At 62.6% G+C, this 57,671-nt stretch carries 48 protein-coding genes, 3 tRNA genes and 2 pseudogenes; 31 read left to right on the top strand and 22 right to left on the bottom strand.

The genetic code is table 11. The annotated features are described in order from the left end of the window. The first annotated feature begins 162 nt into the window (after positions 1-162). Positions 163-468 carry a helix-turn-helix transcriptional regulator gene (locus OHD58_RS29020; protein ID WP_263807083.1) on the top strand — a complete coding sequence of 102 codons (306 nt, stop codon included), beginning with the start codon at positions 163-165 and terminating at the stop codon, positions 466-468. Then, positions 455-1,486 carry a tyrosine-type recombinase/integrase gene (locus OHD58_RS29015; protein WP_263807082.1) on the top strand — a complete coding sequence of 344 codons (1,032 nt, stop codon included), beginning with the start codon at positions 455-457 and terminating at the stop codon, positions 1,484-1,486. The genes OHD58_RS29020 and OHD58_RS29015 overlap by 14 nt, the downstream gene beginning before the upstream one ends. A gap of 79 nt (positions 1,487-1,565) precedes the next feature. On the opposite strand, the gene OHD58_RS29010 is transcribed toward OHD58_RS29015, so the two are convergent. Beyond that, a tRNA-Gly gene (locus tag OHD58_RS29010) sits at positions 1,566-1,639 on the bottom strand. Positions 1,640-1,766: 127 nt separating this feature from the next. Here OHD58_RS29010 and OHD58_RS29005 point away from each other — a divergent pair. After that, complete coding sequence (locus tag OHD58_RS29005) at positions 1,767-2,030, top strand: DUF6460 domain-containing protein (protein ID WP_263807081.1); 264 nt, start codon at positions 1,767-1,769, stop codon at positions 2,028-2,030. 18 nt (positions 2,031-2,048) lie between these two features. Here the strand turns inward: OHD58_RS29005 and OHD58_RS29000 are convergent, their stop codons facing one another. Next, positions 2,049-2,957 carry a histone deacetylase gene (locus OHD58_RS29000; protein WP_263807080.1) on the bottom strand — a complete coding sequence of 303 codons (909 nt, stop codon included), beginning with the start codon at positions 2,955-2,957 and terminating at the stop codon, positions 2,049-2,051. A 145-nt stretch (positions 2,958-3,102) separates the two neighbouring features. Between OHD58_RS29000 and OHD58_RS28995 the strand changes: the two genes are divergently transcribed. After that, positions 3,103-4,446, top strand: coding sequence for an MATE family efflux transporter (locus OHD58_RS28995; RefSeq protein ID WP_263807079.1), 1,344 nt, complete (start codon positions 3,103-3,105; stop codon positions 4,444-4,446). A gap of 4 nt (positions 4,447-4,450) precedes the next feature. Here OHD58_RS28995 and OHD58_RS28990 read toward each other — a convergent pair whose 3' ends face one another. Continuing rightward, positions 4,451-5,542, bottom strand: coding sequence for a quinone-dependent dihydroorotate dehydrogenase (locus tag OHD58_RS28990; RefSeq protein ID WP_263807078.1), 1,092 nt, complete (start codon positions 5,540-5,542; stop codon positions 4,451-4,453). Further along, a complete protein-coding gene (locus tag OHD58_RS28985; protein ID WP_263807077.1) occupies positions 5,542-5,889 on the bottom strand; it encodes a DUF952 domain-containing protein in 348 nt (115 codons plus the stop codon). The genes OHD58_RS28990 and OHD58_RS28985 overlap by 1 nt, the downstream gene beginning before the upstream one ends. Positions 5,890-6,009: 120 nt before the next feature. Here OHD58_RS28985 and OHD58_RS28980 point away from each other — a divergent pair, with 120 nt between their 5' ends. Further along, positions 6,010-6,447, top strand: a complete 438-nt coding sequence (locus OHD58_RS28980) for a hypothetical protein (protein WP_263807076.1) — start codon at positions 6,010-6,012, stop codon at positions 6,445-6,447. A gap of 148 nt (positions 6,448-6,595) precedes the next feature. Continuing rightward, positions 6,596-7,255 (top strand): response regulator transcription factor, encoded by a 660-nt coding sequence (locus tag OHD58_RS28975; RefSeq protein WP_263807074.1) that lies wholly within the window; start codon positions 6,596-6,598, stop codon positions 7,253-7,255. A 1-nt stretch (position 7,256) separates the two neighbouring features. Here OHD58_RS28975 and OHD58_RS28970 read toward each other — a convergent pair whose 3' ends face one another. Next, complete coding sequence (locus tag OHD58_RS28970) at positions 7,257-10,745, bottom strand: PAS domain-containing hybrid sensor histidine kinase/response regulator (protein ID WP_263807095.1); 3,489 nt, start codon at positions 10,743-10,745, stop codon at positions 7,257-7,259. A 252-nt stretch (positions 10,746-10,997) separates the two neighbouring features. Between OHD58_RS28970 and mscL the strand changes: the two genes are divergently transcribed. The 3 genes from mscL (at position 10,998) to OHD58_RS28955 (ending at position 13,193) form a co-directional block, all read left to right on the top strand. Further along, positions 10,998-11,414, top strand: a complete 417-nt coding sequence (mscL, locus tag OHD58_RS28965) for a large conductance mechanosensitive channel protein MscL (protein WP_263807073.1) — start codon at positions 10,998-11,000, stop codon at positions 11,412-11,414. Positions 11,415-11,527: 113 nt separating this feature from the next. Beyond that, on the top strand, positions 11,528-12,697 hold the full coding sequence (locus OHD58_RS28960) for a pyridoxal phosphate-dependent aminotransferase (protein WP_263807072.1): 1,170 nt from the start codon (positions 11,528-11,530) through the stop codon (positions 12,695-12,697). A 16-nt stretch (positions 12,698-12,713) separates the two neighbouring features. Continuing rightward, on the top strand, positions 12,714-13,193 hold the full coding sequence (locus OHD58_RS28955) for a GNAT family N-acetyltransferase (RefSeq protein WP_263807071.1): 480 nt from the start codon (positions 12,714-12,716) through the stop codon (positions 13,191-13,193). Between the two features lie 3 nt (positions 13,194-13,196). Here OHD58_RS28955 and hemA read toward each other — a convergent pair whose 3' ends face one another. Beyond that, the gene (gene hemA / locus OHD58_RS28950; RefSeq protein ID WP_263807070.1) at positions 13,197-14,474 is read right to left on the bottom strand and encodes a 5-aminolevulinate synthase; all 1,278 of its coding nucleotides are present in this window, start codon (positions 14,472-14,474) and stop codon (positions 13,197-13,199) included. A gap of 256 nt (positions 14,475-14,730) precedes the next feature. Here hemA and galE point away from each other — a divergent pair, with 256 nt between their 5' ends. Further along, the gene (galE, locus tag OHD58_RS28945) at positions 14,731-15,789 is read left to right on the top strand and encodes a UDP-glucose 4-epimerase GalE (RefSeq protein WP_263807069.1); all 1,059 of its coding nucleotides are present in this window, start codon (positions 14,731-14,733) and stop codon (positions 15,787-15,789) included. A gap of 38 nt (positions 15,790-15,827) precedes the next feature. Here the strand turns inward: galE and OHD58_RS28940 are convergent, their stop codons facing one another. After that, on the bottom strand, positions 15,828-16,085 hold the full coding sequence (locus OHD58_RS28940; RefSeq protein WP_263807068.1) for a GlsB/YeaQ/YmgE family stress response membrane protein: 258 nt from the start codon (positions 16,083-16,085) through the stop codon (positions 15,828-15,830). 149 nt (positions 16,086-16,234) lie between these two features. Between OHD58_RS28940 and OHD58_RS28935 the strand changes: the two genes are divergently transcribed. From OHD58_RS28935 to OHD58_RS28910, 6 genes are all read left to right on the top strand, one after another. Further along, complete coding sequence (locus OHD58_RS28935) at positions 16,235-16,690, top strand: YidB family protein (protein WP_263807067.1); 456 nt, start codon at positions 16,235-16,237, stop codon at positions 16,688-16,690. A gap of 223 nt (positions 16,691-16,913) precedes the next feature. Then, positions 16,914-18,536 (top strand): acyl-CoA carboxylase subunit beta, encoded by a 1,623-nt coding sequence (locus tag OHD58_RS28930; protein ID WP_263807066.1) that lies wholly within the window; start codon positions 16,914-16,916, stop codon positions 18,534-18,536. Next, positions 18,533-20,509, top strand: coding sequence for an acetyl-CoA carboxylase biotin carboxylase subunit (locus OHD58_RS28925; RefSeq protein WP_318528304.1), 1,977 nt, complete (start codon positions 18,533-18,535; stop codon positions 20,507-20,509). The genes OHD58_RS28930 and OHD58_RS28925 overlap by 4 nt, the downstream gene beginning before the upstream one ends. Then, complete coding sequence (locus OHD58_RS28920) at positions 20,506-21,279, top strand: enoyl-CoA hydratase/isomerase family protein (RefSeq protein ID WP_263807065.1); 774 nt, start codon at positions 20,506-20,508, stop codon at positions 21,277-21,279. Before OHD58_RS28925 ends, OHD58_RS28920 begins: the two co-directional genes overlap by 4 nt. A gap of 5 nt (positions 21,280-21,284) precedes the next feature. Next, on the top strand, positions 21,285-23,078 hold the full coding sequence (locus OHD58_RS28915) for an acyclic terpene utilization AtuA family protein (RefSeq protein WP_263807064.1): 1,794 nt from the start codon (positions 21,285-21,287) through the stop codon (positions 23,076-23,078). Then, positions 23,078-23,746, top strand: coding sequence for a glutathione S-transferase family protein (locus OHD58_RS28910; protein WP_263807063.1), 669 nt, complete (start codon positions 23,078-23,080; stop codon positions 23,744-23,746). The genes OHD58_RS28915 and OHD58_RS28910 overlap by 1 nt, the downstream gene beginning before the upstream one ends. A 15-nt stretch (positions 23,747-23,761) precedes the next feature. Here the strand turns inward: OHD58_RS28910 and OHD58_RS28905 are convergent, their stop codons facing one another. Beyond that, positions 23,762-24,034 (bottom strand): hypothetical protein, encoded by a 273-nt coding sequence (locus OHD58_RS28905; RefSeq protein WP_263807062.1) that lies wholly within the window; start codon positions 24,032-24,034, stop codon positions 23,762-23,764. Positions 24,035-24,328: 294 nt separating this feature from the next. On the opposite strand from OHD58_RS28905, the gene rhaM reads away from it, so the two are divergent. The 10 genes and pseudogenes from rhaM to OHD58_RS28860 all read left to right on the top strand — a co-directional run bounded on the left by rhaM (position 24,329) and on the right by OHD58_RS28860 (position 33,273). Further along, positions 24,329-24,646 carry an L-rhamnose mutarotase gene (gene rhaM, locus OHD58_RS28900; RefSeq protein ID WP_263807061.1) on the top strand — a complete coding sequence of 106 codons (318 nt, stop codon included), beginning with the start codon at positions 24,329-24,331 and terminating at the stop codon, positions 24,644-24,646. Between the two features lie 187 nt (positions 24,647-24,833). After that, positions 24,834-25,448: a hypothetical protein gene (locus OHD58_RS28895; RefSeq protein ID WP_263807060.1), complete on the top strand. Its 615-nt coding sequence runs from the start codon at positions 24,834-24,836 to the stop codon at positions 25,446-25,448. A gap of 171 nt (positions 25,449-25,619) precedes the next feature. Continuing rightward, entirely contained in the window at positions 25,620-26,780 is a 1,161-nt protein-coding gene (locus tag OHD58_RS28890) for an ROK family transcriptional regulator (protein ID WP_263807059.1), read from the top strand. After that, a pseudogene (locus tag OHD58_RS30855) lies at positions 26,777-27,549 on the top strand (ATP-binding cassette domain-containing protein). The gene OHD58_RS28890 and the pseudogene OHD58_RS30855 overlap by 4 nt, the downstream one beginning before the upstream one ends. Before the next feature lie 31 nt (positions 27,550-27,580). Continuing rightward, positions 27,581-28,621: a sugar ABC transporter substrate-binding protein gene (locus OHD58_RS30650; protein ID WP_318528305.1), complete on the top strand. Its 1,041-nt coding sequence runs from the start codon at positions 27,581-27,583 to the stop codon at positions 28,619-28,621. Between the two features lie 69 nt (positions 28,622-28,690). Then, positions 28,691-29,686, top strand: coding sequence for an ABC transporter permease (locus OHD58_RS28880; RefSeq protein ID WP_263807057.1), 996 nt, complete (start codon positions 28,691-28,693; stop codon positions 29,684-29,686). Beyond that, on the top strand, positions 29,683-30,453 hold the full coding sequence (locus OHD58_RS28875; RefSeq protein ID WP_263807056.1) for an SDR family oxidoreductase: 771 nt from the start codon (positions 29,683-29,685) through the stop codon (positions 30,451-30,453). Before OHD58_RS28880 ends, OHD58_RS28875 begins: the two co-directional genes overlap by 4 nt. Before the next feature lie 274 nt (positions 30,454-30,727). Continuing rightward, the gene (locus OHD58_RS28870; protein WP_263807093.1) at positions 30,728-30,958 is read left to right on the top strand and encodes a hypothetical protein; all 231 of its coding nucleotides are present in this window, start codon (positions 30,728-30,730) and stop codon (positions 30,956-30,958) included. 162 nt (positions 30,959-31,120) lie between these two features. Then, entirely contained in the window at positions 31,121-32,731 is a 1,611-nt protein-coding gene (locus OHD58_RS28865; protein WP_412177315.1) for an arylsulfatase, read from the top strand. Between the two features lie 95 nt (positions 32,732-32,826). Further along, the gene (locus tag OHD58_RS28860; RefSeq protein ID WP_263807055.1) at positions 32,827-33,273 is read left to right on the top strand and encodes a hypothetical protein; all 447 of its coding nucleotides are present in this window, start codon (positions 32,827-32,829) and stop codon (positions 33,271-33,273) included. Between the two features lie 21 nt (positions 33,274-33,294). Here the strand turns inward: OHD58_RS28860 and OHD58_RS28855 are convergent, their stop codons facing one another. Together OHD58_RS28855 and OHD58_RS28850 are read right to left on the bottom strand one after the other, a co-directional pair. Further along, positions 33,295-34,092 (bottom strand): LytR/AlgR family response regulator transcription factor, encoded by a 798-nt coding sequence (locus OHD58_RS28855; protein WP_263807054.1) that lies wholly within the window; start codon positions 34,090-34,092, stop codon positions 33,295-33,297. Continuing rightward, positions 34,080-35,225 carry a sensor histidine kinase gene (locus OHD58_RS28850; protein ID WP_263807053.1) on the bottom strand — a complete coding sequence of 382 codons (1,146 nt, stop codon included), beginning with the start codon at positions 35,223-35,225 and terminating at the stop codon, positions 34,080-34,082. Before OHD58_RS28850 ends, OHD58_RS28855 begins: the two co-directional genes overlap by 13 nt. Positions 35,226-35,553: 328 nt before the next feature. Between OHD58_RS28850 and OHD58_RS28845 the strand changes: the two genes are divergently transcribed. Further along, positions 35,554-42,288: an autotransporter outer membrane beta-barrel domain-containing protein gene (locus OHD58_RS28845; protein ID WP_412177314.1), complete on the top strand. Its 6,735-nt coding sequence runs from the start codon at positions 35,554-35,556 to the stop codon at positions 42,286-42,288. 255 nt (positions 42,289-42,543) lie between these two features. After that, positions 42,544-44,223: a tetratricopeptide repeat protein gene (locus tag OHD58_RS28840; protein WP_263807051.1), complete on the top strand. Its 1,680-nt coding sequence runs from the start codon at positions 42,544-42,546 to the stop codon at positions 44,221-44,223. Positions 44,224-44,274: 51 nt separating this feature from the next. On the opposite strand, the gene OHD58_RS28835 is transcribed toward OHD58_RS28840, so the two are convergent. Then, complete coding sequence (locus tag OHD58_RS28835; protein ID WP_263807050.1) at positions 44,275-46,428, bottom strand: mechanosensitive ion channel family protein; 2,154 nt, start codon at positions 46,426-46,428, stop codon at positions 44,275-44,277. A 485-nt stretch (positions 46,429-46,913) separates the two neighbouring features. Between OHD58_RS28835 and OHD58_RS28830 the strand changes: the two genes are divergently transcribed. Together OHD58_RS28830 and OHD58_RS28825 are read left to right on the top strand one after the other, a co-directional pair. After that, positions 46,914-48,005, top strand: a complete 1,092-nt coding sequence (locus tag OHD58_RS28830) for an efflux RND transporter periplasmic adaptor subunit (protein ID WP_263807049.1) — start codon at positions 46,914-46,916, stop codon at positions 48,003-48,005. Next, positions 48,002-51,097 carry an efflux RND transporter permease subunit gene (locus tag OHD58_RS28825; RefSeq protein ID WP_263807048.1) on the top strand — a complete coding sequence of 1,032 codons (3,096 nt, stop codon included), beginning with the start codon at positions 48,002-48,004 and terminating at the stop codon, positions 51,095-51,097. Before OHD58_RS28830 ends, OHD58_RS28825 begins: the two co-directional genes overlap by 4 nt. Positions 51,098-51,355: 258 nt before the next feature. Here OHD58_RS28825 and OHD58_RS28820 read toward each other — a convergent pair. The 10 genes from OHD58_RS28820 to OHD58_RS28775 form a co-directional block, all read right to left on the bottom strand. Beyond that, a tRNA-Phe gene (locus OHD58_RS28820) sits at positions 51,356-51,431 on the bottom strand. 142 nt (positions 51,432-51,573) lie between these two features. Continuing rightward, positions 51,574-51,789 (bottom strand): DNA gyrase inhibitor YacG, encoded by a 216-nt coding sequence (gene yacG, locus OHD58_RS28815; protein ID WP_263807047.1) that lies wholly within the window; start codon positions 51,787-51,789, stop codon positions 51,574-51,576. Between the two features lie 73 nt (positions 51,790-51,862). Further along, positions 51,863-52,492 carry a Maf-like protein gene (locus tag OHD58_RS28810; protein WP_263807046.1) on the bottom strand — a complete coding sequence of 210 codons (630 nt, stop codon included), beginning with the start codon at positions 52,490-52,492 and terminating at the stop codon, positions 51,863-51,865. Positions 52,493-52,542: 50 nt separating this feature from the next. Beyond that, complete coding sequence (gene infA / locus OHD58_RS28805) at positions 52,543-52,761, bottom strand: translation initiation factor IF-1 (protein ID WP_006200926.1); 219 nt, start codon at positions 52,759-52,761, stop codon at positions 52,543-52,545. A gap of 88 nt (positions 52,762-52,849) precedes the next feature. After that, positions 52,850-53,290 (bottom strand): low molecular weight phosphatase family protein, encoded by a 441-nt coding sequence (locus OHD58_RS28800; RefSeq protein ID WP_412177316.1) that lies wholly within the window; start codon positions 53,288-53,290, stop codon positions 52,850-52,852. Between the two features lie 38 nt (positions 53,291-53,328). Next, a complete protein-coding gene (locus OHD58_RS28795; RefSeq protein ID WP_263807043.1) occupies positions 53,329-53,814 on the bottom strand; it encodes a UPF0262 family protein in 486 nt (161 codons plus the stop codon). Positions 53,815-53,820: 6 nt separating this feature from the next. Beyond that, positions 53,821-55,113 carry a histidinol dehydrogenase gene (gene hisD / locus OHD58_RS28790; protein ID WP_263807042.1) on the bottom strand — a complete coding sequence of 431 codons (1,293 nt, stop codon included), beginning with the start codon at positions 55,111-55,113 and terminating at the stop codon, positions 53,821-53,823. 16 nt (positions 55,114-55,129) lie between these two features. Beyond that, positions 55,130-55,564, bottom strand: a complete 435-nt coding sequence (locus OHD58_RS28785) for a DUF2948 family protein (protein ID WP_263807041.1) — start codon at positions 55,562-55,564, stop codon at positions 55,130-55,132. Between the two features lie 109 nt (positions 55,565-55,673). Beyond that, entirely contained in the window at positions 55,674-56,966 is a 1,293-nt protein-coding gene (gene murA / locus OHD58_RS28780) for a UDP-N-acetylglucosamine 1-carboxyvinyltransferase (protein WP_263807040.1), read from the bottom strand. A gap of 141 nt (positions 56,967-57,107) precedes the next feature. Continuing rightward, a complete protein-coding gene (locus tag OHD58_RS28775; RefSeq protein WP_263807096.1) occupies positions 57,108-57,338 on the bottom strand; it encodes a hypothetical protein in 231 nt (76 codons plus the stop codon). A 99-nt stretch (positions 57,339-57,437) separates the two neighbouring features. Here OHD58_RS28775 and OHD58_RS28770 point away from each other — a divergent pair. Next, positions 57,438-57,512 (top strand) — tRNA-Thr (locus OHD58_RS28770). Between the two features lie 40 nt (positions 57,513-57,552). Here the strand turns inward: OHD58_RS28770 and OHD58_RS28765 are convergent. Continuing rightward, positions 57,553-57,671 (bottom strand): annotated as a pseudogene (locus OHD58_RS28765) (3-oxoacyl-ACP reductase); the annotation flags it as partial.

Raw genomic sequence — 57,671 nt, 5'->3', positions numbered from 1 at the left:
GCGGTGATGCTCCTCAACGGCTCGCATGGTTCTGACTATCCGTGCCAAGGGAACGGAAAATCGGCTCAACGCCTGTGAGGCAATGTCACTCCCCTTTTTGGGAATCTTCAGTCACTTGGCGGCCGGGTTGCTATAACTCACGCGAGTAGAAAAGGAGCTCGCATGCCCGCAACCACGATAGGTCTCATCCACGCCCTTCCAGCTCATTCTCGCCGCGGCTTCGACCGCAAGGAGGCCGCCAGCTACGTTGGCGTCAGCCCGACACATTTCGACAAGCTCGTGCGCCAGGGCATCATGCCGGCGCCAAATCTGCTCCTCGGCCGCAACGTCTGGGACGTGCGGGCGCTCGATCGCGTCCTTGACGCCATGTCGGGCGCAGGCTCAGTTACTGCTCACACTCCGGTCGCCGACAACGACGATCTCGATCGTGAGCTTGCCGAATTCGAGGCGAAGCATGGTTACGCTTGAACTCAAAGGGCTGCATAAGGTCAAGGCTAAGGGCAGAATCTATTGGTATGCTTGGCGTGGCGGGCCACGCCTCGCCGGTGAACCCGGGACACCTGAATTCCTGGGTTCCTACAATGAAGCAATTGCCAATCGCCGATCCTCAGACACTGGCAGATTCCTGTCAGTGATCTCGCTCTACAGGGCGAGCACCGACTACCAGAAGCTCGCTGCTTCGACGAAGAAGAACTGGGGACCGTGGCTGGATCGCATCGCAGATCATTTCGGCGAACTCCGCACGGCCCAGTTCGACCGCCCGGAGAGGATTCGGCCGATCATTCGTCGCTGGCGCGCCGCTTATGCAGAGACACCGCGCGCTGCCGACTATGGCATGCAGGTGCTCTCGAGGGTCTGTTCATATGCAGTCGACCCGGTCGGCAAGCTTGCATCCAACCCCTGCGAAGGCATCAAGCATCTCTACAGTGCCGACCGCTCGGAGATTATCTGGACGGATGCCGACATCGACCGCTTCAAACAGGTCTGCTCGACCGAGATCGCCTTCGCAATTGACCTTGCTTCCCATACCGGCTTGCGGCTCAGCGACTTGGCGAAGCTGTCGTGGTCTCATGTTGGCGACGACGCCATCATGATTCGCACTGGAAAGCGCTCCGGGAAAGCCAAGGTTCAGCGCGAGGCAGTGATTCCGCTCTATGACGAGCTGCGCGAGCTTTTGGAAAGGATTCCGCGCCGGTCACCAGTGATTCTTACGAACAGCCTGAAGCGGCCATGGTCTAAGGATGGCTTGAGCAGCCGCGTTGCCGAACTGAAGGAGGAGGCGTGGCCTGAGGGCGTAGACCTTCACTTCCACGACCTCCGCGGCACGGCTGCGACCAAGTTTTATCTCGCCGGCCTGTCTGTGCGCGAGATCGCCGAGATCATGGCCTGGGAGGAAGAGCATGTCGAGCGCATCATCCGCCGCTATGTAAGCCGCACCGCAGCTATCAAGGAGCGCATCCGGAAGCTCAATGAAGCCAGAACGTGAACAGGTGCTGTAAAACTATCTGTAAAACCCGGCTATGCGTCGATCGCCAAAATCAGGCACAAATCCTTGTAAGGCATGCTGGAGCGGGTAGCGGGAATCGAACCCGCGCGATCAGCTTGGGAAGCTGACAAGCTACCATTACATCATACCCGCGCTGTTCTTTGGTTATCATGGCCTCGCGGCTCTTCGCAATCGCAAACCGTACTGCCTTGGTGAAATGGGTTGAAGCCGTCGCGCCAAATGCGTATTTGCGGTCGCCGGTGGATGGAAGGAACAGCCAATGTCGGGATTGACTCGATTTCTGGGAGACAGCCCTCTGCGGGTGCTCTTGAAGCTCATCGTGGTGTCGTTCCTCGTCGGCATCGTCATGAGCGCCTTCGGCTGGTCGCCATTCGACGTGCTTTACGGCGTTCGCGACTTTTTCGTCGATCTCTGGCGCATGGGTTTCCGGGCGATCGACCGCTTCCTGGGCTATTTCCTGCTGGGTGCCGCGATCGTCATCCCGGCGTTCCTGGTCCTCAGGCTCTTCAGCTACCGGCGCTAGAAACCGCCCGGCTCGAAATCAGTCGCCTGCGCTAAATTCTGCGGCGACCTCGAACAGGATGGCGTGGCGTTCGGCAAGGGATGCGACGTCGGTCGAATAACCGCCGCCGATGACCCCGCAGACCGGGATATCGCGGTCGCGGAAATGGCCGATGACCGTTGTGTCGCGCTCGCGCAGGCCGTCGTCCGTCAGTTTCATGCGGCCCAGCCGGTCGGCGAAATGCGGATCGACGCCGGCATTGTAGAAGACGATATCCGGCGCCGAGCGGGCAGTGACGGTTGGCAGCGTGGCACGTAGGGTCTCGAGATAGGCCGCGTCCTCGATGCCGTCGGGCAGGCCGATGTCGAGGTCGGAGGCGATCTTGCGCACTGGATAGTTGCGCTCGCCATGCATTGAAAAGGTGAAAACGCGAGGCTCTTCGGCAAATATGTCGGCGGTGCCGTCGCCCTGGTGCACATCCAGGTCGACCACCAGGATGCGTTCCGCCAGACCTTCCGTAAGCAGCAGCGCGGCGGCGACACCAACATCGTTGAGGGTGCAGAAACCGGCGCCCTGGCTGCGGCGGGCATGGTGGCTGCCGCCGGCTGCGTTGCAGGCAATGCCCTGCTGTAATGCCAGTCGCGCGGCAAGCACGGTGCCGGCCGATGCAAGCTGGGCGCGGCGGGACACGCGTTCATCGACGGGAAAGCCGATCTCGCGTTCGATCCTGTGGGGCACCGTGCAACTCAGAACCTGCTCGACATAGCCGGAATCATGCGCGCGGTTCAGCCATTCCGCCGCCGCCGGGGAGGGAACCTCGATCGCGCCGCCCAGCATGCCGCGCACAGCCAGGCTTTCCATCAGCAGGCTGTACTTGCTCATCGGAAACCGATGGGTCGGCGGAAGCTTGGCGTCGTAGCCGGGGTGATGCACGATCGGCAATGTCATCGCAGCACTTTGCAGTGCGAAGCCCCTGTTTGGGAAGCCGGTCCATCGAAAGCGCGTGTGGATTGATTTGTTCCTGCACCTGCGCCTTGCATGCACAAGTCGAACTGGTGCAAGTCGTGCCGTCCGCAAACCGGGACCGGAATTCTTGGAACACAGCACATCGACCATCGTCGGCTCACGGCCTTTCGAGGTGACCAACCGGCTGGTGCTGGCGATTGCCATTCCCATGACGCTTGCCTACCTGACGACGCCGCTGCTTGGACTGGTCGGCACCGCCGTGGTCGGCCAGTTCGGCGATGCCGCGCTGCTTGGCGGACTGGCCGCCGGCGCCGTCGTTTTCGACGTGGTGTTCGCGACCTTCAATTTCCTCCGCTCCGGGACCTCCGGGCTGGTGGCTCAGGCGCTCGGCCGCGGCGATCTGCTGGAAGAGCGCGCGATCTTCTGGCGCGCCTTCACCATTGCCGTGGCCATCGGCCTCGGCCTGGTGCTGCTTTCGCCGCTGATTGCCTCCGTCGGCGACTGGTTCATGGGCGCCGAGCCGCGCGTCACGCAGGCGATGGAGACCTACATCGGCATCCGGCTGCTTTCGGCGCCGGCCGCGCTGCTCAACTATGCCGTTCTCGGCTATTTCCTTGGCCGCGGCGAAGCGACAACCGGCCTTTTGCTGCAGTTCCTGCTGAACGGCGTCAACATCGCCCTGTGCCTATGGCTCGGGCTGCATCTCGGCTGGGGTGTTGCCGGCGTCGCCTGGGCCTCGGTGGCCGGCGAAACCATCGCCCTGATGGCTGGCGTCTCGATCATCCTCTGGCGCTTCCGGATGATGCCGAAAATGTCGCTGCAGCAGGTTTTCGATGCCGCCGCGCTTCGGCGCATGCTGCACCTGAACGGCGATATCATGATCCGCTCCTTCGTGCTGGTCGGGGCGTTTTCGCTGCTCACCCGCCAGGGCGCGCAGCTTGGCACGCTGACGCTCGCAGCCAACGCCGTTCTAATGCATTTCTTCCTCGTTGCCGGCTACTTCCTCGACGGCTTCGCCAACGCCGCCGAACAACTGGCAGGCCGGGCGATCGGCGCCCGCTACGAGCCCGCGTTTTCGCGGGCGGTGCGCCTCACCTCCATCTGGGGCTTTGCCCTGGCGGGGTTCGCAAGCCTCGCGGGGCTTCTGTTCGGCGAGCAACTGGTGGCGCTCATGACGACCGCCACCGATGTCCAGGCCGAAGCAGCTAGTTACCTGCCATGGGCAGCGCTCACGGCCATCAGCGGCGTGCTGGCGTTCCAGATGGATGGCGTCTTCATCGGCGCAACATGGTCGCGCGACATGCGCAACATGATGCTTTTGTCGTTCGCGGTATTTGTCGCGGCATTGTTCGGGCTCGGCTGGTATTTCGGCAATCACGGCCTGTGGGCGGCGCTGCATATTTTCCTGATCGTGCGCGGCGTCAGCCTGCTGTCGATGGTACGCAGTCGGCAGAAGGCGGCCTTCGCCTGATCGATCAGCCGATCGGCCGGTCCGCCCAGTGTGCGAGACGCGTGTCGCGGATGTCCCGCAGGCTGGCAACTCCCTGGGCTTCGGCAAAGCGCGCCATGCCGCGGACGATGCGGCCCGGCAAGGAAGGGCCGGCGTAGATCATGCTTGTGTAGAGTTGCACGAGGTCGGCTCCGGCGCGGATCTTCTCCAGCGCAGTCTCGGCCGAACTGACGCCGCCGACGCCGATGATCGCCATTTCCGGCCCGAGCAGCCGCCGCATTCTGGCCAGCACGGCGGTCGACCGTTCGAAGAGCGGTTTTCCCGACAGGCCACCGGTTTCGCCGGCATGTGCCGTGCTCTTCAACCCGCCGCGCGCCAGCGTCGTATTGGAAACGATGATGCCGTCGATAGCCTTTTTCGACACCTCCGCCGCGATGTCCGCCAGTTCGGCCTCGTCGAGGTCGGGGGCGATCTTCAGGAACACCGGCACCGGCCGGCCACCTGTTGGCGTCACTTCAGCGCGCGCACTCGTCACCCGGGTCAGCAATTCGCCGAGGCTTTCACGGGCCTGCATATTCCTAAGGCCCGGCGTGTTGGGCGACGAAATGTTGATGGTGAGGTAGCCGGCAAGGGAGGCAAATCGCCGAACGCCCAGTTCGTAATCTGCGAACCGGTTGGCGCTGTCCTTGTTGGCGCCGACGTTGACGCCGACAATGCCCGGCCTGCCGGCGCGCGCCTTGAGCCTTTCGACGCAGCGCTCATGGCCTTCATTGTTGAAGCCGAGCCGGTTGATGACCGCCTCGTCGGCAGTCAGCCGGAAAATTCGCGGCTTCGGATTGCCGGATTGGGCAAGCGGCGTGACGGTTCCGATCTCGGCAAAGCCGAAACCCAGCCCGAGCAGGGCGTCAGGAACCTCGCCGTTCTTGTCGTAGCCGGCGGCCATGCCGAGCGGATTTGCGAATTCGAGGCCGCGCAGCTTGACCTTCAGGCGTTCGCTCGACGGCGCGTTGCCGCACATTGGCAAGCCGGACCTCAATGCGGCGATCGACAGGCCGTGCGCCGTTTCCGGGTCGAAGGCGAAAAGCGCCTGCCTGCCAAACCATTCGAGCGGGTTCATCAGGGCTCCAGCACGGGAAACCGGTGTGTGCCATCCGCATCGAGCGGCAACGGCTTCACCCAGCGGGCCGCGGTTGGGTCGAGCGGCGCATAGAGATGCGGAAACAACGCTCCGCCCCGCGAAGCCTCGTATTTCAGCGCTTCACCGAGCTTGTCCGCATCGATCGCCACCAGCACCAGATCCGCCTGGCCGGCGAAATGCCTGGCGGCGGTTTCCTCCACCTGCCCGGCTGTCGAGAAATGGATGTAGCCGTCACTGAGGTCGATGGCGGCGCCTTTGAAAACGCCGGCCTTTTCGGCCTCGCGCCAAGCGGCTTCGGTTGCGATCTTGTAGATGGTTTCGTGCATGGCCGCCCTATAGTCGGAAAGCGGCTGTCGCGAAAGAGCAGCCTGTTGATTGTCATGACTGCGTCCCTATTTCAGGCGTAAATCGCTGTCAGTATTCGCTGGATCGAACGGAGGAAAATCATGCAGCTTAAGAGTATCGTCGCTTCGGCTTTCCTCGCCTCCGCACTGTCCTTCCCGGCGATGGCCCAGGACACCGACCGCTACACGATGGAAAAATCGGACAACGGCTATGTCCGCATGGACCGCAAGACCGGCGAGATGTCGATCTGCGAGGAGCGGTCTGGGCAACTGGTCTGCAAGCTGGCGGCCGATGAGCGCTCCGCCTTCCAGGACGAGGTCGATCGCCTGCAGGATCGCCTGTCCGGCCTCGAGAAACGTGTCGCCGAGATCGAAACCGCGTCCCGGCTGAATCCTAATGCGTTGCTGCCCGACGAAGAGAGCTTCGAGAAATCGCTGGGTTACATGGAGCGTTTCTTCCGCCGCTTCATGGATATCGTCAGGGACCTGGACCAGGACTGGCGCAAGGGCGAACCCGACCCCATGCCGCAGAAGACCTAGAATCCGGGAGATCGACGCGGCCGTTATTTCGGGCGGACCGGCCGTCAGCGGAATTGTTGCTTGAAAACGAGCACCTTCACCGCTTAATTGGCTCATTATCCCAAACCATAACAAAAAGAGTCGGCCAGGGAGAAACGGGAGGGACAGGGTGCCATCGAGCTACAAGTTCGTGATCGCGGACGACCATCCGCTGTTTCGCGGTGCGCTCAAACAGGCACTTGCGAGTTTCGCCGAAACCACCGGCATTCTCGAAGCCGGCGACTTCGACAGCGCCAAGGCGCTGATCGTCGCCAACGACGACGTCGACCTGGTGCTTCTCGATCTGTCGATGCCGGGCGCCAGCGGGCTTTCCGGGCTCGTATCGCTGCGCGGTGTCCATCCTGCCGTGCCGATGGTGGTGGTGTCGGCGCATGACGACCCGGAGACGATAAGAAGGGCGCTGGAGCTTGGCGCGTCCGGTTTCATCTCCAAGTCCGCCAGCATGGAGGAAATACGCAGCGGCGTCGAAACTGTGCTCGCCGGGGGCATTTCGGCGCCTGTCGGCATCGAACTCGGGGTCGAGCGGGATCCGGAAATCTCCGATCTCATCAAACGGCTTCAATCGCTTACCCCGCAGCAGACGCGGGTGCTGAGCATGCTGGCCGAAGGGCTGCTCAACAAGCAGATCGCCTACGAGCTCGACGTCTCCGAAGCCACCATAAAGGCGCATGTCTCGGCGGTTCTGCAGAAGCTTGGGGTCGACAGCCGTACGCAGGCGGTCATCCTTTTGTCGAAGATCGGAAGCGATCCGCTGCAGGCGGTCGGCTAGATTATTCGGCGGCTGCCGCTATGCGGCGGAAACGCGTGATCATCGACCGCAGCGCCGCCGGCTTCACCGGCTTGTTGAGCACCGGGACGTCGATCGCGTCAGCCGCGGCGCGGACTTCGTTCGAGCGGTCCGCAGTGAGGAGTATCGCCGGAATCTCCGCGCGATAGGCGGCTCTCAGCTTGCGGATCGCATCGAGGCCGTTCTCGCCATCGAGATGATAGTCGGCAAGTACGATGTCCGGCTGGACATGGTCAGCCCGCCTGAAGTCGCCGGAGCCCGTCGCGGAACGAACTTCGCATCCCCATCCTTCCAGCAGCAGTTGCATGCCGTCGAGAATACGCGGATCGTTGTCGATACAGAGGACGAGCAGCCCGTTCAGCGCCGCCGCCGCCGGCAGCGGCGTGCGCTTGTCCGGCTGCAGGGGCGGTTCCGTCGCCTGCGTGACCGGCAGCACCACCGAAAACCGCGTGCCCTTGCCCTTGCGCGAGCCGATCTGGATTTCGAGCCTGAGCACCCTGGCGATGCGGTCGACGATGGAAAGGCCGAGACCGAGGCCCTGGGCTTCGCGGGCGCCTTCGTCAAGTCGCGTGAATTCGCGGAAAACCGTGTTCAGCTTGTCCTTTGCTATCCCTATGCCCGTGTCGATTACCTGTAGCTCGACAAGCTCGCCACGACGGCGCACCCCGACCAGGACCTTGCCCGTGCGGGTGTACTTGATGGCGTTGGAAACAAGGTTCTGTATCAGCCGGCGCAGCAGGTTGCGGTCAGTGTTCACTGTCAGCGATGACGGCACGATGGTCAGCTCGAGGTCCTTGGCGGCCGCCATCGGCAGGAAATCGGTGCCGATCTGGCGCAGCAACCCGTCGAGCCTGAACACCGTATCCGCCGGCTTCATGGCACCGGCATCCAGCCGCGAGATGTCGAGCACGGCGCCGAGAATGGTCTCCACCGATTCCAGCGAGGATTCGATGTTGGTGGCCGCCTCGCCGGCGCTCCCCTTGCCGGCCTTCTCGATCAGTGACGAACAGTAGAGCCGCGCCGCATTCAGCGGCTGCAGGATGTCGTGGCCGGCAGCGGCAAGGAAGCGCGTCTTGCCGAGATTGGCTTCTTCGGCGAGCATCTGCGCCTGCGCCAGTTCCTCGTTGACGCGCGTAAGCTCGGCGGTACGGTTCTTGACGCGTTGCTCCAGCGTCTCGTTGGCCCTCTTCAGCGCATGATCGGCCTCGACGCGCTGGGTGATGTCGGCATAGGTGGCGACGATGCCGCCGTCGGGCATCGGATTGGAGCGCAATTCGATGATCCGGCCGCTCTTTCGGAGCTCGATTTGCCATGGGTTGCCGAAGTCGGTCAGCCGGTTGAGGGTCGTGACCCGTGATTCTGGCGGAATGTCGCCGCGCTCGGCAAGATAGCGCAGGACGCGATCGAGCGAGACGCCGACCTGGCCCATTTCGTCGGGCAGGTCGAACAGCGCACGATACTGCCGGTTCCAGCAGGTCAGCCGGAAATCCTTGTCGAAGACGGTGATGCCTTGCTCCATCTGGTCGAGGGCGATCTGCAGCAGGTCGCGGTTGTGCTGCAGCGCCTCGGTGGCGTCGTCGAGAAGCCGGAAAGCATCCTTCGAGGCGCTGTCATTGCGCTGGAACAGCAGCGACAGGATAAGGCGGGCGGAGGACGAGCCGACTGCACTCGCCAGAAGCTGCTCGGAAAAGCGGATTACTGCCATGCTTGCCGGATCGCCGCCGTTCAGGATGCTGCCTTCGCCGATCTCGAAGGACTGGAACGAGCGTTCGGTGCGTTCGACGCCGAGGTAGCGCGAAATCGTGTCTTTCAGGTCGTTGACGGTAACCGCGGTCCGGAACCGACGCAGGCTGGGCATCGGATTGGCATCGCGTGGAACGAAGATCGATGCCTGGATGCGTTCGAGCGGCACGGATGCCCGTGACAGCGAGCCAAGCACGAAAAACACGGTGTTGATGGAGAGGCTCCACATGACGCCATGGTTGAGCGGCTCGGCCACCGTCCCGAACAGCGCCCCAGGCCGCAGTGATTCCAGCCCGAACAGGCCGTGCACCAGGATGCCCGTATCGGGGGCGGCCAGCGACGGGAAAAGCAGGGTGTAGGCCCAGACGATGATCCCTGCGGCCATGCCGAGCGCGGCACCCCGTGCATTGGCCCCGCGCCATACCAGCCCGCCGAAGAAGGCCGGCGCGAACTGGGCGATCGCGGCAAATGACATCAGGCCGATCGATGCCAGCCGGGCATTGTTGGTGCTCTCGCGATAGTAGAGGAAAGCCACGAACAGGATGGCGAAGATCGCGGCGCGGCGGATATTGAGGATGAGGGCGGACCAATCCTCGTTTTCAGCGCTCTCGTTCTTGAGCAGACGGCGAACGAACAGTGGGATGACCAGGTCATTGGAAATCATGATCGAAAGCGCGACGCTGGCCACGATGACCATCGCGGTCGCGGCTGACAGTCCACCGATGAATGCCGCCATCGCCAGAAGGTCGTGGCCGGCAAGCAGCGGCACCGACAGCACGTAGAGATCGGCGCTCGTCCGGGTTCCCACCACCGCCGCGCCGGCCAGCGCGATCGGCAGGACGAACAGGTTGATCAGCACGAGATAGAGCGGGAATACCCAGGTCGCCTTGCGCAACTCGCTCTCGTTGCGGTTCTCGACGATCATCACGTAGAACTGCCGCGGCAGCATGATGATGGCAAAGCCGCTCAGCCCGGTCATCACCAGCCAGGTGCCGATCGATGTTCGGTAGGCCAGGGCATCCTGCACATTCTGGTTGGATGCAAGTGTCGTGATGAGGTTTCCGGACCCGCCGAGCAGGAAGAACGTCACCAACAGCCCGACGGCTATGAAAGCGGCGAGCTTGACCACGGATTCGACGGCGACTGCCAGCACCAGCCCATCCTGGTGTTCGGTTGCATCGGCATGCCTGGTGCCGAACAACACGGCGAAGAGGGCGAGCAGCATCGCCACGATCAGCGAGATATCGCTGACGAACGGGTCGAACGAAGGCGGCGAACCGTTGTAGTGTTCGACCATCAGGCTGACCGAACCCGAAATCGCCTTCAGTTGCAGGGCGATGTAGGGAATTGCCCCGACGATGGCGATCAGTGTGGCGATCAGGCCGACTGCGAAGCTCTTTCCGTAGCGTGCACCGAGAAAGTCGGCGATCGAGGTGATCTTCTCGGTCTTCGCGAGGCGCACGATGCGGCGCAACAATGGAAATCCGAATACGAAGACCAGCACCGGTCCAATGTAGATGGCTATGAATTCGAGCCCACGTTCGGACGCCAGTCCGACAGACCCGAAAAACGTCCACGACGTGCAGTAGATCGCCAGGCTGAGCGAGTAGATATAGGGGCGTGGGCGGCCAGGCCCTCGTGTTGTCGCCCACCGATCGCCCAGGCTGGCAATGGCAAACAACAGCGTCACATAGGCGATCGCGATGATGACGACGATCCAGCCCTGCACTTCGGAAAGCTCCTCCCAGCGTGGCACCGCCACCGCAAGAAGGCAATCACAGCTTGCCCGGCATGTCCATTGCCGCAGGCCTAGACATTTCGTTGCGGATTACCCGCCGGATGCGGCGCCGTCGCCAAGATATAACACTGCATTTTACGGGTTTTGCCGACCACGCATTTTGTTATGGTGCTGCACGGCTGGCGATAAAAAGGGGACCAGGAAACGTTTTGCGCGCAGCCGGTTCAGCCAAGGAGAGATGCAATGCTGAAAGAATTCCAGGAATTCATCGCCAAGGGCAATGTCATGGATCTCGCCGTTGGCGTGATCATCGGTGGCGCTTTCGGCCTCATCGTCAATTCCCTGGTGGGCGACATCATCATGCCTATCGTCGGCATGGCGGGGAATGCCGATTTCTCCAACTATTTCGCTCCGCTGTCCGACGCGGTTACCGCCACTTCACTGGAAGAAGCCAAGAAACAGGGGCCGGTGTTCGCCTACGGCAACTTCATCACGGTGGTCATCAACTTCCTGATCCTGGCCTTCATCATTTTCCTGATGGTCAAGGCCGTAAACAACATGCGGCGGCGGCTTGAGAAAGAGAAGCCCGCCACACCGGCAGCGCCGCCAGCCGATGTGGCGTTGCTCACCGAAATCCGTGACCTGCTCGCCAAGAAGTAATCTGCCGCAACGGCTCTGGACCAAAACCCCGGCCGTTTTCGGCCGGGGTTTTCCATTTTCGCGAGCCATGAAACAGGCTAGGCGTACATCCTGACCTCAATCATGGATTTGCGATGAGCCTGATCGACAATCTGCGGGCCGAAGCCCGGCTCGCGCCCGAAAGCGGCATCGTCGCGGTTGCAAATTACGGCCGCGGTCGCGAGGGGCTGATCCCGCTCTGGGCGGGCGAGGGCGATCTACCGACGCCCGGCTTCATTGCCGATGCCGCCAACCGCGCGCTTCAGGGCGGCGAGACGTTCTACACCTGGCAGCGCGGCATCCCTGATCTGCGGCAGGCGCTGGCACGTTATCACACACGCCATTTCGGCCGGCAGTTTCCCTCGGAGGAATTCATCGTAACCGGCGGCGGCATGCAGGCGATCCAGCTTGCCCTGCAGGCAGTCGCCGGCAAGGGCGACGAGGTGCTGTACCTCGGTCCGGCATGGCCGAACTTTCCGGGCGCCGCCGGCGTCGCGGGTGCTGAACCTATCGCCGTTCCGCTCGACCGGTCCGACAATGGCTGGACATGCGATATCGAAAAGCTGGAGGCCGCGGTCACGCCGCGCACCACGGCGATCTTCGTCAATTCGCCGTCCAACCCGACCGGCTGGACGGCGGACACCGTGACCCTGCAGGCGATCCTCGATCTGGCGCGCCGCAAGAACCTCTGGATCGTCGCCGACGAAATTTACGCGCTGTTCCACTATGGCGGGCAGCGCGCGGCGTCCTTCATGGACATCATGGACGACGAGGACCGCATCCTTTTCGTCAACACGTTTTCCAAGAATTGGGCAATGACCGGCTGGCGCATCGGCTGGCTGCGCATTCACCCGTCGCTGCAGCAGGTGTTCGAGAACCTGGTGCAATATTCGACGTCGGGCGTGGCGCAGTTCATGCAACGCGGTGCCATCGCAGCACTCGACGAGGGCGATGCCTTCCTCGCCAGCCAGATCGAGCGCGCCGGCAAGGCCCGCGATCTTGTCTGCGATATCCTGGGCAAGACGGGCCGGGCGCAGTTCAGCGTGCCGCAAGGCGCCTTCTATCTGTTCTTCTCGATCGACGGCATCACGGATTCGCGCCAGGCCGCCTTCGATATCGTCGACGGCGCGAACATAGGGCTGGCGCCGGGCACAGCATTCGGCCCGGACGGCGCCGGCTTCTTCCGGCTCTGCTTCCACCGCAATCTCGAACAGGTCGAGGAGGCTGCGACAAGGCTGGCGCGGTGGATCGAAAGGCGCAGTTGATCTTCGGAGCATAGCCATGTCGCTGACGATCAGGGAATTCGGAGTTGAAGATATCGAACTTGTATTGCCGCTTTTCCTGGAAATGGAGCGGCACTACGAAGGCGATAAAGCGGTTGATGAGGAGACGGCGCGTGCCCGCGTCGCCAAGGCACTCGCACGCAAGGGCGAGAACTTGTTCTTCGGTGCGTTCATGCCTGAAATGGTTGGTTTCGCAATAGTTTGCGAGATCTTCCCCGGTCCCGACCTAAGGTCGCAATGGCACCTGAAGGATCTTTTCGTTTCCGATAGGTCACGCGGTGGCAAAGTCGGCGAAAGGCTCATCCGCGCGGCCGCCAAATCGATCGTCGCTCGTGGCGGGACACGGTTGGCGTTTACCACCGGCCAAGACAATCTCGGCGCGCAGCGGTTCTATGACCGGCTGGGTGCGTCGAGAATACCAAAAGTCATCGTCTATGGCTTCGACAACGAAGCTCTTGTTGCGCTCGCAAACGGATAACGCTCAGCCGCCGGACTTCGGCACCAGCAGCGGGATGATGCGGTCGGATTTCGCCACCGCTGGCCGGCCTGTCTCGCCGTAGGGAATGCCAAGCGCGTCCCAGGTCTCGACCAGCGCATCCTGCAATGCGTTTATAAGCGCATCGGAATGGAACGGCGTCGGCGTGATGCGCAGGCGTTCGGTGCCGCGCGGCACCGTCGGATAGTTGATCGGTTGGATGTAGATGCCGTGCAGGCCGAGCAGCCGGTCGCTGGCCATCTTGCAGAGTTCGGGATCGCCGACCAGAATCGGCACAATATGGGTTGGCGACGCCATCACGGGAAGGCCGGCGGCTGAAAGCACGTCCTTGGTCCGCTGCGCCTGCCGTTGCTGGCCGTCGCGCTCTTCCTGCGATGTCTTGAGGTGGCGAATGGCCGTCGTCGCCGCAGCGGCGATGGACGGCGGCAGCGCCGTCGTGAAGATGAACCCCGGCGCGTAGGAGCGCACCGCGTCGACCACGGTGCGGGTGCCGGTGATATAGCCGCCGAGCGTACCGAACGCCTTGGCGAGCGTGCCTTCGATGATATCGATGCGGTCGGCGAGGCCTTCCTGCTCGGTGATGCCGCCGCCGCGTGGCCCGTACATGCCGACGGCATGGACTTCGTCGACATAGGTCATCGCGTTGTATTTCTCGGCTAGGGCGACTATCTTCTCGATCGGCGCGATATCGCCGTCCATCGAATAGACGGATTCGAAGACCACCAGCTTGGCGCGTTCGCGGCCTGCGGCCTGCAGCAGGCTTTCGAGATGCGCCACGTCGTTGTGGCGGAAAATCTTCTTCTCGGCGCCCGACCGCCGCACCCCCTCGATCATCGAGGCGTGGTTGAGCTCATCGGAAATGATCAGGCAGTTGGGCAAAAGCCGCGCGATCGTCGAGATCGCCGCCTCGTTTGAAACGAAGCCCGAGGTGAAGACGAGGGCGGATTCCTTGCCGTGCAGATCGGCGAGTTCGTGCTCGAGCTCGACCAGCGGGTGGTTGGTGCCGGAGATGTTGCGGGTTCCGCCGGCGCCCGAGCCCATGCGGCCGGCGGCGTTCTGCATCGCCGCGATAACGTCGGGATGCTGGCCCATGCCGAGGTAGTCGTTGGAGCACCAGACGGTGATTTCTTCGGCGTGGCCGTTCGAACGCCAGATGGCGCGCGGAAATTCGCCGGCGATACGCTCGAGATCGGCAAACACACGGTAGCGGCGCTCGGCGTGTATCTGGTCGATCGCTTCTTCGAAGAACCGTTGATAGTTCATGACGCCTTCCCAGTTGACGGCAGGATCATAATTGCTGCCCTTTTTGCAGTCCATTGTACCAATGGGGTCAAAATGCCACGCCCAAAGTGTGAACGATCATGCCGCACGATTATTCCTCACGGTACGGGGCCGATCGCTATGACTGTTTCAAATCCAGTGAAGACAATCCGACCGCCGCGCCGCACGGAATTTTAAGGCTTTTTGGCTAGGTTCTCCGCAGACAGACCCGGAAAACGGGCGTTGGAGAGCGTTGAACATGACCGTTCTTGTGACGGGTGGTGCCGGTTATATCGGCAGCCATATGGTATGGGAATTGCTGGATGCCGGCGAGGATGTCGTCGTGCTCGACCGGCTGTCGACGGGCTTCGAATGGGCGGTCGCGCCCGAGGCGAAGCTGGTCGTCGGCGATGTCGGCGACATCGGGCTGGTCTCCTCGATCGTGCGCAAGCACAAGGTCGACGCGGTCATCCACTTCGCCGGCTCGATCGTGGTGCCGGAATCGGTCACCGACCCGCTCGGCTACTACGAGAACAACACGTCGAAGACCCGCTCGCTGCTCGAAGCGGTGGTGCGGGAAAACGTGCCGCATTTCATCTTCTCCTCGACCGCTGCCGTCTATGGTGGCGCCGGGCTGGAGCCGGTTCGCGAAGACGCTCCGCTGAAGCCGGAATCGCCCTACGGCGTGTCCAAGCTGATGACGGAATGGATGTTGCGCGACACTGCCGCCGCACATGGCCTGCGCTATACGGCGCTGCGCTATTTCAACGTTTCCGGCGCCGATCCGCGCGGCCGCACCGGCCAGTCGACGCCGGGTGCCACCCATCTCATCAAGGTCGCCTGCGAAACCGCGACCGGCAAGCGGCCGTGGATGCAGGTCTACGGTACCGACTATCCGACGCCGGACGGCACCTGCATTCGCGACTACATCCATGTCAGCGATCTTGTCGCGGCGCATCGGCTGGCGCTGGCCCGGCTGCGCGCCGGTGGCGACAGCCTGACCGCCAATTGCGGCTACAGCCACGGCTATTCGGTGCTCGAAGTGATCGACAGCGTACACCGCGTGCATGGCGCGGATTTCGATGTCCGCATCGCCGGCCGCCGTCCCGGTGATGCGCCGGCGGTGATCGCCAATTCCGACCTCGCCCGCCAAGAGCTTGGCTGGAGACCGAATTACGACGACCTCGACCGCATCGTCGCCGACGCGCTCAATTGGGAGAGGCTGCTCGCCCGCAAGAATGTGGCACACGGCATCCAGACGCCCGAACCGGACAACCGGCTGGCCCTGCCGGTAAAGCGCGTTCGCACCAAATCCTGACTGCCGGCCGGCTGCCGGCGCAAATAGTTGGCTGCCGGCTACAGCGTGCGGCTGCCTGTTATGCGATGATAGAGCCAGAGCACCACGATCGAACCGATAACGGCGACGATCAGGCTCCAGATATTGAATCCGGTGATACCGGAGGCGCCGAAGAAACTGAAGATCAGGCCGCCGACGACGGCGCCGACGACGCCGAGCACGATATCCATCAGCAGGCCTTGCCCGCTGCTGTTGACGATCTTGCTGCCGATAAAACCGGCAACCAGGCCAAGCACAATCCATCCGATGACCGACATGAAGTCTTCCTTTCATCGCCCACCGTGCCTGTGACGATGCTCACACAGCCTCGGAGCAAACTCAAGACCGCGACCTGACCTTGAAAATCGGCATTGCAGGGACAAGTATGTGCTGTGGGGGGCCGCACTGTTAAGAGCAGGAGGCCCACATGGGAATTTTCGACGACGCGGTACCCGGCGGCAAAATCGGCAAACCCCTGATGATCGCGCTGGGAGCCCTTTTGGTCAGCAAATGGCTTGGCGGAAAGAGCCAGGCCAACGCCGATCCCCAGCAGACGGGAACACCCGGCACCCAACCGGAAGCCCAGGATGGCGGCCTTCTCGGTGGGCTCGACGGCCTGCTTGAGAAGCTGAAGACGGCAGGGCATGCCGAAAAGGCCGATTCCTGGGTCGGCACCGGCGAGAACAAACCTATCCAGCCCGACGAACTCGGCAAGGCGATCGGCTCGCAGACCCTGAAGGATATCGCCGCCAAGGCGGGCATCAGTGAGGAGGAATTGTTGAAACAGCTCTCCGCCGCGCTGCCCGGTCTCGTCGACAAGCTTACGCCCGATGGGAGCCTGCCCAGGAAGGAACAGGTCCAAGCAGCGTTCAACGCCGCGTAGCTCACCTGCGAACGGAACGTCTGTATGTTCGTTCGGACTGGCAGACGGTCCTGGGCCGGCATCCTGTTTCCTCCCGGACGCCGGCCTTTCCTGTCCGGAAATCCTGCGGATCGCAATTTACCCAAGCTCGAAAAAGGCTCTGGCGGTGCTCAAGCGTGGCCGCTAGCATCCGGCCTGCGACACGGCAAAGGTTCGTGGATTCGCGAAGCTGACGTGAGAGCGGATGCCACAGATCGAAACCAGCATCTCGACCGGCAGTCAGGACTTCCAGGCCAACCGCGCTGGCATGCTGGAACTGTTGCAACGTGTCCGCGAGCTTGAAGAGCGCACCCGTCGCGCTTCCGCAGCCGCCAGGGAGCGCTTCGAAAAACGCCAGCAACTGCTGCCGCGCGAGCGGTTGGCGCTGCTGCTCGATCCCGGCACGCCGTTTCTCGAACTGTCGACGCTGACCGGCTATCTGATGGACAATCCGGATCCGGAAAAAAGCGTACCCGGCGGAGGGGTGATCGCCGGCATCGGCATCGTTTCCGGCACCCGCGTCATGGTGACGGCGTCGGATTCCGGCATCGACGCCGGTGCCTTGCAGCCCAAGGGTCTCGACAAGCAGTTGCGGGTGCAGGAACTGGCGCTGGAAAACAAGCTGCCCTACCTGCAACTTGTCGAGAGCGCCGGCGCCAACCTGATGACCTACCGGGTCGAGGATTTCATTCGCGGCGGCCAGATCTTCCGCAATCTGGCGCGGCTTTCCGCCGCCGGCCTGCCGGTGATAACGGTGACGCATGGTTCGTCCACGGCCGGCGGCGCCTACCAGACCGGCCTTTCCGACTATATCGTCATGGTGCGTGGCCGTTCGCGCGCTTTCCTCGCCGGGCCGCCGCTGCTGAAAGCCGCCACCGGCGAGATCGCCACCGAGGAGGAACTCGGCGGCGCCGAAATGCACACGTCGATTTCCGGGCTTGGCGATTACCTCGCCGATGACGACCGCGACGCGATCCGCATCGCCCGCGACATCGTCGCCGGCATAGACTGGCACCGCTCCCGCCCGCCGGAGCCGGTGTGCAATGCGAAGCCGCCGCTTTACGACGCCGAGGAATTGCTCGGCATCATGCCGATGGATCATAAGCGTCCGGTCGATATGAAGGAGGTGATCGCCCGCATCGTCGACGGCTCCGAGTTCCTCGAGTTCGGCGAACGTTATGGCGGAGCCACGGTATGCGGTAACGCCCGCATTGAAGGGATCGCAGTCGGCATCATCACCAACAATGGCCCGATCGACGTGGCCGGCGCCAACAAGGCGACGCATTTCATCCAGGCCTGCTGCCAGGCGCGGACGCCGATCCTCTATTTGAACAACACCACCGGCTTCATGGTCGGTCGCGACTACGAAGAAGCCGGCATGATCAAGCACGGCTCCAAGATGATCCAGGCGGTGACCAACGCCACGGTGCCGCAACTCACGCTTTATTGCGGCGCCTCATTCGGCGCCGGTAACTACGGCATGTGTGGCCGCGGCTTTCATCCGCGCTTCTGCTTCTCCTGGCCGAACGCCAAAACGGCGGTGATGGGCGGCGAGCAGGCCGCACAGACTATGGTCAATGTCACCGAGGCGGCGATGAAGCGCAAAGGCGGCGACGTCGACCAGGCGCAACTGGCGAAACTCAGCCAGCGCATCGTGCAGAACTTCGACAGCCAGATGGATGTCTTCACCACCAGCGCGCATGTGCTGGACGACGGCGTCATCGACCCGCGCGACACACGCGCCGTGCTCGCCTTTGCGCTGTCGGTTTGTTTGGAAGCCAATCGGCGTGAGCCGCAGAAAATACAGTTTTCAGTGGCGCGGCCATGACGGCGAAATTGAAGCTGACGCCGTTCCGGAAGATCCTGGTCGCCAACCGCGGTGAGATCGCGCTGCGCATCATGCGCACCGCGGGTGCGATGGGGTTTCGCACGGTAGCGGTGTTTTCCGAGGCCGATCGCGAAGCCTTGCATGTGCAGGCCGCAGACGAGGCTCTCGCCATCGGAGGCGCGCCGCCGGCGCAATCCTACCTCAACATCGAAAACATCATCGCGGCGGCAAAAGCCAGCAGCGCCGACGCGGTCCACCCCGGCTACGGTTTCCTTGCCGAGAACGCGGCATTTGCCGCTGCCTGCCGCGACGCCGGCCTGATCTTCATAGGTCCGTCGCCGGAGGCCATCGCGGCGATGGGCAACAAGGCTGGTGCAAAGCGGCTGATGATCGAGGCAGGCGTGCCCTGCATCCCCGGCTACCAAGGCGACGACCAGTCTCCGGGGATATTGAAGGCCGAGGCGAAAAAAATCGGCTTTCCCGTGATGATCAAGGCTGCCGCAGGCGGGGGCGGGCGGGGCATGCGGCTGGTGGAAAGCGCCGGCCAGTTCGATGCGGCTCTCGCAGGCGCGCAATCGGAGGCGCTGGGCGCTTTCGGCAGCGCGGACGTCATCCTGGAAAAAGCGGTTATCGATCCGCGCCATATCGAGATCCAGGTTTTCGGCGACCGCTACGGCAACGTCATCCACCTTGGCGAACGCGATTGCTCGATCCAGCGCCGCCACCAGAAGATCATCGAGGAAGCGCCGTCGCCGGCGGTGTCGGCGCAACTGCGCGACGAGATGGGCGCAACCGCGGTCGCGGCCGCCAGGGCGATCGATTACGAGGGCGCCGGAACGCTGGAATTTCTGCTCGACCGCGACGGAAATTTCTACTTCATGGAGATGAACACGCGGCTGCAGGTCGAGCACCCGGTGACGGAGGCAATCACCGGTCTCGATCTTGTCGAACTGCAATTGCGGGCCGCCGCCGGTGAAGAACTGCCACTGGCGCAGGCCGATGTGGTTTTTCGCGGACATGCCATCGAAGCACGGCTCTGCGCCGAAGACGCGACGCAGGGGTTCATGCCGCAGAGTGGCCGCATGGCGCTGTGGCGGGCGCCGGAAGGACTGCGCGTCGAGAATGCGCTGCAATCCGGAACCGGGATTTCTCCCTATTACGATTCCATGATCGCCAAGCTGGTGAGCTTCGGCGGTACCCGCGAGGAGGCCCGCCGCAAGCTGGTTTCCGGGCTGAACGATCTGGTGGCGCTCGGACCGCGCACCAACCAGAATTTTCTCATCGGCTGCCTGACGCACGAGGTTTTTGTCGACGGTGAGGCGACGACAACCTTTGTGGGCAATCACGGCGATGCGCTGCTGAAGGCAGGCGATGACGATGTCGAACGCATCGCCAGCCTTGCCGGCGTGCTGCTCTATCGCACTTCCGGCGATGCGAGGGCGGGGGTCTCCAGCCTTGCCCATCGCCTGCCGATCCCGTTCCGCTTCGACCTCGATGGCCGGTTGATCGATGCGGCAGTCGTTTACCGGGGCGATGAAGGTTTCGAGGTGGCAATCGGCGGCGCGGCTCGTTCGGTCCGCGTGCTCGATCTCGGCGGTGATGCCATCACCTTCGAAATCGACAGCGTGATCGGCCGCGCCTCCTATTTTCGCGACGGGAATCTGCTGCTGATTGGCTGCCACGGAGCTGTTTTCCATGTCGCCGACAGGACTTTCACGGCAATCGCGGTTTATGGCGGGGGCGCGTCGGACGGCATCATCAGGGCCTCGATGAACGGCCGCATCGTCGGCTTGCAAGCGTCGCTGGGCGATCTGGTGCAGGCCGGCCAGCCGGTGATCACCCTGGAAGCCATGAAGATGGAGCATGTCCACACCGCGCCGATCGGCGGACGGGTAAAATCGCTGCCGGCATCGCCTGGCGATCAGGTTTCCGCCGGACGACTGCTTGCCGAAATCGAGAAGGTGGAGCCATGAGCAACCCGGTCCTGCACGACAAGCGCGGCGCTGCCTTCTGGATCACGCTGAACCGCCCGGACAAGCGCAACGCCATCGATCGAAGCGTTGTTGACGGCATTGCCGAAGGCTACCGGTTGGCTCATGCCGATCCGGAGGCGCGCGCCATTATCATCACCGGCGCGGGCGACCAGGCATTCTGTGCCGGCGGCGACCTTCAGCCCGGAAAGGGTTTTGTCTTCGATCACGCCAGTCCTACGACGCCTTACGCCGATATGCTGCGGCAAGGATGGAATGCCGACCTGCCGGTGATAGCCCGCGTCAACGGTGCCTGCATGGCCGGCGGCATGGGATTGCTCGCCATGGCTGACATGGCGGTGGCGAGCGACACCGCGCAATTCGGCCTGCCCGAGGTCAAGGTCGGGGTGTTTCCGATGCAGGTGCTGGCGGTGCTGCAGAACCTCGTACACCCGCGCATCTTGCGTGAATGGTGCCTGACCGGGGAACCTTTCAGTGCCGATGTCGCCTTGGCTGCCGGCCTGCTCAACTACGTTGTTTCCGCCGATAAGCTCGATGAAACAACCGACTGGCTGGTAGATCGCGTGACCGGTAAATCGCCGACCGCGATCCGCCGCGGCAAGTATGCGTTGCGCGCTCTGGCCTCGATGTCGTTCGAACAAGGCGTCGCCTTCACCGAGGGCCAGCTTGCGCTGCTCGCCGGGACCGAGGACGCGAAGGAAGGCCTTGCCGCCTTCAATGAGAAGCGCAAGCCGGTGTGGACCGGGCGCTGAGACGGATGACGCGGAAGCCCAAAATCCGCATAGGCGGCGCCTCGGGTTTCTGGGGCGACAGCTCGGTCGCCGCACCGCAACTCGTCGGCAAGGGCGATATCGACTACCTGGTTTTCGACTATCTTGCCGAGACGACGATGGCGATCCTCGCCGCCATGCGTGCCAAGAATCCAGAGCTTGGCTATGCTACCGACTTCGTCGACATCGCGATGCGGGCGACGCTGCGCGATATCGCTGCCAAGGGCATCAAGGTGGTCAGCAATGCCGGCGGCATCAATCCGCAGGGCTGCGCGGCCGCCCTCGAAACGCTGGCGCGGGAATTGGAGGTCGATATCAGGATCGCCGTCGTGGAGGGGGACGATGTCACTTCTTTGCTGCCGGAATTGCGCGCCGCCGGCCAGTGCGACATGTTCTCCGGCGCACCGCTGCCGGAGAAGGTGCTCAGCGCCAACGCCTATCTCGGCGCGCTGCCGGTTGCCAGGGCGCTGGGGGAGGGGGCCGACATCGTCATCACTGGCCGCTGCGTCGACAGCGCGGTAACGCTCGGGCCGCTGATCCATGAATTCGGCTGGCAGGCCAACGACTACGACCTGCTCGCCGCCGGCAGCCTTGCCGGGCACATCATCGAATGCGGCTGCCAGGCCACCGGCGGACTGTTCACCGACTGGCAGCGCGTCGAGGACTGGGCGAATATCGGCTATCCTATTGTCGAATGTTTTCCCGACGGCCGCTTCGCCGTCACCAAGCCCCCGGGCACGGGTGGATTGATTGACCCGGCTGCGGTCGCCGAACAGTTGCTTTACGAGATCGGCGATCCGGCGGCCTACATACTGCCCGACGTGGTGTGTGATTTTCGCCATGTCCGCATCGAACGCGAGGCGGGGGACCGCGTCATGGTCAGCGGCGCCAAGGGCCTGCCTTCGACCGACACCTACAAGGTTTCCGCCACCTATGCCGACGGCTACCGTTCCTCCGGCACGTTGGTCATCGTCGGCATCGATGCGGTTGCCAAGGCGCGCCGCACCGGCGAGGCTATTCTGGCGCGCACCCGCACCATCTTCCGCACGCTGAACATCGTTGACTACACCGCGACCAATATCGAAGTGATCGGTGCGGAAACGCTCTACGGCCCGCATGCGCGTGGTGCACAAAGCCGCGAGGTCATGCTGCGCGTCACCGTCAATCATCCCGACCGCAAGGCGCTGGAGATTTTCGCCCGCGAGATCGCGCCTGCGGGCACCTCCTGGTCGCCCGGCACCACTGGACCGGCGGGTGCCCGCCCGCAGGCATCGCCGCTCATCAAGCAGGTGGCGTTCACGCTGCCCAAGCACAAAGTGCCGGTCACCCTGACGGTTGGCGGCAGGAGTTTGCCCGTCGCGATGCCGGTCGACGGCGGCTATGTGCCGGAAACGGCTGCGCCGGAGCCGGCGTTGCCGCCGGCAAGTCCGAGCGATGTCGTAGCCATGCCGCTGATAAAACTTGCCTCCGCCCGCAGTGGCGACAAGGGCAACGTCTCCAACATCGGCGTCATTGCGCGCCGGCCCGATTTTCTGCCGGTCCTGCTTGAGCGCCTGACGCCAGAACGCGTGAAAGACTATTTCGCGCATCTGGTCGAGGGCAAGGTCGAGCGCTTCCTGCTGCCCGGCATCGGCGCCATGAATTTCCTCCTTCACGAAGCGCTCAACGGTGGCGGCCCCGCATCGATGCGGCTCGACCCGCTTGGCAAGGGCATGGCCCAGATGTTGCTCGACATGGAAATCGATGTGCCGGCCGCGCTTGCCCGCGAGTTGGAGCCGTGATGATCACGCTCTACCACTGCGCCAATGCGAGGTCGTTCCGTGCCCTGTGGGCGCTGGAGGAGATCGGCCTCGACTACGAGTTGAAGATGCTGCCGTTTCCGCCGCGATTCCTGGCGCGGGAGTACCTGGACATCAATCCGCTCGGCACCATTCCCTATCTGGTCGATGGCGAGACCCGGATGACCGAGTCGTCCGCCATTTGCCTCTATCTGGTGGAGCGTTACGGCGCGGCAGCAATGAAGGTGGCGGCGGATGAGCCGGCGTACGGCGCTTATCTCAACGGGCTTTTCTTCGGCGAAGCGACACTGACCTTCCCGCAGACGATCGTGCTTCGTTACAGCCGGCTGGAGCCGGAGGAGCGCCGGCTGCCGCAAGCCGCAATCGACTATGCGCGCTGGTTCCTGGCCCGCCTGCGCGCCGTCGATGCGATCGTCGGCAGCCAGGACTACTATTGCGCCGGCCGCTTCACCATGGCCGACATCTCGATCGGCTACGCGCTGCTTTTCGCCAACGCGCTCGGCCTCGACGACGATTTCTCGGAGGCCCTGCGCGGTTATTGGAAACGCCTGTCGACGCGGCCAGCTTTCCTTGCTGCGCTGGCTGCACAGGAGCGGGCGGGCGTCGAGCAGGGCAGTGGCGAGCCGGCGCTGAATTTGCGCACAGGATAGCAGCACCGGACCGTCCTATGCGGTGGCATCGAGATAGCCGCATCGGCGAAGGGCACCCAGCAACAGGATTGCCGATCCTCGAAAAGGCGTTGTCGCCCGTTCGTGCAGAGACAGTGCAAACCACCGCGACAGCGGATCCGTGAAATCCGACAGGTCCTCCTCCGGAAAGACCACGCTGAAATGAGTGCCGTCATTGGCCAGCAAAACAAACGCCACGCCAGCGTCCACGAAGGCAATGGCGGCAATCCGCTGCACGCTCGGGTCACCGTCGACCCGGATGTCGAACAAGACGTTTCCCTCGGTGCGCGTTGCCGCTTCCGCGACCAGCGAAGCGAAGCTCGTCCTGAGCAAGTCGGCGTCCGAAACCGCCAAGTCTATGAGAATCGATTCGAGTTCGCGTCCGCGCATGACGCAGAATGCGAGCAAAGGAGAATCATCGGCAAGATGGACACACGCGAAGAAAGCGCTTTCTCCTAAACAAGCTAAACAAGGTAGCTGGAGAACGCCTCAAAAATATTATGCGAAGCCACGCCTTGTTCCTGGCGAGGTGGCGGCACTATCAATTTAGAAGGGAGAAAAATCATGCCCGAGCGCATCGCCTTCCGCATGAACCTCAATCCTGGGCAGGCGACCGAATATAAGAAACGCCATGATGAGATCTGGCCCGAACTGAGCCAGGCGCTGCGCGATGCCGGCGTATCGGATTATTCGATCTGGCTGGACCCCGAGACGAACCATCTCTTCGCCACGCTCATCCGCGCCGACGACCATACGATGGACAGGCTGCCACAGACCGAAATCAATCGCCGCTGGTGGGATTTCATGGCCGATATCATGCAGTACACGGACCGTAACGAGCCACTGGTCATACCGTTGCAAAACGTCTTCCATATGACTTGAGCATCAGCAGGATGAACTTTCCGGGACATACCGGCCGTACGTCGCATATGTCCGCAGCTTCCTCATTAGAGGCATGAGTGGTACGGCATCGTTTCGCATAGAGACGGCTTGTGGAAAGCCGGTGCGAGCGTGGATGCATTAGGAAAGAATGCCACTGGAGTCCAAGCCAATCGGGGGAAATGCCGCCATGCGGTTGATTGCAACGTGCTTGATGTTCTTTGTCCCGACGGTCGCTTTGTCGGAACCGATCGAAACGCAGAAAATAATAACGGCACTGACCGGCGACTGGAATGGCGATGGAGGAACCGATCTCGCGCTGATCGTGCAGACGGAACCCACCGAACCCATGGACATGCATTTTTTCCTCAGGGATATCGAGCATAATTATCTGAAACCCGTGGAGGTCGTGCGCGATCAGATTCTCGGAGAATGGAACGGATACGACCGGCCCGGCTACGAGAACTCCGATACCGAGCCTGAATTGACCGCGCTGCCTAACAATTCGATCAGACTGTTCCTGCCGGCGATGCCGGTTGGAAGCCAGCGCACCAACCAGACGCTGACGATCGCATATCGTGACGGTGCATTCGTGGTCGCCGGCTTTTCGTACGACTCCGAGGACTATCTCAAGGAAAACACCAAAGCCGGCTGCGATTTGAACGTTTTGACCGGGAAGGGCGAGAGCGGCAAAACCAATGAAGACGGGACAACAAGCAAGTTGCCCGTGTCGGTTCCAGGCAGGGTGATACCGTTCGCGAACTGGAGTTTTGCAACTGGTTTGTCTGGCTGCCAGGGCTCCTGACATCCTTGCAAGAGTTTTCATGGCCAACGAATGCCGCGCTGGTCGAAATCCCAGCGCGTTCGCCGCGACCAACGGCTTTTCGTCCAGCTCTTGCATTCGAAACATCAATTATGAAATCCATTTGACTAAATAACAGCGCGGTGTAACGTCGCCATTCTGGAGATGTTGCGCGTGGCGCTCAGAGGGACCAACCAAGAGTTTGGCCGGCCGTACAACCGACGGATCGTGCTCGAGTCGGTCCGCCTGCATGGTCCAACAACGCGTGGCGAAATTGCCGAGCGTGTGGGACTGACGGTCCAGACCGTATCGACGATTGTCCGCGAACTCGAAGAGCAGAAGTATCTCGTGTCCCTTCGCGAGGAGCCGAAGGGACGCGGCCTGCCGCCCTCGACGCTCCGGATCAATCCGGATGGCGGGTTTGCGGTCGGCGTTCATGTCACACCGATCGGAGTCAATGCGGCGCTGATCGATCTGAGCGGAGACGTCGTCGGCAGCCTGCATCACACGATCGCGAATGCATCGCCCGCGGCTGCCTTCGAAATCATTGGCGAGATGGTGCCAGAGCTGATCAAGCGCAAGCCGGAGGGTCGCATGCTTGGTGTCGGCATGGCATTGCCCGGACCGTTTGGTGTCGAGTCCATGAGTTTCGTCGGCCCCACCACGATGACCGGCTGGGAGAACGTCGCCATCAGGGAGCGCCTGGCCGAACTCACCGGCCTGCCGGCATTCCTGGAAACGGATATGGCTGCCGCGGCCCTCGGCGAGCAGCTCTATGGCCTCGGCAAGCGGTTCTCCGAATATTACTATCTCTACTTCGGCGTCGGACTTGGTGGCGCCATGGTGCACGAAGGCCGGGTGATGCGCGGTGCGTGGGGCAACGCCGGCGAAATCGGCCACATTCCGGTCGTGCCGGGCGGCGAGGCGTGTCCATGCGGCAATCGCGGCTGTCTGGAGAGATACTTTTCGCTCGATGCGCTTCGCCGCGCGAAAGCGAGCGAGGCCGACTGGTTCAAATCCGTGGCGCCGATCTTCCGCAACGCCATCACGACGATCGAAAACCTGTTCGACCCGGAAACCGTCGTGCTTGGTGGCCTGGCATCGGCCAGTCTGCTTGATCGCATGGCAAGGGAGGCCACGGATCTGCCGAACTCGATTTCTGCGCGTCGTGGTCGTGAAGCGCCGCGTGTGGTCGTCGCGCATGGCGGCGAGCACTCCGTGCTGCGAGGCGCCGCGGCGCTCGCAGTGTCAGGCGTCCTGTCGCCCCGCTTCGGCCGGATGTTCACGGGCGAACGCGAGCGCGACATTCTCGACGGCAAGGAAATCGCAGCATGACAGAGCCGCTGCTTGTGCTGGACGACATCCGCAAGAACTTCGGCGCGATCGAAGCGCTCAGGGGTATCAGTTTTTCCATCGGTCGGGGCGAGGTGGTTGCGTTGCTCGGCGACAACGGTGCGGGCAAGTCGACGCTGGTGAAGATCATCTCCGGCGGCCTGGAGCCGACATCGGGCCGGATGCTTTTCGAGGGCAAGGAGTTTCTGGCCAGCTCTCCCGCGGCCGCCAAGGCAGCCGGCATCGAGACCGTCTATCAGGACCTGTCGCTCTGCACGAATGTGGATGTCGTCGCCAACTTCTTCATGGGGCGGGAAATCACCCGCAAGTTCCTCGGCATTCCCATTCTCGACGAACGCGCCATGGAGAGCGAAGTGGCGACGGCGCTGGCCAATGCGGGGACGCGCATTCCGTCGCTGCGCACGAATGTCGAACATCTTTCGGGCGGCCAGCGGCAGGCGATCGAGTTGAACCGCTTCGTCCATTGGGGCGGCAAGCTGGTGCTGCTCGACGAGCCATTCGCTGCCCTCGGCGTGGAACAGACGCGGCGGGGCCTCGACATGATCCGCCAGGTCGCGTCGCAGGGGATCGGCGTCATCATCATCACGCACATCATGCAGCAGGCCTTCCAGGTTGCCGACCGGATCGTGGTGATCCGCCAGGGCGTCGTGGCGGGCGATGTGCCGCGGTCGAATACAAGTCCCGACGCGGTGGTCAAGATGATCACCGGGGAACCCTTGCCGGGACCGGACCGGCAGGCGGACGGGCATAATCAAGAGGTCCGGCAAAAGAGGAGAACGAACATGAAGCGAATAGTTCTGTCTGCCTTCGGCGTTCTGGCATTGGCGTTGGCCATGCTCACGCCGGCCTTCGCGCAGTCGAAGGGCGTTGTGTATTATCTCGTGCCGACGCTGCTCGACGAATTCCAGACCGGCTCGGTCAGCGCGCTCGAAATGTTTCTGAAGCAGGTCGGCTACGAGATGAAGACGCTCAACGCCGACAACAAGACGGACACCCAGCAGAGCCAGATGAACGATGTCATCACGCTCAAACCTGCAGCCGTGATCCTCGCGGCCGTCGACTTCAACGCGCTGAAGCCCTCGATCGAGGCGGCAATGGCTGCGGGTATCCCGGTCGTCGAGTTCGACCGCCAGGTCACCTCGACCAAGTCTGCCTTCACGTCCGTCGCCGGAACGATTGAAATTGGCTACGTCGCTGCGGAACAGGCTGAAAAGCTGCTGTCCGCCAAGCACGGCTCCGTAAAGGGGAAAGTCCTTCAGGTGCTCGGCGACCCCGGCGACCCCTACACGCTCGATATCCAGAAGGGGTTCGAGGAAAAGATGAAGGCGTTTCCGGATGTGCAGATCATTTCTGTTCCCGCGATGCAGTGGGAAGCCAGCAATGCCGGTACCATCGTTGCCGACAACATCGTGTCGAACCCGGACATCGACCTGATCTTCAGCCACGCGGCGCACTTGTCCGTGGCAGCCGTCGCGTCGCTTGAAGCGGCGGGCAAGAAGCCGGGCGACGTGATGATGATGAGTTCGAACGGCGCGCCGGTCGGTCTCGATCTGATCCGCAAGGGCTGGCTCAACGTCGAGGTCGAGCAGCCGCTCTATGCCCAAGCCGCGGCTGTCGCGATGTTCATGGACAAGATCGTCGGCAAGCAGGAGATCAAGGCTGGCGAATACGACGTGCTTGGCCTGAAATCGACCGTGACCGAGGAGGCGTGGGGCCCGAATATCAAGATCCCGGGCGCGGCGATCGACAAGTCCAACGTCGATAATCCTGCCTTCTGGGGCAACCTCAAGCCGCCATCGGACACAGTGAAGCCGGTCGAGTAAATCCAACCCTGTCCGCTCTCGCACTGACACGTTCAGCACGAGGGCGGACCATTCCAGCCGGAAAGCCTCATGAACGCACGGACGCGAAGCATTATCGAGTTTGTCCTGGACAACCTCGTCTGGTTCATGCTGCTTTTCGTGCTGGCGATCTTTTCGGCCTTCGTGCCCAACTATTTTCAGCTCGGTATTTTCGCCAACATCATCGAAGCATCGAGCGTGCTCGGCGTCATGTCGATCGGACTGGCGCTGGTGATCATTACCGGACACATGGATCTCTCCGTCGAGTCCGTCGCGGCGCTGGGTGCCATGGCGGTCGGCATTCTGTTCTGCTCGGCCGGCATCGGCATGGGCGTTACCTTGAGCCCGGAATGGCTGATGGTGCCGGTATCGCTGCTGGTGGCACTTGCCGTCGGCGGGTTGGTCGGCGTGCTCAACGGCTTCCTGGTCGTCAAGGTCGGCATGAACGCCTTCATCATCACGCTTGCGTCCTACATCTGGGTGCGCGGGCTGGTGGTTGCGGTTTCCGGAGGACGTTCCGCGCAGGATCTCGCGCCGGCGATCCGCTGGTTCGGCATCCAGCGGATCGCCGGCCTCCCTCTCACGGCGTGGATCGCAATCCTCTGTTTCGTTGGCTTCTCGCTGGTCATGGCCAAGACGCCGTTCGGCCGCCACCTGACGATGATCGGCGGCAATGAGACGGCCACGTTCCGCGCCGGCATCCGCGTCAAGCGCAATCTCATCATCGCTTTCGTGCTGGCTGGCGCCATTGCCGGGCTCGCCGGCTGGCTGCTCGCCATCCGCACCTCTGGCGCAACGGCCAATCTCGGCGTCGGACTGCTGTTCAACGCTTTCGCTGCCGTCGTGATCGGAGGCGTCAGCCTCAAGGGTGGCGTCGGGTCGCTGCCGGGCGTCTACGCAGGCGTGCTGCTGCTTTCCTCGATCAATACGGCAATCAATTTGATGGGCCTGCCCGCCAATTTCACCCAGGTCATCCATGGATTCCTGGTGCTTGCCGCGGTTCTCCTCGACACATTCAAGCAGACGTTGCGCCAGAGGCTAGCATGACAGGTCGCGTGGAAGGCAAGGTGGCCGTCATCGTCGGTGCGGCGCGTGGCATCGGCAAGGGCATCGCGCTGCGGTTCATGAAGGAAGGCGCCAGCCTGGTGCTCGCTGACAGCGACGCCGCCTACGGACAAGCGACTGCCGACGAACTGGGAGTGCCCTTCATCCACATCGACATCTCGAAAATGGAGGATGCGGAAGCAGCCGTCGCCCTGGCACTCGCGACCTTCGGCAGGCTCGACATCGTCGTCCAGAACGCCGGCATCTACCCTTGGCAGCTGATCGAGAACACAAGCCCGGACGACTGGGATCGCGTCATGGCCGTAAACCTGCGCGGCTCCTTCAATGCCGCGCGTGCCGCGCTCGTGCCGATGAAGGCCCAGGGGTCGGGCCGGATGCTCTTCACGTCTTCGATCACAGGGCCGCATGTGACCAGCCCGGGACACGGCCACTACTCGGCGACGAAGGCCGGGATCAACGGATTCATTCGTTCCGCCGCGCTGGAGTTCTCCGGTTATGGCATCACAGTGAACGGCGTCGAGCCGGGCAACATTCTGACCGAGGGCATGCAGGAGCAACGCGGCGCGGCCTTCATCCAGAACATGGAAAACGCGATCCCGCTCGGGCGGCTCGGCACCCCCCGCGACGTCGCAAATGCGTTCCTGTTCCTCGCCTCGGATGATGCAAGCTACATCACCGGCACGACAATCGTGGTCGATGGCGGACAACTCTTGCCGGAAGGAGCCGACTTCCGAATCCTGCCTTCCTGATTTCGGGCGTTGACCAATATCACTAACTGATGACCGCCCGAACTGTCTGTGTCGGCGCAGCCGCGCTCGCTCGTATTGGTGCCAGCTCAAGGAGCGGAGATCGCCGACGATAGCATGTCTTTGGCGTTCGGCTTCTTGCCGTCAAGTTACCGTTACGTACTCGCTTTTGGTGCGCCGGCTGCGACAGTGACTGAATTTTCAGACGGCACTTGTCGATGACACTTGCGAGGGCAGGACAATGTCGGCAGCAGATCGAAGGGGCTTGTTGAAGCTGATGCTCAAAATGCCTGCGTTGCGGGGGCAGCTTCAGGTTCTCAGTGCGAGAGACGAGGGCATACTTGGTCTGTGCGGCGCGTTCGACGATGCCACCGACACTTTGGAGCGTCTGCGTCTAAGTGATCCGGAGCGGCACCGCCTCATAATATTAGAATATGAGAATATATGCGCCGAAATCGAACAGGATATCATCAAGATTTGCATCGGCGGCGGTAAGGGCCCCAATTGAGCCGCCGCACTCAATTCGTGACCAGCTGATGCTCCCTCCCGCTGGTGGTCGTCCAATGCGATCGCCAGCCTCGATGCACAGCCTGTTACCGTTACGTACTCCATCCGAAATCGCAAAGATGTGAGCCTGCCTCCGGCAGTTCGAACACGAGGAATGCGCACTATGAAAATGGCCAGGAAGCTTTGGGTCAGTCTGTCGGCCGCCACCTTTATGATGGTGAGCGCGCCGGCGGTCGCACAGCAGGGAGATCGGCCCAATATCGTCGTTATCATGGGTGACGACATCGGTATGTGGAATATCGGCGCCTACCATCGGGGCATGATGGCGGGCAAGACACCAAACATCGATCGGCTTGCCGCGGAGGGCATGCTGTTTACCGATTATTACGGTGAGGCGAGTTGCACAGCGGGGCGCTCGGCATTCATTACCGGGGAACTGCCGGTCCGTACCGGCATGACAACCGTCGGGCAAGCCGGCGCGCCTGTTGGCCTTCCCGCGCAGGCGGTGACGATTGCCGCCGCACTCAAGGATATCGGCTACACTACGGGCCAGTTCGGCAAGAACCATCTTGGCGACAAGAACGAGTTTCTGCCGACCGTACACGGCTTCGATGAGTTCTATGGCTATCTCTATCACCTCGATGCGATGGAAGACCCCTGCCAGCCTACCTATCCGCAGGAAATGAGATCGCAAGTCGGCCCTCGCAACATGATCCACGCCTGGGCGAGCGATGTCGACGACGCAACTGTGGACCCACGCTGGGGCAAGGTCGGAAAGCAAAAGATCGAAGACGCTGGCGAGTTGTGTCCCGAGCGCATGGAAACCGTCGACGATGAAATCCTCGACCACACGCTCAAGTTCATCGACAAGGCAGAAGCCGACGACAAGCCGTTCTTTGTATGGCTGAACCCTACGCGCATGCACATCGTCACGCATCTGTCCCCCAAATACGATGCGATGCGAAATTCGCAGAACGGCTGGTCCATCCAGGAAGCCGGGATGGCGCAACTCGATGATACGGTCGGCTCCGTAATGGAGAAGTTGGAGGCGATAGGCGAGGACGACAACACGATCGTCGTCTTCACGACCGACAACGGCACGGAACTCTTTACCTGGCCTGACGGTGGAATGACCCCTTTCGCCCAAAACAAGGGGACGGTCATGGAGGGTGGCTTCCGCGTACCGGCGATCGTCCGCTGGCCGGGCAAGGTGCCGGAGGACAAAGTCGAGAACGGTATCATGTCGGGTCTCGACTGGTTCCCGACATTCCTGGCCGCCGCTGGAAATCCGAACATCATTGATGAACTCAAGCAGGGCAAGCAGATCGGGGATACGACTTTCAAGGTACATCTCGACGGCTACAATCAGATGGACCTGATTACCGGCAAGGGTCCCTCAACTCGGCGGGAGCTTTGGTATTTCGCCGAAAGCCAGCTTGGTGCGCTGCGTATCGGCGACTACAAGTATCGTTTCATCGACCAGCCCGAGGGTTGGCTGGGCGGCAGGATCACGGTGTCCGCACCATACCTGACCAATCTCCGCCTGGACCCGTTCGAACGCGCCGGTTGGCCCGACAGCGGGACCAAGGAAGGCTCCCTGCAATATTTCGACTGGTTCAAGTACGAGTTCTGGCGCTTCGTGTTCGTGCAGGAGGAGGTGGCCAGACTGGCGAAGTCGGCGATCGAATTCCCGCCGATGCAGCAGGGCGCGAGCTTCAATCTCGAATCGGTAAAGGCCAAAATCGCTGCGGCGCAAGGAGCAATGGCCAAGTAAAAATGGACGGCCGTGAGCGCGGGCAGCTTGTGACTGCCCGCTCTCGAACAACTGGATGATCAGTTCGCAGTCTCTTCATCGCCGGAAGCCGATCAATGTCCATCGTTAACCGCTTCATCGCCAAGACCATCCGATGGTTTCTCATCGTATCCGGCCTGCTCACATGCGCGACGTTGGTATTCGCAATCGATATCAATTTCTTCACGCTGATGCTCGGCGGACTGGTCGATTATACGTCTTCCAGTGTACCCGCCTTGCGGCACTGGGGCTTTACGATCTTTGGGATCGGTGCGCTGATGGTGGCCGCCGGTTTCCGTCCGTGGTTGCGATTCGAGACCATGTTGCTGGCTGCCACGGAAAAGGCCTTTCTGGCCTATCTCTTCCTCAGCAACCTTGGTCAGCCCTGGGTGATGGGCTACCTGGTTCTGGTCATGGTCGATGCCCTGATCGTTGCATACATGATCGTGTATTTTGTCAGCGAGGAAGGTCGGCCATTTTCATGGTCCCGGGATACTGTCGGAAAAGTTGGGCTCCGGCACTAGCGATACCGGGCAACCACGCGATCAGCCGGCGGACAATTTCACGTCGTCGTCCGCGGCTTTGATATCGGCCGGGGCATATAGATGACGCCGCAATCGCCTGCTGCCCGTGCGGCCGAGCATCATCGGCTCGATGGACGGTCCAAGCGATACGAGCATGCGCCCGCCATCGTATGATCTGGCGTGCTCGATTCGATCCAGATTGATGACCAGGGAACGGCTGACACGGAAGAACGGTGGCTTTGGCAATTCCGCTTCGAATTGACCGAGCAGCCGGCAAACCAGATGGTTGCGGCCGTCCGCCATCATTATACGCGTGAAGTCCGCCTCGGCGGTTAGCGTGGCGATCCCGTCGGTCGGCACGACGATCGACTGCCCTGCCATCTTGATATGGAGACGGCGCTTGGCCGGCATAGTGGTCGGGGCTGTCTCGTTGTCGAGAATCTGGGCTCCCGCATGCTCGAGCGAGCGCTGATAATTGCGTAGTCGCTCGAGCGTCAGCGCCAGTCGTTCCTGTTCGACTGGCTTGAGCAGGAAGTCGAGCGCCGCGACATCGAAAGCTTGCGGCGCGTAGGTGCTGTACGCCGTCACGAAGACGATAGCCGGCACCGGATCGAGCCGCTCAATCAGGCTGAAGCCATGATCGCTACCGAGGTTTATGTCGAGGAAGATCGCATCGGGCCGCAGGGTATGCGTCAGCGCGTGAGCCTCGTCCAGCGAGCCGGCTTCGCCGACGACGTCTACGTCTTCGTGTGCCTGCATGAGCCGCTTCAGCCCGCGCCGGGCCGGCGGCTCGTCGTCGACAACCATCAGGCGAAGCATGCCGGTCCCTTCAATGCTAGGCGCGCGACGACCGTGTCGCCCATCTGGATCAGCGACAGCGCGTGGCCAGACGGATAGTGCAATTCCAGCCGCCGGCGGATATTGGCCAGCCCCACGGCCGGGCGGTCGCGCTCGTGCGTTGCCAACCTGCCCGGATTGCTGACTTCGATCATGATGTCATCGCCCTGGCATTCAACGGTGATGCCTACCGTGAAACGTCCAACTGGCGACGGCAGTCCGTGCTTTACGGCATTCTCGACCAATGGCTGCAGGATGAGATGCGGCACGGCAATTGGCCGGGCAGCCGATTCCACCTTGACCACGCAGTCGAGACGACCCTCGAACCGCAGTTCCTGGATCCGGACATAGGCACGCATGGCCTCGATCTCGTCGGACAGGGAGCAAATGCGTCGCGATTGATTTTCAAGCAGATAGCGCAGATAGGCCGTGATGCGATGTATCATCTCGAGCGCGGTGTCCGGCTCATCCGGGATCTCCATCGCAACCGTGTTCAGCACGTTGAACAGGAAGTGAGAATCGAGCTGCAGACGGAGCTGATGCAACTCGGACCGCAGCGCTTCCTCCCGAGCCTGGTGGCGCTGGATTCGCTGCGCGCGACCGTCGGCATCCGCCTTGATCCAGAGATAGGCAAGAGACCATCCCAGGAAGACCAGCGTATAGTAGACCAGCGGTATCGCCACGCCGGCGGCGACATTGCCGGGATCTCCACCCGGCAGCAGGATCCCCTTGATCGTGTTGGAGACGTACATCTGCAGCAGCCCGCCGGCAATCGAGAGCATCAGCGCGACCAGGACGACTGTCAGCGTGATGCTGACCGTCCGGTCGCGGAACACGCGGTGGGCGAGGGTGGTGAGTGCGAAGCCCAGCGGCTCGAGAATGGCGGTCAGCGTCAGTGCGAAAACGATGTCCTCGAAAGCAAGGACGCGGCTGACGATGCCAAACAGGGCGCTGAAGAGCCAGCCGGCGGTTTGCGCCCGCCAGAACGAGCCGAGCGACCGTACCAGCTCGACGTTCGAGCCGTCGAGTGACCACAGGGCGCGGTGGCGCCGGTTGCCAGCGTCCGCGACTCCATTCAATTCGCCACGATGATCGGGATCGGCAACGACGACCATCGATACTGCCCTTCCCAATGTTGCCCCCGCCAGGCCCTGAATTGGGTCGCTTCACCGACTAGATCGACCTGTTCATCGAATAGGACGTGTCTCTGTGCGGTAACGCGTCAATGATTTGGATGTAGGTGTCTCGTACTCGCGATTCCTACCATTGCAGGTTGAGATAGGTGGCGCAAGGCGTGCCGCCATTCCTGCTTGTGCACGCTTAACGATTTGGGGGAAGCATCGGATGAAGCACGCTGCCAGCACCGGGAAAGCCCGGCAAAAATCATCGGGCCGCCCGAAGATCTCCGTATCCATATTGGATCAGAACAGATCGCGTCTGCTGATGGCATCGGCCCTGGGCATGTTCAGTCTGGCCATGATCGGCGATGCACAGGCGTGCGATGCGCCGTCGACCCAAAGCTTTACAGGCGGCAGTTTTGGATACACTTGGGCTAATTGCCAGGGCGCTGACGGCTCTAAAGATAACGACGCCGTAGACGGAGACAAGGTAAACCTTACGACAGCTGGCACGTACACCGCCGGTAGCGACCTCCCTTACACTGTACCGTCATGGGCTGAGGGCGGTGGTGTCATACACGGATTCTCGCGTGGCGGTGATGGCTACGACAATAATTTCGCCGGCGGTGGTGGTAGTGTGAGCATCACCAATGCTGCCAGTGTGAACCTGACGTCCGACACAGATCCAGGTGATAGTCTACTCGTCGGCCTGATTTCGGGGCAGTCCCAGGGTGGCGACGGAGCTTACGATAACGGTAACAACGACACGAGCGGCGGCAGCGGCGGCGGCGGCAACGTGGTGGAGATCACCAACACCGGCGCGTTGTCTATAGAATCGCTCAAGCCAGGTTTGGGGGTGGATGGCATCTTTGCCTCGAGCATAGGAGGCATGGGCGGCAACCAAAATAGCGGTACGGGCGACCAGAGCGGCGGTGGCGGCGGGGATGGCGGGATCATCATCATCACCAACACCGGGCAAATGAATCTCGGCAGCGCGGCCAGCCCGCTGGAGGGGATAGGCGATGATGGCGGGGTCTTTGGCATCAATGCTTTTTCCTTAGGCAACGTCGGTGGCAACCAGAATGGCGCGGGCGGCGATGGCGGCCCCATCACCATCACTAACGGTTCCCAGGAAGACCCTTCGATCGGCGCGATCAGCGTCTACGCGGATGCGCAGGCCAGCGGCGGCATCTCCGCGGGCAGTATGGGCGGTATCGGCATAGCATCCCAGGATTCGTCCGATAATGGCGGCGACGGGGCGGCTGGCGCGCAGATAGTCATCAGCACTTACGCCGATATCACCGTCGTTGGCACTGGCACCATCCCCGAGCTGATGGGTGGCATCAGCGCTGTCACTCGGGGCGGCGACGGCGGCGGTGGCTGGAGTTCATCGACCGGGGGTCGAGGTGGCGACGGCTCCTACGCTGAGACGTTCCTAACCGTCCAATCGGGCGCTACGATTTCGACCCAAGGCGATTACCTCGCCGGCATGATCGCTATGAGCCAGGGCGGCGACGGCGGCGCCGGCGACGGGGGGGAGGAGGATAGCTCCGGCGGCGACGGCGGCACGGGAGGCGCGATCCGGATGAACAACTACGGCACGATCGAGACGGACGGCAACTATGCCTACGGCCTGTTGGGTGAGAGCATCGGCGGCCAGGGCGGCAATGGCGGCGACGACACGGCCATCGCCGGCCAGGCCGGCGGCGGCGGCTACGGCGGCGATGCCGGCGGCGTGAACGGCCATATGAGAAGTGGTTCCAGTATCATGACGACCGGGGATTTCTCGGCCGCGGTGACCCTGCATTCGGTCGGCGGCGGCGGCGGCACGGGCGGCGACTTCACCGACGTGCTCGGCGGCGGCGCCGGCAATGGCGGCAACGGCGGCAATGGCGAAACGGCCACCTTCATCAACGCCGCCACCTCCACCAGCGTTGGTGGGACGATCATCACTCTTGGCGACCATTCCTACGGCGTTCTGGTGCAGTCGATCGGCGGCGGCGGCGGCACAGGCGGCATCGCCAACGGGCTGACGCTTGAGCTGGGTGGCGATGGCGCCGACGGCGGCGCTGCCGGGACGGCCAGTGTCCAGAATACAGGCGCGATCACCACCTCCGGCTATTCGGCGCATGGCATCCTGGCGCAGTCGATCAGCGGCGGCGGCGGTGCTGCCGGCACGGCTGGCGGCGTGCTGTCGATCGGCGGTACCGGCGGCGCCGCAAACTATGCCGGCACTGCCGAGGTCCAGAGTTCGGGCGCCATCAGCACGGCCGGCGACGCGGCGATCGGCATCATGGCGCAGTCGATCGGCGGCGGCGGTGGTTCGGGCGGCGGTGCGAAGGGCATCGCGACCGTCGGAGGTTCGGGCGGGGCTGGTGGCTCCGGCAGCCATGCAAACGTATTGCTGACTGGCGGCTCGGTCACCACGCAGGGTGAGATGTCGCATGCGATCATGGCGCAATCGGTCGGCGGCGGCGGCGGCAATGGCGGCAATGTGATCGACCTGTCGGTCGGGGTTCCGGCGGTGGGCGTCGGTGGCACCGCCTCGGGCGGCGGTAGCGGCGGATGGGTCTGCGTCACCAATGAAAATTCCGGCGGCGATTGTCCTACAGTCTTTGGAGCGCCGCAGGCCGTCACCGTCGCGACGGCGGGCTCCGGTGCGGTCGGCATAATCGCTCAGTCGATCGGCGGCGGCGGCGGCAATGGCGGCAACGCCACCGGCGGCGATGCCGGGTTCGGCAGCTTCCAGGTTGGCGGTGGCGGCGGCGGCGGCGGCTACGCAAATACCGTGAACGTCGCCTTCCAGGGCCTGAATCTGACGACCCAAGGGTCCCACGCCGCAGGCATCGTGGCACAGTCGATCGGCGGTGGCGGCGGCACCGGTGGTTCCGCCAGCTCCTATTCCGCAGGTCTCGGCTTCACGGCGTCGGTGGCTGTCGGTGGCACCGGCGGTTCCGGCGGCACCAGTGATACGGTTACCGTGCACCTGACCAACAGTGCCATCAAGACCGGCCAGGACGGCGGCGACGTCACTGACGCCATCGGCGTGCTCGCCCAGTCGATCAGCGGCGGCGGCGGCAGCGGCGGCTCCTCGGTCGCCGACGCTCTCACCGTGGCGGTGCCGACCGGCGAAGACGTCTCCCTGGCGATGAGCGTGGCCACGGCCGTTGGCGGCAGCGGTGGATCGTCCCATACCGGCGGCGGCGTGTCGCTGACCCTGGACGGTAACACCGGGGTCTCCACGAAAGGCGTTTCGTCGCATGGCCTCGTGGCGCAATCGATCGGCGGCGGCGGCGGCAACGGCGGCAGTGCGTCGTCGATGGCTTCGACGGCCGGCACGGTCGACACGATCAGCGCCGATATCGGTGTCTCGGTCGGAGGCTCGGGCAGTGGCGGCGGCGCCGGCGGTACCGTCACGGTCGATCTCAACGACACCGCCTGGGTGGCGACGGCCGACGACTATGCCAATGCGGTCGTGGTGCAGTCGATCGGCGGCGGCGGCGGCAATGGCGGCGTCGGCAGCGTCAACAGCAAGCAGTACGGCAGCGGCTTCAACCTGACGGCAACGGTCGGAGTCGGCGGTTCGGGCGGTGGCGGCGGCGCCGGCGGGGAAGCGAATGTGCAGTTCGAGAACGGCACCAAGGTGCAGACCAACGGTTCGGGCGCGCGCGGCCTGCTTGTCCAGTCCATCGGCGGCGGTGGCGGAACATCGCAAGGCGTAAGCGTCGGCCTGTCGGGCAGCGCCAGCCTGCCCGGCAGCGGCGAGGAGGAAGCTGCCGCGGAGGACACCGACGACGACGACCTCGGCGAGATTTCCGCCGGGGTCACGGTTTCCGTCGGTCGCACTGGCGGTGGTGGCGGCGACGGGGGCACCATCAACGTCAAAACGGCGGGGAGCATCGTCACATCAGGCGGCGACGCCGACGGGGTGCTGGCTCAGTCCATTGGCGGCGGCGGCGGTCTCGGCGGCTCGATCGCGTCGGCCACATCCGACGATTCGGACAAGCCCGATGACGAAGACAGCAAATATGACTTCTCAGTGGGTGTAGGCGGCGCAGGCGGCACGGCCGCCCATGGCGGATCGGTCACACTGACGCATGCCGGCAACATCGCCACCACGGGCGACTGGGCCGACGGCATTGTCGCACAATCGATCGGCGGTGGCGGCGGCACAGCCGGCTCATCGACCATATCCGGCAGCCAGGCGACGGCCAACATCGATGTGGGCGTCGGCGGCGGCGGCGGTGCCGGTGGCGATGGCGGCACGGTCGCTATCACCTTCGACGCTGACCACGGCACCCCCGTTGTCAATACCACTGGTTATAGCGCTTATGGCGTGCTGCTGCAGTCGATCGGCGGCGGCGGCGGGCAGGGCGGCGATGGTTCCGACCAGGCGGCCGGCAAGATCACCGTCGGCGGCGGCATCGGCGGCAGCGGCGGCGTTGGCGGCAATGGCGGCAAAGTTACGACCGATGTGGGAAGCTGGCTCTCCCTGCAGACCACTGGCGACGACGCGCACGGCCTCGTTGCACAGTCGATCGGCGGCGGCGGCGGCGTCGGCGGCGCCGGCAGCAGCACGGCGGCCGAAGACGACGACAGCCACTCGATCGATCTCACCGTCGGCGGCAGCGGTGGTGTCGGCGGCAGCGGCGGCGAAGTCGACCTGAACTACGGCGGCTTCCTGACCACTTATGGCGACCGGGCCCATGGCCTCGTGGCGCAGTCGATCGGCGGCGGTGGCGGCATCGGCGGCGCCGGCGAGGCCGACAGCATCGCCTCGATCGTGGTTGGAGGCTCCGGCGGCAGTGGAACAACAAACGGCGGCGTCGTCACGGTCGACCTGACGAATGGCCAGATCAAAACGCTGGGCATTGCCGCCCATGGCCTTGTTGCCCAGTCGATTGGCGGCGGCGGCGGCATCGGCGGCACCGCCTCGGGTGCGCCGCTCTCGTTGAAGGGCATGAGTTCCGCCGGCACCGGGGACGGCCACGATGTCACCGTCACGGCCAACGGAAACATCTTCACGTCGGGCGACTATGCCTACGGCATCCTGGCCCAGTCGATCGGCGGCGGCGGCGGTTTCGGCGGCAATGCCAGCGGCGCTTTCATCGGCTCCAACGGAAGTCTCTCGACGTCCGGCAAAAGCGGCAACGTGACGGTCGCCCTCAATGCCGGCGGGGCTATCCTGGCGACCGGCAAGGACGCGATCGGCATCTTCGCGCAGAGCGATGCGGGGACGGAGAACAACGGTACGGTCAGCGTCAACGTCAGTGGTTCCGTCACCGGCGGCTCGGGCGACAATGGCACCGGTGTGTGGGTTTCGGGCGGGAAGAACAATGTGATGACCGTCAGTGCCGGAGGCTCTGTCTCGGCCGCCTCGGGCCGTGCCATCCAATATACCAATGGCAGAACGCAGTCCGGCACACTGAATGTGCATAACTCCGGCACGATCAGCGGCAGCGTCTTCGAGACGAGCGTCGACGGCAACGCGCCGACCAGCAAGATATCCACCGACGACACCATCCCGGTGGCGGCCCGCTTCGGCCACGACATGCCCATCTCCGTTATCAACCAGACGGGCGGCCTGCTGACGGATGCCAAGATCTACGAAGCTGACGTGGTCAATCATGGCCGACTGACGATCGGCCATTCCGGCGGCATCGACACCACCAGAATCACCGGCGACCTCACGCAGGACACGGGTGGCATACTGGCGATTACGGCCGACTTCGCAGGCTCCCGCATGGACCGTCTGACCGTCGAGGGCGACGCTACGCTGGAAGGCAAGTTCGCGGTGAACGCCATCAGCGTCCTGCCCGACATCAGCCTGCCGTTCCTTACCGTCGGAGGCACCCTGGACCATTCGCTGAGCGCCCAGTCGGCACTCTTCGACTATGCTGTCACCCGGGCAGGAAACGAACTGTCGGTTTCGGCAACCTCGGCTCACTTTGCCGAGCCCGGCGCCGATCTGAACGACGATCAGAACAACGTTGCCGGTCACCTGCAGGAGATCTGGGATGTCGGCGGCGGCTCTTTCGGCACGCTGTTCGGCACGCTCGGAAATCTCGCCGACGACGACGTAGGCAGCTATGGATCGGCCCTGTCCGACATGTCGCCCGGTGTTTCCGGCGCGGCCGCGGCCGGCAGCATCGCCACCACGCAGCAGCATCTGGACCTGCTGCTGAGCTGCCCGATGTTTGCCGCGGGAACCTCGGTCCTGACTGAGACCGAATGCGGCTGGGCCCAGGCTGGCGGCCAGGTGCTCGACCAGAAGGCTTCGGGTGGCATATCGGGCTTCGACACCACGACCTACTCGATGCAGGCGGGTGCCCAGTTCGAGGTGTCGCCGGACTGGTTCGTTGGTCTCGCCGGCGGCTACGACCGCAGTTCCATTCGCGGCGACGATGACCGGGTCAACGCCGACGGCGATATCCTCTATGCCGGCGTCTCGCTGAAGCACCAGAACGGCCCGTGGCTATTGTCCGGCGCCCTTGCCGGCAGCTATGGCTGGTACGACAACACGCGCACGATCCGCATTCCGGGCTTTGCCGGCCAGGCCGAAGGCGATCCGGATATCTACAATCTCAGTGCCCGGGTGCGCGCGGCCTACACCTTTACGCAGGACCCGTATTATGTGCGGCCGTTGGTGGATCTCGACCTGATCTACACGCATGCCGACGGCTATCGCGAGTCGGGAACCGGTGCACTCGATCTTTTGGTCGACGGCGCCGGCCAGTGGAGTTTCCACGCGACGCCGGCTGTGGAGATCGGCACGCGGGTGGAACTGAGCGAGACGACGGTGATGCGGGCGTATGCGGCGGCCGGAGTGAGCTTCAGCACTGTCGACAGCTGGGATACCTCGGCGCGTCTGGCCCAGGCGCCGGCCGGGATCGGCGGCTTCGACAGCGAAGTGCCGCTGGCGGATGTGGTGGGCCGGCTGACCGCCGGCGTCGATCTGGCCAACGACAACGGCTTCAGCGTACGCGCGCAATATTCGGGCGCGTTCTCCGATACCTACACCAGTCACGGCGGCTCGCTCCGATTGAGCTACAAGTTCTAAAGGAAGCCTTGCAGTCCATCGAATTCATCCAGCCGCTCGATGAACAAGGCAGTTGCTGGCATTTGTGGATGAAGCGGATTCGGCAAATGACGACCATTCGAGCTTGGCGTCGCCATCCCGAATGGTCGCTTCGCCGACTAGATCGACCTGTTCGTCGAACTAGGATGGCAAGCGGAAGTGAGGGGTGCCATGCAAGTCAACACATTGCGCTGTGATATCGCGCCGGACGAGCCGGCGATCACAGAGCGGGAGACCATGGCTGAACTGGAGAGGGTTCTCTCCGACCCCGAGTTTCGCTCGACGGAGCGAAACAAGAATTTTCTCCGCTATGTCACCGAACAGATGCTCCAGGGCGGGGAGAACAAGGTCAAGGCTTATTCTATCGCGATAGACGTTTTCGGCCGTCCGGAGAACTTTGATCCGGCGATCGATCCTATCGTGCGTATTGAAGCGACGCGGCTGCGCGCATCCCTTACGCAGTATTATGAACTTCATGGACAGGACGGTGGCCTTCGAATTGATCTCCCAAGAGGACGCTATATCCCTGCCGTCAGCCGAATTCCCGCAGGCGATCGCGCTGAAAGCCGGATATCTCCGCCAGGCGGCCAATTCGCCCGGGCCTCGGGTATAGACCGAGGTTTCCAATTCTCTCGGCTGAAACCTTCCGCCAGATTGATCCGGGCGACCATTTCGATCGGTGCCGTTGGCGGATTTTTGCTGGGTTCCTACGTTCTGTTCCAGATATTCGGCCAGCAGCCGAGCGTGACATTTACTGAAAAGCCCAGCGTCACGATCGACATGAGGTCGGCCGGTGAAAGCTTCGATGGCGACGCCCAGAAGATGCGGGACGCGCTCATGGTGGCGCTGTCGCAATTCCAGACGCTCAAGGTGCTTGTGCTTCCCACCGGTAACGATTTGTCGGTCGATACCCAGTTGCGCACGTCTTCGACAATCACGTCGCCGCAAGGCCACTATCAAGTCGTGATGAAATATCTTCCGGGCGAACCGGCGCGATCGGTCTGGTGGCAGGTCATCGACTTGCACAGCGGCGAAGCGCTGATCTCGCGAAGCGAAACCGCGCCGGATAGCGAACAGCCTGCCGGGACACTAGTCGGCCTGCTGGCGAACCAGATCGCCGGTGTCGAAGGTGTTATCAACAACAGTGAAGCGCGCCGCGACTTCGCAGGCTCGTCACTCGGGAACGGATGTGTGCTGCGTTCGTATCATGCCATCCGATCGCACGAATCCGAAGCCTTGGCGCAGGCCAGGGTTTGCCTGGAGCAGACTCTGAAGCGCCGGCCGGGCGACGCGGACGCGCACGCCGCTCTTTCCACCGTGCTTCTGGCCAGCCCACCCGAGGCGACGAGCGGGCTGTCTGCTCGCGCCCTCGAACTCGCCAACAGATCGGTGGCATTGGCGCCCCATTCGGCGTCGAGTGCCTTCGCGCAGATGTCGGCGCTGTACCGGTCGGGGCAAATCGAGGCGGCCATCCTCGCTGGGCGTCGAGCCGTTTCTCTCAATCCGAACGACGCCAGGGCCTTGGCAAGGCTTGGTCGAATACTCTGCATAACCGGCAAATGGGAAGAAGGTATCTCTCTCGTGTTGAAGGCCGATCGGATCGACAAGACCTCCTATCGCGATGTGGATATCGCGCTGGCGATGGACGCTTATCGCCGCGGCGCGTTCGAAGATACATTGACCCGTCTATGGCAACGGCAGGATGCACCTTGCTGCGACGTCGAGGTTCTGCGCACGGCAGCTCTCGGACAGCTTGGCAGAAAGCAGGAGGCTGAAGCGGCGGCGGAAGCGCTTCGAAATTCACGTGTGGGATTTGAGGGATATTTTCGAAACGATATGGCGGCGCGCCGTTTCGAAGCCGAATTCGTCTCCTCGCTTGAGACGGGCCTTTCGAAGGCTGGTCTGTACGTTCAATAAGCCCGAAACCACCCGCACGATGGCCGTCTTCTGTAAGGCTGCTGCGGCGGCCTAACCTCCCGCAATCTCGGTGGCTTTCTTGCGCATCATCGCGGAGGTCGCCGCGGCAGCTCCTGCCGTCTTGTTATCGCCTCCCACCTGGACCGTCGGCTGGGCGAATTCGATGCCATTGTCCATGAAAGCCTGCCTGATCATCGTGTAGGCGCGACGCCGCACCACCGACTGATGCCCGGGTCTGACCCTGAAGGCGAAGCTAATCTCGATGCCGAAGTCGCTGAACTGCTCGACGCCCTTCATCTTCACCGTTTCCAGTATTTCTTGGGCGAGTTCCGGATCGGCTTTCAGTTCGGCGCCGACGCTCTTCGCCAGCTTCTTCACCTTCGGAATATCGGTGTCGAACGGCACGCGGATCACGAACTTGTCGATCACCCAGTCGCGACTCATGTTTTGTACCGCGCCGAGATCGCCGAATGGCACCGTGAACACCGGACCGCGATGGTGTCGCAACTTCACCGAGCGAAGGCTGAAAGATTCGACGGTTCCCTTGTAGCTGCCGCTCTGGATGTACTCGCCGACGCGGAAGGCATCGTCCAGCATATAGAACACGCCGCTGATCACATCCTTGACCAGTGTCTGCGAACCGAAACCGATAGCCACGCCGAATATGCCGGCGCCGGCGATCAGAGGGGCTATTTGTACGCCGAGACCGGAAAGAACGATGAGGACCGCTACGGTAGCAATGAAGACACCAAGCATGTTGCGGAAAATCGGCAGCAATGTCCGCAACCGGCCTCTGCGAGCAGCCTCAGCGGGGCTGACGGACCCGTCTGCCGTCGCCATTTCGAGCTTCTGGCCGATATAGGCTTTCGCCAGATGCCACAGCAGGTCGGCGACGAGCAGGATTATGATGCCCTGAAGCAGGCCGCGCATGATCCCGCCAGCCGTAGTGCCGTCCTCGGTCAAGGCGTTGGGGTTCAGGCGCCAGATAGCGGCAAGCCACATGACGGCGAGCAGGACCACCAACGCCCGGACTCCGCGTACGATTATCACGGCCCGGAACGAATGCGCCGAAGCAGGGTTCCCTCGATCTCCGGCAATCGCGGCGGCAACCTGGCCGGCGATCGCCAACAGGCGCGGCAAGAGCAGCGCGTAAATGCCGAGCCACAGAACGCCATTGAGCCCAGCCACCCAAAGGCCCCAAAGTATGACGAGATAGATGCTGAGCAGCCAATTTCGTGTGCGCGATGACTGTCCGGTCTCAAGCGTGTTCGGACGCTTCCAAAGCATTTCGAGCGTCAGCAGCACCAGCAAGATCCCCGCCAGATAGGAGAGGAGACTTCTCACATCAGGTGAGAAGCCCAGCGCCGCGAGGAGACTGATTGAAGCCCAGGCGGCCATGAAATAGCCGGTGAAGATGATCAGTCTTCGGTACCAGAAGCGTGCCTCCGTGTCGGTAATGGAAACAAGCCGGGAGGGCTTGCCGGCGGCCGCCGCCTGGCTTGTGTCGATGTGGGGGGCAAGCAGGATCCTGCCGATCGCCAGAACCAAGCGCACGACGATGAAGGCGACCAGATAGGTCATGACCACGAGGCGCAGCAGCGGCGGCCACGAGAATGAGAGGAAGATTCCTGCGCTGACCAGGGCGAAGACGATGAGCGGGGCCAGTTCCGAAAGCAGAACGGCGGCGAGGTCCGAGCGGGGGGAAACGGCCTGGTCGCTGTCGTTCCCCGTCCTCAGCACTGTAAGCCGGAATAGCCATTCGGCGCCGAACCCGAGTACGAGCAGACCGGCGAACAATATGAGGACTGTTCCGAATCCACGATTGTTGATCTGTGTCTGCACAACCTGGACGGCGTTCACCGCCTCGCCTGGGATGCGCGGAAACGCATTGACGAGCTTGTCGAGATGCCCACGGATGCCGTTCTCCCATGTGGCGATCTGCGTTGCCACCGGCAGTTCCGGTTCGGTTGCAGTCGGTTCGGCTGCCTTGAGTGCCGCGCGGACTTCGGGATCGTCCAGTAGCCGGATCAATTCCTGAATCTTCGGGTTGGAAGCCGCCCCCTCGCTCGCCGAACCTGCGGTTGGCTGCTCCGTTTGCGCGGCCGACGCGCCGGCCAGCGCCGTCAGGCAAACCAGTGACACCAGCGCTATCCAGCACAGCGCGGACCAAGACGGCTTCATCCTGCTGGCGCGGTTCGAAATCATGCCGACCTCCCATACGTTGACGAGCTGCGCACCAATGGGCCGGCCAGCCTGTAGTCGAACCGGATTTTGCGGCTTCCTGATCGCTGGGGTGAGTACGTAACGGTAAATTGTCGGCCAGTCCGGCAACGATGCCTTCGAGGATGAGCGAGCCGGCAAACAGAATGCGCCGCGAAAGTGAATGCCTCGCCTTCACGCAGAACGATGTTCGATATAAGCGCCTGTAACGGTAACGTACTCCATTCGAAATCGCCAAAATGTGAGTGTCCTCCGGACAGTGTACGAAAGACGAGGAATCCACTATGAAGACGGCCAGAAAATTATGGACCGGTCTGTCGTCCGCCACCTTGATTACGATGGCGCCTGCCGCCAGGACCTGATGGCGGGCAAACGCCAATATTGAACAGCTTGCCGCCGCGGCATTCTGTTCGCTCGGCGAGTTACAGCAATGATTGATCCGGATAAGGTCAAGGGGTGAGGGCAGCGGAATGCTGACATTTCGGATTGGCGTCACATACCAGCTTGCGGCTGTTGCGTTCACGTTGTTTCTCTACGGATGCAGCGAAGAGAAAGTAGAGGCTCCGCCGCCTCGAACCGTGCGGGTTATGGAGGCAAATCCGCAGGAGATGCTGCTGTCGGCGCAGGCGAGCGGCCAGATCGAAGCCCGCTATACCAGCAGTGTTGGTTTCCTGGTGTCCGGGAGATTGATCTCGAGGAATGTCGACGTTGGTGCCATGGTCGCCGTCGGCGACATGCTCGCCCAGATTGATCCCACGGACTTCCGCAACAAGGTCGAGGCTTCGCAGGCGCAACTGAGCGCCGCGCAGGCGGATGTCGACCAGGCCGCGCCGCAGGAGGTCCGATACCGCAAACTGCTCAGCCAGGGATTTACGACCCAGGCCGACTACGACGTCGCGCTGCGTGCCCTTCAAAACGCGCAGGCGAACCTCAAAGCCGCGCAGGCGAACCTCCGGCTCGCGGAAGATCAGCTCAAATATACGCAGTTGCTGGCGCCCACCGAAGGCGTCGTGACCCAGACGGGCGCTGATAACGGGCAAGTTCTCCAGGCTGGCCAAATGGTGGTTCAGATCGCCCGGCTTGACGAGCGCGAGGCGGTATTTTCCGTCTCTCCCCAGCGGATCGCTTTCGCGCACCCCGGCATGTCGGCGCAAGTTTGGCCACAGGATACGCCGGACGCAAAGATTGCCGGGTCGATACGCGAGATCGCTCCGAACGCCGATCCGGTAACTGGAACCTATACCGTCAAGATTTCGCTGCCGAACGCGCCGGCGTCCTTGCGGCTTGGGACCATTGTGACCGGACGGGCGGAGGTCGAGGGCGGGGTCATGACCCGCGTCCCGGCGACCGCCCTGCTGCAGACCGGGGAGCAGCCGCAGGTCTGGGTCGTCGCGCAGCCCGACAACACCGTCAAGAAAACACCCGTGACCGTGGTTCGCTACGACACCGACGCCGTCACCGTTTCCAAGGGCTTGGTCAAAGGCGATCTCGTGGTGGTGGCGGGCGTCAACTCCCTGGCCGAAGGTCAGCAGGTCACCCTGCAGAAGGTGGCCGGTCCATGAACAGTTTTAATCTGTCGGAATGGGCGGTCCGCCACCGGATCCTCGTCCTTTTCTTCATGCTCTTATGCCTGGCTGCCGGCGTAATGTCGTATACGCGGCTTGGACGCGAGGAGGATCCGGAATTCGCGGTCCAGACGATGATCGTGCAGACGGTGTGGCCAGGCGCGACAACCGCCGACACCATGCTGCAGGTTACAGACGCGATCGAGAAGAAGCTCCAGGAAACGCCGAACCTGGACTACGTGAAGAGCTATACCAAGCCCGGCGTATCGGTCGTCTACGTCAATCTACTACAGTCGATGGATCCGGCCGACATTCCCTGGACCTGGTACGAGGTCCGCAAGAAGGTCGCCGACATCAAATATACCTTGCCTCCGGGCATTCAGGGACCGTACTTCAACGACGAATTCGGCGATGTCTTCGGCATCATCTACGGCCTTACCTATGACGGGTTTTCGCTACGCGAGACGCGCGACTTCGCCGAGATCGCCAAGGCTGCCTTCCAACGGGCGCCAGACGTCGACAAGGTCGAGATATTCGGCGACCAGCAGGAGAAGATCTATCTTTCCTTTTCACCCGCCAAGCTGGCCGCGCTCGGTCTGAATTTCAACGAAGTCCTCACAGCCGTTGCCGAACAGAATGCGGTGGTTCCCGCCGGCGTCATCAATACCGAGAATGAGGATATCCTTGTCCAGGTCTCGGGGGCGCTGGTCGATGCTGCCAGCGTCTCGAAGATCGACCTCTTCATCAACAATCGCTTCTATCGGCTGGCAGATATCGCCACGATCGAAGATGGATATGTCGATCCTCCGACCAAGATGTTTCGGGTCAACGGCAAGCCGGCGATCGGCATCGGCGTCTCGATGCGTTCCGGCGGCAACAACCTGGAGTTCGGGAAGGGCCTCGACGCGGTCGCCCGGCAACTCAAACAGCAGTTTCCGGTCGGCATTGACGTCAACCTGGTTTCCAATCAGCCCGACGTCGTGAAGGAGGCGATTGGAGGATTCACCAAAGCGCTGGGCGAGGCCGTCGCCATCGTGCTGGTGGTGAGTTTTCTCAGCCTCGGGATACGCGCAGGCCTTGTCGTGGCGCTTTCCATTCCGCTTGTGCTCTCCATCGTATTCATAGGCATGGAGTATATGCAGATCAGCCTGCAACGCATCTCGCTGGGCGCTCTGATCATTGCGCTCGGTCTCCTGGTCGACGATGCCATGATCACGGTCGAGATGATGGTTTCGAAGATCGAGGAAGGCTTCGAGAAGATCAAGGCCGCGACCTTCGCCTATACGTCAACCGCGTTTCCGATGCTCACCGGCACTCTTGTCACGATCTTCGGCTTCTGGCCGATCGGATTCGCCGAGAGCAATACGGGGCAATACTGTTTCTCGCTGTTTGCGGTGATCGCGATCGCCTTGATCAGCTCGTGGTTCGTGGCGGTCGTGTTCTCGCCCGTCATTGGCGTGACGGTGCTTCCGGCGCATGTGCCCAAGCACGGCGCGGATACTGGGCCAGGCCCTTTCATGCGTGCCTTCCACGGCGTGCTGACATTTTGCATGCGTTTCCGCTATGTCACCATTATCGCGACCATCGGCCTGTTCGTGCTTTCGATTTACGGCCAGAATTTCGTGCAGCGGCAGTTCTTCCCGTCTTCTGATCGGCCGGAACTGGTGGTCACCATGGATCTGTCGACGAATTCTTCGATCTTTGCCACGCAGGCGAAGGTCGATGAGGTGGAGAAGCTCCTCGAAGGAGACGAGGATGTCGACCACTATTCGGCCTATATCGGAGGCGGCGCCATCCGCTTCTACCTGCCCCTCGACGTGCAACTCGACAATGATTTCATTGCCCAGTTGGTCGTGGTGGCCAAGGATCTGGATGCCCGTGATCGCCTGAAGGTAAAACTGGACAGGGCATTCGAGCAGGGCTTCGACGACGTTACCGTCAGGGTCTCCCGGCTCGAGCTCGGTCCGCCCGTCGGCTGGCCTGTACAGTATCGCGTCAGCGGCAACACGCCGGAAGAGGCCCGGCGCCTTGCGGAGGACGTCGCCAACGCCCTGCGCCAATCAGGCGTTACCAAGCTGGTGAACTTCGACTGGAACGAAAAAAGCAAAACGCTGCGCCTCGTCATCAATCAGGACAAAGCGCGCCAGGTGGGGCTCAGTTCCCAGAGCCTGTCGCAATCGCTCAACATGATACTCGACGGGCAGGTCGTTACGCAGATCAGGGATTCGATATACCTGATCGATCTGACGGCCCGGGCCACGGATGCCGAACGTGGCTCGCTCGATGCGCTGCGCAATCTGCAGGTGAGCCTGCCAAACGGTCAGTCGGTGCCGCTTAATGAGATCGCAACGCTCGATTACACCCTTGATGAGGGCTATCTATGGCGTCGCGACCGGCTGCCGACAATCACCGTACAGGCGGACATGCCCGACGGCTTCGAGGCACCGACAGTCTACAGCCGCCTGCGTCCGGCAATCCAGGAGATTGTGAAGACGCTTCCGGCGGGAGCGCGCGTGGTAGAGGGCGGCACGGTGGAAAAGAGCGCCCAGAGCAATGCTGCTCTGATAGCTCAGCTTCCCATAATGATTGCGCTGATGCTGATTGTGCTGATGATACAATTGCAGAGCTTCCAGCGCCTTTTCCTGGTGATCAGCGTAGCGCCTCTCGGCCTGATCGGCGTCGTTGTCGCGATGCTGACCACAAGTACGCCGATGGGTTTCGTCGCCACGCTCGGCATCATCGCGCTGGCGGGCATGATCATCCGCAATTCGGTGATCCTGATCGACCAGATCGAGCACAACCGCAATGCCGGAATTCACCCCTGGCACGCAGTGACGGAGGCGGCCCTGCACCGCTTCCGTCCGATATTGCTGACGGCTTCGGCTGCGATTCTCGGCATGATCCCGATCATGGGCGACGTATTCTGGGGTCCGATGGCCTATGCGGTGGTCGGCGGCCTTGCCGGCGCCACCTTGCTGACGCTGCTTTTCCTGCCTGCCCTATACCTCGCCTGGTTTCGAATCCAGGAGCCCGGCGACGTAAATCAGCGCGAAGCGCCAATCGGAATTGATAACGCCTTGGAGGTTTGATCCCGGGACTTGATATGCGGTCCGGGATTGCGGCGGCGTGCTGAATCGAGCGAGGTGGCTCGAAGTGTCCTTCGCGTCGCCGCCAACTTAAAATCCGTTTGGGAAAGTGTCGGCCGCCGAAGCCACCGCTTCCGGGGAGGTCGCCTGCCACCAGATGCGCCAAAGTGCGATGAGATCGTCGAAAGCGATGATCTTCAGCCCGTATGGAGGCGGCAACGTTCGAGGCTCGGCGGAAGGGAATGTCGAGAGAAGAGGTAATGGTGCCCAGAGGCGGATTCGAACCACCGACACGCGGATTTTCAGTCCGCTGCTCTACCAACTGAGCTATCTGGGCCTGCCTTCGTCGACAATCGGGTTTGGTATCCCGATCCGCGGCAGCCTTGCGCCACCGCCCGAAAGCGCGTGGGTTATAGCATGAGAATCCGGACTGTCCAGCCACCGGCAAACGATTTGCAGGCCGAATTCCGTTCTCCGGATCAAGCCGGCGTTTGCGGCCCGCCGGAGCCCTCGCCGCCGGGTTCTTCCTCGTCGTCGCGCACCGGTATCGCATAGCCGCCGGAGAGCCAGCGATTGAGGTCGATGTCCTTGCAGCGGGTTGAGCAGAACGGATAAAATTCCCGCACCGAGGCCTTGCGGCATATCGGACAGGGGTGCTTGGGGCGAAGCGGCGTGATTTTTGCGGATTGTGCCATGCGCGGAACTTGCAACGTTGTCTGGAAGCCCGGACCCGGTTTCTGAAGGGGCTGATCGTCGGAGAAAGATAGGTCAGGTTTTCGTGCCGGACAGCCAGTTGAAATGCACCGGAAAGCCTTCCCCGGTCAAAAGACCCACGGTTTCGTAGAGCGGAAGCCCGACGACATTGGTGTAGGAGCCGACCAGCTTCACGATGAATGTGCCGGCCAGCCCCTGGATCGCGTATCCACCCGCTTTGCCGCGCCATTCGCCAGACGCGAGATAGCTCTCCAGTTCCTCGCGCGACAGCCGCTTGAAGCGTACCCGGGTCTCGATCAGCTTCTGGCGTACCTTGCCGGCTGGCGTGATCAGGCAGATCCCGGAATAGACGCGATGCGAACGCCCCGACAACAGCCGCAGGCAGTTCGACGCTTCGTCGATGAGTTCGGCCTTGGGCAGGATGCGGCGGCCCACCGCGACGACCGTATCGGCGGCAAGGATGAAGGACCCGGCGGCCTCCGGATCGGCCTTCAATCCTTCGAATGCCCTTTCCGCCTTGCCGCGCGAAAGACGCTTGGCGAGCGAACGCGGATGTTCGGCCCGCAGCGGCGTCTCGTCGATGTCGGCGGGGAACAGCCGGCTGGGCTCGATGCCGGCCTGCTGCAAAAGCTCGATCCGGCGGGGCGACCCTGAGGCAAGCACCAGCTTCTGGAGGACGCTCATCGTGGTCAGTGATCCTGTCGGCTGAAGCTGCGCGGCAAGCGCGCCACCGCCTACTTGAAGCGGTAGGTGATACGGCCCTTGGTCAGGTCGTAGGGCGTCATCTCGACGAGAACCTTGTCGCCGGTGAGAACCCGGATACGGTTCTTGCGCATGCGGCCTGCGGTGTGGGCGATGATTTCGTGTTCATTTTCGAGTTTGACCCGGAACATGGCGTTGGGCAGCAGTTCCGTCACAACACCCGGAAACTCGAGGACTTCTTCCTTCGGCATTCGATACCTTTGTTTGGATGGTTTTCCCCGGCACGCGGGCCGGAATTGGCGCGGAACCTATATGATTATGGGTTCTTTGTGAACACGCTTATTCTTCTGCATTCCCCGGCGCCCGCAGGCCGAACCGTCCGGCGATCCGCGCCTTGAGCCGCTCGCGCACATCACGGTACGCCGCCATGATCTGCTCGCGTGTTCCAGTGGCCGTGGTCGGATCGGCGGTCGGCCAGTATTCCACCTCGACCGCCATCGAGCGCGTCAGTTCGAGCGCGGCGTGATGGGCTTCCGGCGCAAGCGTCACGATCAGGTCGAAATAGTCGTCTTCCAGGTCATCGATCGTCCGCGGCTGCCGGTTGTCCAGCGACAGCCCGTCTTCGGCAAGCACGGCGTCGACAAACGGGTCGCGCGCCCCGGCGTGAACGCCGGCCGAGGCGACGAAGACGGTGGCCGGAAGCGACTGCCGCGCCAGAGCCTCGGCGATCGGTGAACGCACCGCATTCATGCCGCACATGAACAGCACCGACCTTGGCATGTCCGCCAGGTTCTGCTCCGGGCCGGATGCCATCCGGATCAGCCGCGCCAATGCAGGACGCAGACGAGCGTGAAAAGGCGCCGCGCGGTGTTGAAGTCGATGTCGATCTTGCCGGAGAGCCGGTCCATCAGGGTCTGTGACCCCTCGTTGTGCAGGCCGCGTCGGCCCATGTCGATCGCCTCGATATGGCTCGGCGTCGACGAGCGGATTGCGTCGTAGTAGCTCTCGCAGATCAGGAAATAGTCCTTCACGATGCGCCGGAATGGCGTCAGCGAAAGGATGTGCGTGACCACGTCCTCGCCGTTCTCGCGCGAGATTGCGAACACCAGCCGGGCCTCCATCAGCGAGAGCCTAAGTCTATAAGGTCCGGCACCCTGGTCGCTGACCGGGCAAAAGCTGTTCTCTTCGATCAGGTCGAAAATGGCGACGGCGCGCTCATGCTCGACGTCGGGCGTCGACCGGCCGATCGATTCGTCGAGTTCGATGTCGACCAGCCTTGCCTTGTCGGTGCCGCTCGCCGCCATTGCCGCCTACATGTTCAACCGGATGGCGACGGAGCGGCCATGAGCCTCCAGCCCCTCGGCCTTGGCGAGCGCGATCGCCGCCGGCGCGAGCTGGCGCAACTGTTCGGGGCCGAGCTTGAGGACCGATGTCCGCTTCATGAAATCGAGCACCGAAAGGCCGGACGAAAAGCGTGCCGACCGTGCCGTCGGCAGCACGTGGTTGGAGCCGCCGACATAGTCGCCGATGACTTCCGGCGTGTGGCGGCCGAGAAATACCGCGCCGGCATTGCGGATGCGCCCCAGGAAGGCTTCGGCGTCGTCGATCGCCAGTTCGAGATGTTCCGCGGCGATGCGATCGACCAGCGGTGGGGCATCGGCGATCCGCTCGACCAGGATTACCGCGCCGAAATCGCGCCAGCTCGCGGCTGCGGTTTCGGCGCGCGGCAGAAGCTGCAACTGGCGCTCGACGGCTGCCTCGACGGCGCGCGCGAAACCGGCATCGTCGGTGATCAGGATGGATTGCGCGGCGGTATCGTGCTCGGCCTGCGCCAGAAGATCCGCCGCGATCCAGTCCGGATCGTTGGCTCCATCCGCGACGATCAGCACTTCCGAAGGCCCGGCGATCATGTCGATGCCGACGGTTCCGAAGACCTGGCGTTTCGCGGCCGCGACATAGGCGTTGCCGGGTCCGACGATCTTCACCACCGGCTTGATTGTTGCCGTGCCATAGGCAAGTGCCGCCACGGCATGGGCGCCGCCGACGCGGTAGATTTCGGAGACGCCGGCGAGATCGGCCGCCACCAGCACCAGTGGGTTGATGACGCCGGCGGGAGCCGGCACGCAGATCACGATGCGGTCGACGCCGGCGACCTTCGCCGGGACCGCGTTCATCAGCACCGAGCTCGGATAGCTTGCGGTGCCTCCCGGCACGTACAGGCCCACCGATTCGATCGCCGTCCAGCGCGAGCCGAGTTCGACGCCGATCGGGTCGGTGTAGCGGTCGTCCTGAGGACGCTGGCGCCGGTGATGCGCATGGATGCGGTCGCGGGCGAACTTCAGCGCCTCGACCGTCTCGGCATCGGCTGCTTCGTAGGCGCGCTCAATATCTTCACGTGACACCGCGATGCCAAGCTCAGCAAGGTCGGCACGGTCGAATTTCAGCGAATAGGCCCGCAGTGCATCGTCGCCGTCGGCGCGCACCGTATCGATGATCTGGCGCACGGCCAGGTCCACGTCGGCGGAAACCTCGCGCTTGGTGGTCAGGAACGTCGCGAAGCGCGCCTCGAAATCGTTGTCGGCCTGGTTGAGAGTGATCGCCATGGTGGTGCTGCCCGTGTCAGGCTCGGTGGCTTGGCAGCGAGGAAGCTTCCCAGGCGCTGCCGAGGTCGGCGAGGCGCGCCTCGATGCATTCCACGCTCAGCCTGATCGTGCCGCCTCCCGAAAAGTCGAGCTGGATGGTGCCGGCCGGCGCCTCGGCGCCTGCGAAACGGATCGCCAGCAGGGAGAGCACGTCGGCGGGCTTGTTGCGGTCTATTCCCACCAGCTTCACCGCAAGCACCCGGTCGAAATGCAGGACGCTTTGCCGCCTTTCTGCGCGCTTGCGAAGCACCCCGGACACCGTCTCCCACGCAAAGCGGTTCATGGCGATGACGAAACGCTTGCTGTTGGGCAGGAATTCCAGGTCGCCGATCTTCATCACGGCGTCCTGGACATGCGCCGAGATGATGTTCAGGTCCTGTTCGTCGAGGGCGACAAGCTTGAGCTGGTCCATGGATATCGGCGCCTTGTCCGGAACTGCATGTTTCCGGCCTTGTTAGGCGGTCTTCGGGTGCGGTGCAACCGATAGCGGCGCCCCGCACCGGGATGCGAGGCGCCTGTGGTCAGGCGGAGATGCGCTCGATCGTCGCCCCGCAACCCGACAGTTTTTCCTCGAGCCGCTCGAAGCCGCGGTCGAGATGGTAGACGCGGTTGACGGTGGTCTCACCCTCGGCGGCCAGGCCCGCGATCACCAGCGAGACCGAGGCGCGAAGATCGGTCGCCATCACCGGTGCGCCCTTGAGCTTCGAGACGCCCTCGACGATTGCCGTCTGTCCGGCAAGCGTGATGTGGGCGCCGAGGCGCGCGAGTTCCTGCACATGCATGAAACGGTTCTCGAAAATCGTCTCGGTGATACGCGACTTGCCCTCGGCCATGGTCATCAGGCCCATGAACTGCGCCTGCAGGTCGGTCGGGAAACCCGGAAAAGGTTCGGTCGTGATATCGACCGGCGAGATGCCGGCGCCGTTGCGCTTCACCCGGATACCCGAATTGACCGGGATGATCTCCGCGCCGGTCTGTGCGATCACGTCGAGGGCACCTTGCAAAAGGTCGGGCCGGGCGTTTTCCAGCGTCACGTCGCCGCCTGTCATGGCGACCGCCATGGCGTAGGTTCCAGTCTCGATGCGGTCGGGAATGACCGCATGGCGGGCGCCCGAAAGCGAATCGACGCCGTCTATGGTGATGGTTTCGGTGCCTGCGCCATGGATTTTGGCGCCCATTGCGTTGAGGCAGTCGGCGAGGTTGACGATTTCCGGCTCGCGCGCCGCGTTTTCCAGCACCGTCTCGCCCTTGGCAAGGCTCGCCGCCATCATCAGCACATGAGTGGCGCCGACCGAGACTTTCGGGAAGACGTAGCGGTTGCCGGTCAGACGGCCGTTCGGCGCCCTGGCGTTGATGTAGCCGCTGTCGATGTCGATCTCGGCGCCGAGCTTCTGCAGTCCTTCGATGAACAGGTCGACCGGCCGCGTACCGATGGCGCAACCGCCGGGCAGCGACACGCGGGCCTCGCCCATGCGGGCCAGCAGCGGTCCGATGACCCAGAAGCTGGCACGCATCTTGGACACCAGTTCATAGGGCGCGGTGGTGTCGACGATGCTGCGCGCCGTGAAATTGATGGTGCGGGCATAACCCTCCTGCTGCTTCTCGCGGCGGCCGTTCACCGAATAGTCGACGCCGTGATTGCCGAGAATGCGAATGAGCTGCTCCACGTCCGCCAGATGCGGCACGTTTTCGAGCGTCAGCGTATCGTCGGTCAAAAGCGACGCGATCATCAGGGGCAGGGCGGCATTCTTGGCGCCCGAAATCGGTATACTGCCGGTCAGTTCATTGCCGCCGACGATGCGGATGCGATCCATGTGGGGAGCATTTCTCCAGGCGGATGCCTGGTTTCAATCGGTTGAGGTTTGCCGGCTCGTCTAGACTATCGGGCCGTGTGGTTCAAGGAATTGTGTTTTTGCGCCTGCCGCCCACCTTCTCTGGTGGATGCCGCCGGCCAATCAGTCATTCGAATTCGTCTTGCTTGCCGCGATCCCCTCGGGCCTGGAATCGGCGTTACCGGTCCGCCGCGACCGCGACTGCGCCTTCCGTTTCTGCAGATTGGCACGCAGTTCCTCGGCGAGCCGGGTCTTGCGCATGTCCTGCTGTTTGTCCTTATCAGCAATGTCCTTGGCCATCGACAGGCGGTCCCCCGCGAGATAATTGCCGTTGCCGACGAAACTATACCGCATTGTGGCTGTCCCATGGCCACTGCTGCAAGATTTCAACAATATGCACACATCGCTTGCGCAGGCAGGATTGATATGGCAGAAGGCGCCGCATTCACTTTTGCTGCCGTAGCTCAGTGGTAGAGCACTCCCTTGGTAAGGGAGAGGTCGAGAGTTCAATCCTCTCTGGCAGCACCAGTCTACCGCCTTGAAATCATTGAAACCGCGCTTGGCCCCATCAATAGGTGCAGCGGCCACCTGAAAGGTCAAAGACCGACGCAGTTGTGAAGCTGTTCTCGCGGCTGACCAGCCATGCGACCATCGCTGCCGCCTCGTCCACTTCGAGGAATCGGCCAC

The sequence above is a fragment of the Mesorhizobium sp. ZC-5 genome, from assembly GCF_025753855.1.
Classification (GTDB): domain Bacteria; phylum Pseudomonadota; class Alphaproteobacteria; order Rhizobiales; family Rhizobiaceae; genus Neomesorhizobium.
The sequence above is the reverse complement of the archived record's forward strand: the minus strand, read 5'-3'. Positions and strand labels throughout refer to the sequence as shown.

Bases quoted from the DNA above. Each gene is read 5' to 3' on its own strand.
- murA (WP_263807040.1), bottom strand. From the start codon at position 56,966: ATGGATCGCATCCGCATCGTCGGCGGCAATGAACTGACCGGCAGTATA.
- OHD58_RS28930 (WP_263807066.1), top strand. From the start codon at position 16,914: ATGCCACAGATCGAAACCAGCATCTCGACCGGCAGTCAGGACTTCCAG.
- rhaM (WP_263807061.1), top strand. From the start codon at position 24,329: ATGCCCGAGCGCATCGCCTTCCGCATGAACCTCAATCCTGGGCAGGCG.
- OHD58_RS28855 (WP_263807054.1), bottom strand. From the start codon at position 34,092: ATGCTTCGCCTGATGGTTGTCGACGACGAGCCGCCGGCCCGGCGCGGG.
- OHD58_RS30650 (WP_318528305.1), top strand. From the start codon at position 27,581: ATGAAGCGAATAGTTCTGTCTGCCTTCGGCGTTCTGGCATTGGCGTTG.
- OHD58_RS28835 (WP_263807050.1), bottom strand. From the start codon at position 46,428: ATGATTTCGAACCGCGCCAGCAGGATGAAGCCGTCTTGGTCCGCGCTG.
- OHD58_RS28795 (WP_263807043.1), bottom strand. From the start codon at position 53,814: ATGGCGGCGAGCGGCACCGACAAGGCAAGGCTGGTCGACATCGAACTC.
- OHD58_RS28785 (WP_263807041.1), bottom strand. From the start codon at position 55,564: ATGGACCAGCTCAAGCTTGTCGCCCTCGACGAACAGGACCTGAACATC.
- OHD58_RS28840 (WP_263807051.1), top strand. From the start codon at position 42,544: ATGGCTGAACTGGAGAGGGTTCTCTCCGACCCCGAGTTTCGCTCGACG.
- mscL (WP_263807073.1), top strand. From the start codon at position 10,998: ATGCTGAAAGAATTCCAGGAATTCATCGCCAAGGGCAATGTCATGGAT.
- infA (WP_006200926.1), bottom strand. From the start codon at position 52,761: ATGCCGAAGGAAGAAGTCCTCGAGTTTCCGGGTGTTGTGACGGAACTG.
- hisD (WP_263807042.1), bottom strand. From the start codon at position 55,113: ATGGCGATCACTCTCAACCAGGCCGACAACGATTTCGAGGCGCGCTTC.
- OHD58_RS28880 (WP_263807057.1), top strand. From the start codon at position 28,691: ATGAACGCACGGACGCGAAGCATTATCGAGTTTGTCCTGGACAACCTC.
- OHD58_RS28985 (WP_263807077.1), bottom strand. From the start codon at position 5,889: ATGCACGAAACCATCTACAAGATCGCAACCGAAGCCGCTTGGCGCGAG.
- OHD58_RS29020 (WP_263807083.1), top strand. From the start codon at position 163: ATGCCCGCAACCACGATAGGTCTCATCCACGCCCTTCCAGCTCATTCT.
- galE (WP_263807069.1), top strand. From the start codon at position 14,731: ATGACCGTTCTTGTGACGGGTGGTGCCGGTTATATCGGCAGCCATATG.
- OHD58_RS28980 (WP_263807076.1), top strand. From the start codon at position 6,010: ATGCAGCTTAAGAGTATCGTCGCTTCGGCTTTCCTCGCCTCCGCACTG.
- OHD58_RS28800 (WP_412177316.1), bottom strand. From the start codon at position 53,290: ATGCCAAGGTCGGTGCTGTTCATGTGCGGCATGAATGCGGTGCGTTCA.
- OHD58_RS28850 (WP_263807053.1), bottom strand. From the start codon at position 35,225: ATGGTCGTCGTTGCCGATCCCGATCATCGTGGCGAATTGAATGGAGTC.
- OHD58_RS28870 (WP_263807093.1), top strand. From the start codon at position 30,728: ATGCTCAAAATGCCTGCGTTGCGGGGGCAGCTTCAGGTTCTCAGTGCG.
- OHD58_RS28910 (WP_263807063.1), top strand. From the start codon at position 23,078: ATGATCACGCTCTACCACTGCGCCAATGCGAGGTCGTTCCGTGCCCTG.
- OHD58_RS29005 (WP_263807081.1), top strand. From the start codon at position 1,767: ATGTCGGGATTGACTCGATTTCTGGGAGACAGCCCTCTGCGGGTGCTC.
- OHD58_RS28875 (WP_263807056.1), top strand. From the start codon at position 29,683: ATGACAGGTCGCGTGGAAGGCAAGGTGGCCGTCATCGTCGGTGCGGCG.
- OHD58_RS28865 (WP_412177315.1), top strand. From the start codon at position 31,121: ATGAAAATGGCCAGGAAGCTTTGGGTCAGTCTGTCGGCCGCCACCTTT.
- OHD58_RS28990 (WP_263807078.1), bottom strand. From the start codon at position 5,542: ATGAACCCGCTCGAATGGTTTGGCAGGCAGGCGCTTTTCGCCTTCGAC.
- OHD58_RS28920 (WP_263807065.1), top strand. From the start codon at position 20,506: ATGAGCAACCCGGTCCTGCACGACAAGCGCGGCGCTGCCTTCTGGATC.
- OHD58_RS28940 (WP_263807068.1), bottom strand. From the start codon at position 16,085: ATGTCGGTCATCGGATGGATTGTGCTTGGCCTGGTTGCCGGTTTTATC.
- OHD58_RS28810 (WP_263807046.1), bottom strand. From the start codon at position 52,492: ATGAGCGTCCTCCAGAAGCTGGTGCTTGCCTCAGGGTCGCCCCGCCGG.
- OHD58_RS28775 (WP_263807096.1), bottom strand. From the start codon at position 57,338: ATGCGGTATAGTTTCGTCGGCAACGGCAATTATCTCGCGGGGGACCGC.
- OHD58_RS28895 (WP_263807060.1), top strand. From the start codon at position 24,834: ATGCGGTTGATTGCAACGTGCTTGATGTTCTTTGTCCCGACGGTCGCT.
- yacG (WP_263807047.1), bottom strand. From the start codon at position 51,789: ATGGCACAATCCGCAAAAATCACGCCGCTTCGCCCCAAGCACCCCTGT.
- OHD58_RS29015 (WP_263807082.1), top strand. From the start codon at position 455: ATGGTTACGCTTGAACTCAAAGGGCTGCATAAGGTCAAGGCTAAGGGC.
- OHD58_RS28960 (WP_263807072.1), top strand. From the start codon at position 11,528: ATGAGCCTGATCGACAATCTGCGGGCCGAAGCCCGGCTCGCGCCCGAA.
- OHD58_RS29000 (WP_263807080.1), bottom strand. From the start codon at position 2,957: ATGACATTGCCGATCGTGCATCACCCCGGCTACGACGCCAAGCTTCCG.
- OHD58_RS28860 (WP_263807055.1), top strand. From the start codon at position 32,827: ATGTCCATCGTTAACCGCTTCATCGCCAAGACCATCCGATGGTTTCTC.
- OHD58_RS28830 (WP_263807049.1), top strand. From the start codon at position 46,914: ATGCTGACATTTCGGATTGGCGTCACATACCAGCTTGCGGCTGTTGCG.
- OHD58_RS28845 (WP_412177314.1), top strand. From the start codon at position 35,554: ATGGCATCGGCCCTGGGCATGTTCAGTCTGGCCATGATCGGCGATGCA.
- OHD58_RS28825 (WP_263807048.1), top strand. From the start codon at position 48,002: ATGAACAGTTTTAATCTGTCGGAATGGGCGGTCCGCCACCGGATCCTC.
- hemA (WP_263807070.1), bottom strand. From the start codon at position 14,474: ATGAACTATCAACGGTTCTTCGAAGAAGCGATCGACCAGATACACGCC.
- OHD58_RS28955 (WP_263807071.1), top strand. From the start codon at position 12,714: ATGTCGCTGACGATCAGGGAATTCGGAGTTGAAGATATCGAACTTGTA.
- OHD58_RS28915 (WP_263807064.1), top strand. From the start codon at position 21,285: ATGACGCGGAAGCCCAAAATCCGCATAGGCGGCGCCTCGGGTTTCTGG.
- OHD58_RS28925 (WP_318528304.1), top strand. From the start codon at position 18,533: ATGACGGCGAAATTGAAGCTGACGCCGTTCCGGAAGATCCTGGTCGCC.
- OHD58_RS28935 (WP_263807067.1), top strand. From the start codon at position 16,235: ATGGGAATTTTCGACGACGCGGTACCCGGCGGCAAAATCGGCAAACCC.